At 47.3% G+C, this 50,248-nt stretch carries 52 protein-coding genes (1 of these 52 only partly in view); 11 read left to right on the top strand and 41 right to left on the bottom strand.

Going from position 1 to position 50,248, the window contains the following annotated elements:
* The 15 genes from DW720_RS15730 to DW720_RS07765 form a co-directional block, all read right to left on the bottom strand.
* On the bottom strand, window positions 1-401 hold a 401-nt coding region (locus DW720_RS15730; protein ID WP_182436529.1), incomplete at its 3' end, for a hypothetical protein.
* Window positions 402-417: 16 nt separating this feature from the next.
* Window positions 418-1,146 carry a DUF6291 domain-containing protein gene (locus DW720_RS07825; protein WP_118749477.1) on the bottom strand — a complete coding sequence of 243 codons (729 nt, stop codon included), beginning with the start codon at window positions 1,144-1,146 and terminating at the stop codon, window positions 418-420.
* Window positions 1,139-1,567: a hypothetical protein gene (locus DW720_RS07820; protein WP_118749476.1), complete on the bottom strand. Its 429-nt coding sequence runs from the start codon at window positions 1,565-1,567 to the stop codon at window positions 1,139-1,141. Before DW720_RS07820 ends, DW720_RS07825 begins: the two co-directional genes overlap by 8 nt.
* Window positions 1,568-1,571: 4 nt before the next feature.
* Complete coding sequence (locus DW720_RS07815) at window positions 1,572-1,946, bottom strand: hypothetical protein (RefSeq protein WP_243099719.1); 375 nt, start codon at window positions 1,944-1,946, stop codon at window positions 1,572-1,574.
* 147 nt (window positions 1,947-2,093) lie between these two features.
* Window positions 2,094-2,363 (bottom strand): phosphoenolpyruvate carboxykinase, encoded by a 270-nt coding sequence (locus DW720_RS07810; RefSeq protein ID WP_243099718.1) that lies wholly within the window; start codon window positions 2,361-2,363, stop codon window positions 2,094-2,096.
* Window position 2,364: 1 nt separating this feature from the next.
* Window positions 2,365-2,907, bottom strand: coding sequence for a hypothetical protein (locus DW720_RS07805; protein WP_147355506.1), 543 nt, complete (start codon window positions 2,905-2,907; stop codon window positions 2,365-2,367).
* Between the two features lie 36 nt (window positions 2,908-2,943).
* Window positions 2,944-3,624 carry an ERF family protein gene (locus tag DW720_RS07800; protein WP_118749473.1) on the bottom strand — a complete coding sequence of 227 codons (681 nt, stop codon included), beginning with the start codon at window positions 3,622-3,624 and terminating at the stop codon, window positions 2,944-2,946.
* A gap of 11 nt (window positions 3,625-3,635) precedes the next feature.
* On the bottom strand, window positions 3,636-4,121 hold the full coding sequence (locus tag DW720_RS07795) for a siphovirus Gp157 family protein (protein WP_118749472.1): 486 nt from the start codon (window positions 4,119-4,121) through the stop codon (window positions 3,636-3,638).
* 125 nt (window positions 4,122-4,246) lie between these two features.
* The gene (locus DW720_RS07790) at window positions 4,247-4,573 is read right to left on the bottom strand and encodes a hypothetical protein (protein ID WP_118749471.1); all 327 of its coding nucleotides are present in this window, start codon (window positions 4,571-4,573) and stop codon (window positions 4,247-4,249) included.
* On the bottom strand, window positions 4,554-4,745 hold the full coding sequence (locus DW720_RS07785) for a hypothetical protein (RefSeq protein ID WP_118749470.1): 192 nt from the start codon (window positions 4,743-4,745) through the stop codon (window positions 4,554-4,556). The genes DW720_RS07790 and DW720_RS07785 overlap by 20 nt, the downstream gene beginning before the upstream one ends.
* Before the next feature lie 7 nt (window positions 4,746-4,752).
* Window positions 4,753-5,013: a hypothetical protein gene (locus DW720_RS07780; protein ID WP_118749469.1), complete on the bottom strand. Its 261-nt coding sequence runs from the start codon at window positions 5,011-5,013 to the stop codon at window positions 4,753-4,755.
* Window positions 5,014-5,026: 13 nt separating this feature from the next.
* Complete coding sequence (locus DW720_RS07775) at window positions 5,027-5,218, bottom strand: hypothetical protein (RefSeq protein WP_118523740.1); 192 nt, start codon at window positions 5,216-5,218, stop codon at window positions 5,027-5,029.
* A 96-nt stretch (window positions 5,219-5,314) separates the two neighbouring features.
* Window positions 5,315-5,560, bottom strand: a complete 246-nt coding sequence (locus DW720_RS07770) for a hypothetical protein (protein WP_118472815.1) — start codon at window positions 5,558-5,560, stop codon at window positions 5,315-5,317.
* A 59-nt stretch (window positions 5,561-5,619) separates the two neighbouring features.
* Window positions 5,620-5,763 carry a hypothetical protein gene (locus DW720_RS15725; RefSeq protein ID WP_182434351.1) on the bottom strand — a complete coding sequence of 48 codons (144 nt, stop codon included), beginning with the start codon at window positions 5,761-5,763 and terminating at the stop codon, window positions 5,620-5,622.
* 245 nt (window positions 5,764-6,008) lie between these two features.
* Complete coding sequence (locus DW720_RS07765) at window positions 6,009-6,287, bottom strand: hypothetical protein (RefSeq protein WP_118691827.1); 279 nt, start codon at window positions 6,285-6,287, stop codon at window positions 6,009-6,011.
* A gap of 142 nt (window positions 6,288-6,429) precedes the next feature.
* Between DW720_RS07765 and DW720_RS07760 the strand changes: the two genes are divergently transcribed.
* Entirely contained in the window at window positions 6,430-7,062 is a 633-nt protein-coding gene (locus tag DW720_RS07760; RefSeq protein ID WP_118691826.1) for a hypothetical protein, read from the top strand.
* Here the strand turns inward: DW720_RS07760 and DW720_RS16140 are convergent.
* Complete coding sequence (locus DW720_RS16140; RefSeq protein ID WP_270224425.1) at window positions 7,059-7,184, bottom strand: hypothetical protein; 126 nt, start codon at window positions 7,182-7,184, stop codon at window positions 7,059-7,061. The two genes, DW720_RS07760 and DW720_RS16140, sit on opposite strands and share 4 nt — an antisense overlap.
* Before the next feature lie 78 nt (window positions 7,185-7,262).
* Window positions 7,263-8,006, bottom strand: coding sequence for a phage antirepressor KilAC domain-containing protein (locus tag DW720_RS07755; RefSeq protein ID WP_118749468.1), 744 nt, complete (start codon window positions 8,004-8,006; stop codon window positions 7,263-7,265).
* A 159-nt stretch (window positions 8,007-8,165) separates the two neighbouring features.
* Here DW720_RS07755 and DW720_RS07750 point away from each other — a divergent pair, with 159 nt between their 5' ends.
* The gene (locus tag DW720_RS07750; protein ID WP_118749467.1) at window positions 8,166-8,681 is read left to right on the top strand and encodes a hypothetical protein; all 516 of its coding nucleotides are present in this window, start codon (window positions 8,166-8,168) and stop codon (window positions 8,679-8,681) included.
* 199 nt (window positions 8,682-8,880) lie between these two features.
* On the opposite strand, the gene DW720_RS07745 is transcribed toward DW720_RS07750, so the two are convergent.
* On the bottom strand, window positions 8,881-9,105 hold the full coding sequence (locus tag DW720_RS07745) for a DUF739 family protein (RefSeq protein WP_118749466.1): 225 nt from the start codon (window positions 9,103-9,105) through the stop codon (window positions 8,881-8,883).
* A gap of 159 nt (window positions 9,106-9,264) precedes the next feature.
* Between DW720_RS07745 and DW720_RS07740 the strand changes: the two genes are divergently transcribed.
* From DW720_RS07740 to DW720_RS07725, 4 genes are all read left to right on the top strand, one after another.
* Window positions 9,265-9,816 (top strand): helix-turn-helix domain-containing protein, encoded by a 552-nt coding sequence (locus tag DW720_RS07740; protein ID WP_118749465.1) that lies wholly within the window; start codon window positions 9,265-9,267, stop codon window positions 9,814-9,816.
* Window positions 9,817-9,857: 41 nt separating this feature from the next.
* The gene (locus tag DW720_RS07735) at window positions 9,858-10,295 is read left to right on the top strand and encodes a hypothetical protein (protein WP_243099717.1); all 438 of its coding nucleotides are present in this window, start codon (window positions 9,858-9,860) and stop codon (window positions 10,293-10,295) included.
* 515 nt (window positions 10,296-10,810) lie between these two features.
* The gene (locus tag DW720_RS07730) at window positions 10,811-11,479 is read left to right on the top strand and encodes an NYN domain-containing protein (protein ID WP_118749463.1); all 669 of its coding nucleotides are present in this window, start codon (window positions 10,811-10,813) and stop codon (window positions 11,477-11,479) included.
* Window positions 11,480-11,739: 260 nt separating this feature from the next.
* A complete protein-coding gene (locus tag DW720_RS07725; RefSeq protein WP_118749462.1) occupies window positions 11,740-12,789 on the top strand; it encodes a site-specific integrase in 1,050 nt (349 codons plus the stop codon).
* Window positions 12,790-12,917: 128 nt separating this feature from the next.
* Here the strand turns inward: DW720_RS07725 and DW720_RS07720 are convergent, their stop codons facing one another.
* The 4 genes from DW720_RS07720 to DW720_RS07705 are packed head-to-tail and all read right to left on the bottom strand — an operon-like array spanning window position 12,918 to window position 19,635.
* Window positions 12,918-15,548, bottom strand: coding sequence for a hypothetical protein (locus DW720_RS07720; protein ID WP_118749461.1), 2,631 nt, complete (start codon window positions 15,546-15,548; stop codon window positions 12,918-12,920).
* Window positions 15,532-17,973: an MMPL family transporter gene (locus DW720_RS07715; protein ID WP_107000020.1), complete on the bottom strand. Its 2,442-nt coding sequence runs from the start codon at window positions 17,971-17,973 to the stop codon at window positions 15,532-15,534. Before DW720_RS07715 ends, DW720_RS07720 begins: the two co-directional genes overlap by 17 nt.
* A gap of 35 nt (window positions 17,974-18,008) precedes the next feature.
* The gene (locus tag DW720_RS07710) at window positions 18,009-18,977 is read right to left on the bottom strand and encodes a cell surface protein (RefSeq protein ID WP_243022029.1); all 969 of its coding nucleotides are present in this window, start codon (window positions 18,975-18,977) and stop codon (window positions 18,009-18,011) included.
* 25 nt (window positions 18,978-19,002) lie between these two features.
* Window positions 19,003-19,635, bottom strand: a complete 633-nt coding sequence (locus DW720_RS07705) for a cytidylate kinase-like family protein (protein ID WP_118468738.1) — start codon at window positions 19,633-19,635, stop codon at window positions 19,003-19,005.
* Window positions 19,636-20,045: 410 nt separating this feature from the next.
* Here DW720_RS07705 and DW720_RS07700 point away from each other — a divergent pair, with 410 nt between their 5' ends.
* From DW720_RS07700 to mgtE, 3 genes are all read left to right on the top strand, one after another.
* The gene (locus DW720_RS07700; RefSeq protein ID WP_107000022.1) at window positions 20,046-20,630 is read left to right on the top strand and encodes a TetR/AcrR family transcriptional regulator; all 585 of its coding nucleotides are present in this window, start codon (window positions 20,046-20,048) and stop codon (window positions 20,628-20,630) included.
* Between the two features lie 63 nt (window positions 20,631-20,693).
* A complete protein-coding gene (locus DW720_RS15720) occupies window positions 20,694-20,843 on the top strand; it encodes a hypothetical protein (RefSeq protein ID WP_022358426.1) in 150 nt (49 codons plus the stop codon).
* Between the two features lie 205 nt (window positions 20,844-21,048).
* Complete coding sequence (mgtE, locus tag DW720_RS07695; RefSeq protein ID WP_243099716.1) at window positions 21,049-22,500, top strand: magnesium transporter; 1,452 nt, start codon at window positions 21,049-21,051, stop codon at window positions 22,498-22,500.
* Window positions 22,501-22,523: 23 nt separating this feature from the next.
* Here mgtE and DW720_RS07690 read toward each other — a convergent pair whose 3' ends face one another.
* The 11 genes from DW720_RS07690 to DW720_RS07640 all read right to left on the bottom strand — a co-directional run bounded on the left by DW720_RS07690 (window position 22,524) and on the right by DW720_RS07640 (window position 38,026).
* Window positions 22,524-23,201 carry a UDP-N-acetylglucosamine pyrophosphorylase gene (locus tag DW720_RS07690; protein WP_118523012.1) on the bottom strand — a complete coding sequence of 226 codons (678 nt, stop codon included), beginning with the start codon at window positions 23,199-23,201 and terminating at the stop codon, window positions 22,524-22,526.
* Between the two features lie 48 nt (window positions 23,202-23,249).
* Window positions 23,250-25,508, bottom strand: coding sequence for a DNA topoisomerase (locus DW720_RS07685; RefSeq protein WP_118683680.1), 2,259 nt, complete (start codon window positions 25,506-25,508; stop codon window positions 23,250-23,252).
* A 171-nt stretch (window positions 25,509-25,679) separates the two neighbouring features.
* Window positions 25,680-26,570 (bottom strand): DMT family transporter, encoded by an 891-nt coding sequence (locus tag DW720_RS07680; protein ID WP_118628555.1) that lies wholly within the window; start codon window positions 26,568-26,570, stop codon window positions 25,680-25,682.
* Window positions 26,571-26,616: 46 nt separating this feature from the next.
* Window positions 26,617-27,666, bottom strand: coding sequence for an aldose epimerase family protein (locus DW720_RS07675; protein WP_118742595.1), 1,050 nt, complete (start codon window positions 27,664-27,666; stop codon window positions 26,617-26,619).
* A 355-nt stretch (window positions 27,667-28,021) separates the two neighbouring features.
* Window positions 28,022-29,107 carry an aspartate-semialdehyde dehydrogenase gene (gene asd / locus DW720_RS07670; RefSeq protein WP_118468829.1) on the bottom strand — a complete coding sequence of 362 codons (1,086 nt, stop codon included), beginning with the start codon at window positions 29,105-29,107 and terminating at the stop codon, window positions 28,022-28,024.
* Window positions 29,108-29,361: 254 nt separating this feature from the next.
* Window positions 29,362-30,933 carry a nitrite/sulfite reductase gene (locus DW720_RS07665; protein ID WP_118628557.1) on the bottom strand — a complete coding sequence of 524 codons (1,572 nt, stop codon included), beginning with the start codon at window positions 30,931-30,933 and terminating at the stop codon, window positions 29,362-29,364.
* A 187-nt stretch (window positions 30,934-31,120) separates the two neighbouring features.
* On the bottom strand, window positions 31,121-31,843 hold the full coding sequence (gene deoD, locus DW720_RS07660) for a purine-nucleoside phosphorylase (protein WP_107000027.1): 723 nt from the start codon (window positions 31,841-31,843) through the stop codon (window positions 31,121-31,123).
* 53 nt (window positions 31,844-31,896) lie between these two features.
* On the bottom strand, window positions 31,897-34,140 hold the full coding sequence (locus tag DW720_RS07655; protein ID WP_118628559.1) for a DNA topoisomerase (ATP-hydrolyzing): 2,244 nt from the start codon (window positions 34,138-34,140) through the stop codon (window positions 31,897-31,899).
* Window positions 34,141-34,225: 85 nt separating this feature from the next.
* On the bottom strand, window positions 34,226-36,145 hold the full coding sequence (locus DW720_RS07650) for a DNA gyrase subunit B (protein ID WP_118468750.1): 1,920 nt from the start codon (window positions 36,143-36,145) through the stop codon (window positions 34,226-34,228).
* A gap of 483 nt (window positions 36,146-36,628) precedes the next feature.
* Window positions 36,629-37,414 carry a ZIP family metal transporter gene (locus DW720_RS07645; RefSeq protein ID WP_117795818.1) on the bottom strand — a complete coding sequence of 262 codons (786 nt, stop codon included), beginning with the start codon at window positions 37,412-37,414 and terminating at the stop codon, window positions 36,629-36,631.
* A 375-nt stretch (window positions 37,415-37,789) separates the two neighbouring features.
* Window positions 37,790-38,026 carry a hypothetical protein gene (locus DW720_RS07640; RefSeq protein ID WP_022360338.1) on the bottom strand — a complete coding sequence of 79 codons (237 nt, stop codon included), beginning with the start codon at window positions 38,024-38,026 and terminating at the stop codon, window positions 37,790-37,792.
* Between the two features lie 237 nt (window positions 38,027-38,263).
* Between DW720_RS07640 and DW720_RS07635 the strand changes: the two genes are divergently transcribed.
* Complete coding sequence (locus DW720_RS07635) at window positions 38,264-39,643, top strand: MATE family efflux transporter (protein WP_118570416.1); 1,380 nt, start codon at window positions 38,264-38,266, stop codon at window positions 39,641-39,643.
* Window positions 39,644-39,749: 106 nt separating this feature from the next.
* On the opposite strand, the gene DW720_RS07630 is transcribed toward DW720_RS07635, so the two are convergent.
* From DW720_RS07630 to secG, 8 genes are all read right to left on the bottom strand, one after another.
* Complete coding sequence (locus tag DW720_RS07630; protein WP_118570417.1) at window positions 39,750-41,339, bottom strand: AAA family ATPase; 1,590 nt, start codon at window positions 41,337-41,339, stop codon at window positions 39,750-39,752.
* 117 nt (window positions 41,340-41,456) lie between these two features.
* Window positions 41,457-42,281, bottom strand: a complete 825-nt coding sequence (locus DW720_RS07625; protein WP_118570418.1) for a hypothetical protein — start codon at window positions 42,279-42,281, stop codon at window positions 41,457-41,459.
* Window positions 42,282-42,782: 501 nt separating this feature from the next.
* A complete protein-coding gene (locus DW720_RS16190; protein WP_333490928.1) occupies window positions 42,783-43,262 on the bottom strand; it encodes a transposase in 480 nt (159 codons plus the stop codon).
* 214 nt (window positions 43,263-43,476) lie between these two features.
* Entirely contained in the window at window positions 43,477-44,334 is an 858-nt protein-coding gene (locus tag DW720_RS16185; RefSeq protein WP_333490927.1) for a transposase, read from the bottom strand.
* Between the two features lie 192 nt (window positions 44,335-44,526).
* Window positions 44,527-46,131 carry a hydroxylamine reductase gene (gene hcp, locus DW720_RS07615; protein WP_182436527.1) on the bottom strand — a complete coding sequence of 535 codons (1,605 nt, stop codon included), beginning with the start codon at window positions 46,129-46,131 and terminating at the stop codon, window positions 44,527-44,529.
* Window positions 46,132-46,416: 285 nt separating this feature from the next.
* Window positions 46,417-46,881 carry an SsrA-binding protein SmpB gene (gene smpB / locus DW720_RS07610; RefSeq protein ID WP_022358767.1) on the bottom strand — a complete coding sequence of 155 codons (465 nt, stop codon included), beginning with the start codon at window positions 46,879-46,881 and terminating at the stop codon, window positions 46,417-46,419.
* 49 nt (window positions 46,882-46,930) lie between these two features.
* Entirely contained in the window at window positions 46,931-49,036 is a 2,106-nt protein-coding gene (gene rnr / locus DW720_RS07605) for a ribonuclease R (RefSeq protein WP_118556066.1), read from the bottom strand.
* A 721-nt stretch (window positions 49,037-49,757) separates the two neighbouring features.
* On the bottom strand, window positions 49,758-49,994 hold the full coding sequence (secG, locus tag DW720_RS07600) for a preprotein translocase subunit SecG (RefSeq protein WP_107000428.1): 237 nt from the start codon (window positions 49,992-49,994) through the stop codon (window positions 49,758-49,760).
* A gap of 250 nt (window positions 49,995-50,244) precedes the next feature.
* Here secG and DW720_RS07595 point away from each other — a divergent pair, with 250 nt between their 5' ends.
* Window positions 50,245-50,248, top strand: the beginning of a protein-coding gene (locus DW720_RS07595) for a CvpA family protein (RefSeq protein WP_243023720.1). The gene runs 1,712 nt beyond the window's last position; only the first 4 of its 1,716 coding nucleotides appear in the window; the start codon lies at window positions 50,245-50,247; its stop codon lies off the right edge, out of view.

The following is a 50,248-nucleotide window of genomic DNA, read 5'->3' as shown; positions in this document are numbered from 1 at the left end:
TTGCTGATTACCCGAACCGTCCGGCGCACGGTCCGCACCTCGCCTTTGGTACGGGTGTCGGCAAGCAGCATTACTTTGAGCGTATCCTCGACTTGCACGCGGTTCCTGGTCTTTTCCAGTTCATCCGGCCAGATGCCGTCTACCATCCGACGATTATCTGGCTTGTCCAGTTCCTCGTCGTTTTCCTCCTCGCCTACACGCGTCAGCAGGTAAACCGCTTTCTGACCGCGCACACCATCGCCCTCCTGAATCAGTTCGCCCAGAGCACACATTTTCTTTACCGCAGCTCTGGTTCTCTCCCGTTCCTCGCCAATCGCTTCCGAAAGCTCCCGAAGGGTATTTCTCTTGCCGCCCCGAAGCTGCTTCTTGATGGCTGCCCGGCGTTCATCCATGCTTTTCATCGTCCTCTAACTCCCTTCATCCCGTACCGGGTTCCACAGCGCTTCCAGCCTCGCCCTGCGCCGCTGCGCCCACCATGCCCCACACCATCGCATCGTAGTCGTAACCATGTTCTTCCAGGTTGTGAAAGCGGTTCTTCTTGGCGACTTCGGCGGCCCCATCCTGCCTCTGCGGATTTTTTTCTCTCCTGTCCCAATTTCTAACCGCGGCTTTCCAGTCCTTCATGCGATTCTTACCGACCATCCAGCCGTTACTGGTGTAAAAGTCAATAAAGCGTGCTGCATCCACGTTCGTGTAACCCATTTCCCGGCAATATCCACTCACATTCTCCAGGGTGGGAGGCGCGAAGCGCTTTTCTTTAACACCATCTATGGTGTTTTCTTTTAAATCATTATCATACTCATTATCATTATCAGCTTTTTTTGCTTTTTCAGAAAAGCATTTGCTTTTTTTGCTTTCCTCCGAAACCATTTGCTTTTTATCAGAAGCATTTGCTTTCGGTCTTCCGCCTTTCTTTCCTGCTTCCGATCTGGCTGCACACGCTTCTTTGTAGCGCTGGCTGTCTGTATCCAGCTGCTGTTTGATAAGCTCAAACACAAACGCCAGTGCCGGATCCTCCGGAACAGCATCCGGGTCTTTCTGATAGGCGTAGATCGCTTTAATGAGTTCGCCCGCCTGCTCGTTGCTCATCTTTTCGATGGCAGCGCCCCAGCTCTCATACATGACAAAAGACTTCTTATCACTCATCCAAGCCCATCTCCTTTCCCGCCTGCCAGTCCCGGTAATAGCAGATCCATGTATCCAACAGCAGAGTAATGATTCCACCGCGGATCCGTGCTTTCAGTTCGTCGAAAATGTCGTCCGAATACATCCGCTGGAAGTTCTGCAGGTACATGGACACACGCCACGGCTCATAGTTGCGCCGGTGCATTACCACCGGAATCTCGCCCGCCCTGGCGTCCCTTGAGGACTGTTGCAGCGCTTTCCGGAGTCTCAGCTCTTCCACTCGTTTTACTTCGATATGTACATTCGGCAGCCCGATCACGTCCGCATCGCCGGAAGTCCCGCAATACTGCTGACCCCGGCGGCAATTATATCCATAGTCCCGCAGAATGCTCGCAAGTTCACGCTCGCCGCGCTTTCCTTTTTCCCTCTGTGCCTTCCCCATCCTGCTATCCTCCATCCCTGAACATACTAATCTGTCCATATATGCCCTTCGGCTCTTTCCATCCCGTCGCAAATTTAAGTGCTCCCGCCTGTGCTGCGCGGATTGCCTGCACGCGGCGATCTTGCCGCTTAGACCAGCGCTTGGCATCTGCCCGCCCCGCATCCGTTGTCTCCGGCAGGTAATAGCCCTTGCCATCGTCACGGGTCAGAATCGCATAATCAAGCCGCAGAATCTCTATTCCCTTGCGGAGCATCCGATCGCTGCATCCGAGGCGCTTGCACAGCTCCCTGCGGGTCTGCGCGTTCTTATGTCCTACCCCCAGCGCATTGTATAAAGCACTGGTAAAGATTTCCATTTCTGTCAATTTCTTTTCCGACAAATCTCTTCCTCCTTCCGGAGCGGGAGGGTCGGTCTCCCTCCCGGTAAACCAATGGCATCCTGTAAAGGTTCGGTAATATATAACACGGTAAGCGCGTATAGGATGCTTTCAACGGGTTACTATACATAAGCCATAGGCTAACGTATCTTATAAATAGCTTTTGCCAAACTCGGCAATAAACTGCTGTCTGCTGCCGATGTGAGCCTCATAATACTCCTGTGCCTGACGTTTCAAATGCTCATCAAACTCCTGATTCATATGGACGCTGTATGGCGTCATATTGTGCCAGTCTGGCCGGAGCGGAACGATAAAGCCATATCGCTCCGACAGACTCCGGCAAGGACCGTTAAATACATGATGCATTGCCACCTCCGGGCTTCCCGTCACGATGCAATGCTGCAGATCATCCACCAGCACACTATGTATCTTCTTTCCTGTGGTTTTCTTCGTACTCTGCCATCATCCGGGCCAGCTCATCCGGCGGCAGGGTTTCAATCCCCTGCTCCTTGCATTCCGCTACCAGCCCGTTTATCAACTCGCTCATTTCCTTTGTATCGTAGGTACTGGATCCGGCAAGCACCGTATATGTACGGTATGCTTTCCCATCCTTGCCCTGCTTAACCTGCGAAGTTGGACGGATGTGGAAGGTTTCCGCCTCCAGCGCCGTCTCTTCCGCTTCGGTCGTGTCCGGCACAACCAAATACGCCATCTGACCGGCAATCATGAGATTCTGACCGTACCGGCGAAGCATCAGATTGTGTGCCCGTGGCTTAGAAATGTCTGCCGCCTCCGCCAGCCGTGAGAGAAGCACCCAGTAATATGCATTCGCATCCAGGCTCCGCTTCTCCCGCCATTGCTTTGCAATGATCCGCAGGGGCTTGTCCTTAATCTTGTCAATCAACGACGATACATCCGATTCCAGCTCAAACGTCAGCCGCATCCGACTGGTTTTCCAGTCCATCGACACATCTTTTAAAGTTCCTTTGCTCTCCATAGGCTAATTGAACGGAAGACCGCTCGTTTCATCCTCCGGCGGCACCGTGGCTGGATCTACTTCCCCTTTGGATTTATCCGGCGTGTTCTTAAAACTCTTCATCGCGCTCTGGAATCGTTCCACCGTCAGGTGTTCCAACGAGTCTACGCCGATTGCTTTCAAAATACATTTCGGACTTTTTCCGATTCTGTCGCACTCTTTCAGGAATACGCTCCTCATCGCTTCGGTTGCCAACTCCGGGGCTTTCTCGGAAGCCGGCGGCGTCTCCGCATCCGGATCTTTCATTTCTTCGGTCGGGATACAGAACACCTGGAAGCAGGCATATTTGAATGCAACCGACATTGCTTTATTGGTTGCTTTGTCGCCGCTGTCCATCCCTTCGCCAACTACCACCGCCTCTATGTGGCTGCCGTCCTCGGCGTAGAACGTATATTTCATACGGCAGACCGAATATAAAAGCATCCCGCCCTTTGCAGTTCTGCGTTCCTCCCGCGTCTGATCCATAACCTCTGGGACAACAAACAAATGATGCTTAATAAATGCCGGATTCAGCGCATTCATGACCGCGTCAATGCCGCGATACTTGAATTTCTGCTGCTCATTTAACGAATCTTTCCCGACCACTCCCACATCTTCCATGACAGCTGCTATCGTCTGGAAGATATTCTTTTTCGTCTCTCCCATATCTCTGCCACCTATCTAATAATCATGTTGCTACGGGTTACAATCGATACTCCAGGAATCTCAGCGCCTTTGTCCAGCGCCTCTTTCAGCGCTGTCTTATTCAACTCTGGATCCTTGCGGCGGATGAACGCTTCCGGAAGTGCATTGATATCTCCGGCGTATTCAATCGCTTTGCTGGCACGGTACGACACCGCCACTCTGCTTGTCTTAAACTTCTGACCGTCCAATGCTCTTTTAACATACTCCTGCAGCGAATCCGCCTTTCTCTCGGCTTCTCTCTGGCGTGTTTCCAGCACCCTCTTCTCATTTTTCAGCTGCTCCGCATCGCTTTTCAGATCCTTAATCCAGAGCAGGACATTCTCGATCTTCTCGTCTCTGGCTTCCTGCAGCGCATCCAGCGCCGCATAAGCCTCTTCATTTACAATCTCCCCCGTCTCTTCATCGACCGCCGCCTCAAACGCTTCCATGATGCGGGCATCAATCTCATACAGATTCATAAACTACCTCCGGCTCTTGTACTCTATTTTCATTTCTCTGATTTCTATGGTTAATTCTGTGTTTCATGTCTTTCAGGCACTCCTCACAAGCCCGACCACTGCCTTCCAGATATGCGCCGCAGCAGTCACATCTTTCCAGCATCCTGTAACTCCTTTTTCTTGTTTGCAAGCTCTTCTTCATCGGAATCCTCCTCCCGTGCTGCTTCCGCAGCTGCAAGAAATGTTGTATGGAAATCTGCATACGCTTTCTCCAGCTCTTCTCCCGAAAAATACGCTTTCAGAAGCGCCGCCGCCATTCTTGCCAGGGCTCCCGGAAGAATTGAAAATTTAACATCACCGATGATAAACGCCCCTGAATCTCTGATTGCATCATACTGGATCGTGGTACCAAGGATCATATCCCCCTCCAGCTCCATCGGCTCCCTTTTACCTTTAAATGTTGCTTTTACCATTGCATCCTCCCGAATCTCTTGATATAATTAAGCTGTTAATATTTTTATTAATGTGACCGTTCAGCTCTGCCAAGCTGGCGGTCTTTTTCTTTGGTTTCCCATAACCGGTGTACCGGCTGGCGTTTACCATCGCCCCGGCACGGTTGGTTCCGTTGGTTCTCCTGCTCATCATTCGCTCCCTACTCCGTGTGTCCCAGCTCATCCGCCGATTTCTGCCGCGCTTCTTCATACGTAAGAAGTGTGTCAATCAGGGTACGAACAGTACCTTTGTTCTGCTCTCGATTCAAAATGAATTCTAAGGTCTCTATCCAATCAACAGAAATCATCTCATCAAAATCTGGATATATTTTTAAAATTTCTTCCTTGAGTACCGGATACAACGCTTTTAATCTTTCTATCTGACCTTCCGAAATCGGAATACAAACTACTGCCGTCTCCATGTCTATCCCTCCTTTAGAACATCCCCGCCGCCTGCGCGATCGCCACCATCGCCCCGGTCGCCACCGCTGCAATCGCCAGACCGGTAAAGGCTAATCGCCAAGCAAACTGCAGATCTGCCTGTGCTCTACTCAGTTCCTCGCCCAGCACCTCAATGATCCGCTGGTTCTGACTTCTCAGTTCCATGCATTTCAGTTCTCTTCTCATCACGCTTCCTCACTTTCTTCTTATAATCTTTGCACGGGTATTCCCGATCTGATTCCATACACCGCCAGCAACTCCGGCAGGTACTACACGACTTTCTCATGCCACCGAATCCTTATCCATCGGATTCCGCCCGGTTTTCTCTATGTACAATGCCATCAGGCGGAACACCAGCAGAACACGCCCTGATGGCGGTCTGCCGACAATATACTGCAGGTTCCGGCTTCCTGTGCCGATTCGCTTTGCCAGCTCCTCATCCGTCCATCCGGTACGGTTTTTAATGGCAGATACCCAATCCTTGATCCAGAACCAATATTCCGGTCGTTTTACGATTGATTTACTCATTCAAATCCACCTCACTTTCTCTGTCTCGTCTCAATTTATCTTAAAGACAAAATGCATGGTTACACGCAGAGCCACGCCGCTACTCCCCACATCATCCATGCAGCCAAATAATGTTCTCTGACCGCCAACGTTACTGCGGCTATGTTTATCACAGCTATACTCATTGTTCTCGCCATATCTATAGAAATTTGGTAATCAACCATATCCTAACCTCCGTGATTATCGCTACCCAAATTTGGGTAGCAGTTTTTAATCGGTAGCATTCTAATACCTCTAATGCTTTGGTTTGCCTCATATTTCCAAAACCAATCGCCCTCCACCTGGCAAGAGCAACACCACCAAGAGAAAATGGAAGACACCGCTAAACTCATTCAGCAAAATGATGAAGTGATCGAAAACCAGCGCAAACAATACGAGGCGAGTTTAAAAATCATCGAGCTTTTAGAGGCTATCTATTCTGATTCAAATACCTCTCCAGCAGATGCTTCTCCCTTTCAAGCAGCTGATTCATTGCTTCAACGTGACGATTCTCATTCCTCAGATGATCGCTCAAACGATCCCCAAGCTGAATCACATCCCGGCTCTGCTGAACCAAAGCCTTCCAAATCTTCTGGTTCATCTGCCACATCTGAAACACTGTCAGAATCTGAATAATTGCTAATAAAAGGATCCACGTTCTCCACGGATGTGGATTCTTCTTCTTGCCGGCGTCCTGTTCTTTCTTCATCCCTCTCACCTCCCTTCTACTTGCCAGCTTTACCCCAACAGTTCACTCACAGGAACTCCCCCATTGTCTTTTCTCTCTACTTGCCCTATACTGAATTCATAGGCTTCCATCAAAGTCTAATTACACTAGAATGGAGAATTTCATGAAACAATTTTTTCAACATATCATCGCTGAATACCCTATATCCTTCGAATCTCTGATTATATGGGTCAAACTTATTCTTTCAACCGCCATTTCCTATGTAATGGGGCGATATGCTTCAAATAATCCCCGACACAAGGCAATCAATCAAGAGCAACTTGAAAAGGTATATTTACCATTGTATAAACTTCTTTTTGTTCAAGACATCTCAAAACTTGACTGCCAAAGCTTAATAAAACTTTCAAACCGAATGCAGATTATTTTGCGCAAACACTATGAACTGGTCTTTCCTCAACTGCATCAGCTTACCGAAGACTTTCATCAAGCACTACTATTAAAGCAAAATCATCAAGAAATACTTCGCCAAATCAAATATCAAGTTTATGTAGATTATGAATCTCTAAAAAGGAAACTTGGATATCCACATATTAATGCTTTCGAATTGTTTAGGCGAAAAACACTCATTGATAAGATTCGTACTATTTGGGGGTATTTGTTTCTTCTGTATTTATTTCCAGGCGCGTTTCTTAGCGCCGCATTCTCTCCCGTGACTTGGTCGTCTCTCTTGTTCTATTGTATTGGATTTTGTATTATTTCTTATATTGGTGTACAACTTGGATCTAAAAGTTTTTAATCAGCTCTTCCCAAAGTCCATCCCATAAAAATTCCATACAAACTTGCTGGCAAATCTCCGTATTCCGAACGAATCATTAATACGGAGAGCGCAAGCAAGAAAAATATCACGCCCTTTTTCACTTTTCCGCCTCCCTTCTGTCTGCTTGGTTCATCCCTCTCACCTCCCTCCATCGGAATACGCCCTCTGCTACAAAAGATTTACGCCTCAACCAAGGGCAACACCCCATTCCGCTTCAACAGGTCATATAAAAACAGACGCCCTTTTTGCGTCCAATAGGAATGCTCTTTTGAATGCTGAACACCTTCCGCATCTGGATAATTATGTGTTTTAGTTTTCAGATAGCCGCTTCCCTGATACTTCGCATACAGCATCCAGACACCACTCTGGTTGAACTGAACCCCAAAATCATGGAGCATCTTATTGAACTTTTTTGCAGACATACCATAATCTTTCGCAATCACGGTTGTCGCAATCAGCTCCTTACACTGGAGAATCATGTCATAGTAAGAGGCTTTCGGCTGTAACTCCTCGATTACTTTCTGCTGTTCTGTAATCTGACCGCCAAGGAAACGGCAACGATCTTTCAGACTATTGATTGTCCGATCCGCCATCTGCAATGCTCTAGCAAATACCTGTTCCGGTGAATTCCAGGCTTTTTCCAGTTCCAGGAAATACTCACGGTACTGTCTGCCCTTTTCGCTACGCTGGATCATGCAGATCTGCTTTGCCATATCTATGGTAATGTCATAATCTGTTGCTGGGCGACCACCTGTACTTTCGGACATTTTTGTCCAAAAGTCTTTCCTGTTTTCAAATCCGTACTCACACATACGGTCAATCCATTTCTTAAATGGCGTTTCAATTCCTAAGCCCTCATGCAGTTCTCTCGCTGATACGGTTGGCTGTCCTGTTTCGTATGTAACCTTCATTAAATCAGTCATCACTATTTCACTCTCCTTTCAGTTGTTGCGAACAGAATTCCCACTACTCAGCTAATGACATCTGAGCATTCGCAGGATTCTCTCTCATCTTTTTCACCACTTTCTTGTCTTCTACAGCTCCCCAGTGTTATACTTCTATAATAAAAGGAGGACTTTATTATGTATTTGATATTTGCTATCGCCGGAATTTCTGTACTTAAATTCACCTTAAATTTTTTTAGGCTTATCGGCACTCTCTTTATTTTTCACATTTTTAAAAAGCAACCTAGCAATCTTTCTTTGTACTGCCCGTTTGCAACATCATTATTTAATTCAGCTGGAACCCAGAAGATTATTATTTCTACCATAAGAACCAATGGAATTACTCAAGCTACCAAAGATTACATCTCAAATTCCTTGCATCGAAAAGATTCTTATCATGCTTTAGAAATCATTTTTCAGAAAACCATAGGTGTCTATATGTTTCGAATGTTACAAAGCATAAATCCTTTTTATTGGATTTTTTTACCAAAAAACATTCTTGAACATTTTGAAATCGAAATTCCAGATATTGCCAAAGCCATCATTAACCTGCTTTATTGGCTTATTGGTGTAATTGCTGCATATTGTCTTGAAAAATATCTGGATCTTTATTTTCAAGATTTCTTTCCATACATACACGATATGCTGAAATGAGAAATTCTCTTATTTCTCGGCGCTCCAATCGGCTGTGACACTTTCGAAGTCTTATTGTTTCGTCAAACATAGCTTGATATAGAACTGCCTCTATCTTGGTTTTATTCGCTTCAGTAAATATCGGTTCACTAAAATGTGGCACCTTTTCTCACCTCCCCTGCTCCACAACCTACAATGTCATGCACCTCTTTTTTGAAGTTCAATATTGTTGAACTTTTGTGGTAAAAAAATATTGCTGAATTTCGCTTTCTTTAATTTTAAGCAATTTAGCTGCTTGTGTTATTTCTGGCTGCTTCCAAAACACACGATTGCTTAATTTAAGAGAGCATGTTCGTTCAGACCACCCCATTGCCAAGGCAAAAAGTTGCTGTTTCCCATAAATCTCAACTATCCGTCCCTTTAATTTCCTATAATCATACGCCAATTTATATCACCGCCTTTCGTTCAATATCATTGAACATCTTTATAATAGCAATGTATCAGTTTCTTGTCAATGGTTTTGTTCAATTTTTTTGAATTTAAGTATTGAACTTTTGTTCAAGCCATGTTATTATCAATGTATCAATATAGGAGGAAAAACAGCATGAAAACTACAACCTCTGCCCGATTAAAAGAAGTAATGCGACTTTATAATCTCAGGCAAATTGATATCTTAAAAAAAGCAGAACCATACTGTAAAGAACTCGGAATAAAAATGGGACGAAATGATTTGTCCCAATATGTATCTGGAAAAGTTTTGCCAGGTCAAGAAAAACTAACCGCTCTTTCCCAAGCGTTAAATGTATCGGAAACATGGCTAATGGGTTATGACGTTCCTATGAATGCAACAGACTGGACACAATATGACGAAAATTGCATCGGTAAAGAAGCCTCCGATGATACGCTTGCTAAAATAGCTCAAAATGTCGAGAAGTTTCACGGCAATCAGAAACGCCTGATAGATAATTACAACCAGCTTTCCGACACAAACAAGAAAAAAGTGGTTAATTACTCCGATAACCTCCTAGCCATCCAGAAGATGGAGGAAGAACAATACCACCTCATGCCGGATGCAGCGCATGAGCGAACCGACATCGACACCGAAGAACTCTCGGCTAAACACGATGATGATATTATGGATGATCCGAACTTTTAATATAAGCGAGGCGATTTATAGTGAATTATGAGGATTTACTGATGGAAGCTGAAGCAGAAGGGCTAATAGTTAAGGAAAAGCCTCTGAAAGTCAGCGATGGACGAATTAAAGGGAAAAGAATTGCTATCAGACAGGATATACCGACATACAGGCAAAAGTCCTGTGTCCTGGCCGAGGAGCTTGGACACCATCATACAACAGTAGGCCGTATTATCGAACAGGATTCCGTGATGGATAGAAAGCAGGAACGCTTGGCGCGTCTGTGGGCTTACAATAAGCGCATCGGACTTTCTGGCATCATTCAGGGCTACCGAAAGCATTGCCGCAACCTACACGAACTGGCAGAGTGCCTGGAAGTGTCAGAGGATTTTCTGAAAGAGGCGCTGGAGTGTTACCGCGAAAAGTATGGATGCTATACGGAGCTGGATGGATATCTGATTATATTTGAACCGTATCTGGCGGTAATCGAGAAAATATAGTAAATTAGAATCTAAGGAGAATATACATGATGTCATAAATGCTCAAATTACATTTGATAAAAAAGCAGGGGTTTTATTAAAAAATATCTCTTTATTAACTGCCGACGAGATCCGACATGAATGTAAATTTTTATTTGCGGCTCAACTGCTTATATCGGAGGATTTGTTGCAAGCTTATTCCGGATGCACGCAGAGCCAGTTCTGTGATTGCACGGGATATCCGATGGAACTGATTGAATTGAGATTTAGGCGCTTTTTATGTTCCACAACATCCTATTGATATTGTGCATAAAAAACAGGACTAAAACAAATTTTTTTAATATTTTTTTATACACTATTGACATTTTTACTGTTTTGGGGTAAATTAATGATACCACATATGTGGTACAAAAGAATTTAATCATTGCTTTTTGCAATGCGCTAGCTTGAGAGTATACCCCTAGCAGTAATCCTCCCACCATAAGGGATGTGATGACGCTAGGGGTATTTTTTATTTAGATAAGGAGTATTACATTATGATAAAAACAGCAATTCTTGTAGACGGAGCTTTTTATAGAAAACGTGCTTTTAATATATATGGTGACAAAACGCCAGCCGAACGTGCAAAAGAGCTTTCATTCTACTGCCATCGCCACATCTCAGAGGAAAAAGAGGGGGCTTCTTTGTATAGAGTTTTCTACTACGATTGCCCGCCAAGTGCAAAAAACATTTACCATCCACTATTAAAACGTGCTATTAATTTATCTCAGACTCCAGATTTTTCTTGGGCAACTGATTTTTTCAATGAACTGAAGCATCAACGAAAATTTGCTCTTCGACTTGGACGTTTAGCTGAAGAACAAGCTTTATTTAATATTAAACCGGATATTACTAAAAAGTTGCTATCTGGGAAAATTTCCATTTCTGATTTAACTGAAAAAGATTTTTCTCTGTCCATTTCCCAAAAGGGCGTGGATATGCGTATTGGTGTTGATATCTCCTCTTTAGCTTTTAAAAAGCAGGTTGATCGTATTATTTTAATTTCTGGAGACAGTGACTTCGTTCCGGCTGCCAAGCAAGCTCGACGTGAAGGAATTGATTTTATTCTGGATCCTATGCGTTCTCCTATCAAGGATGATTTATTTGAACATATCGACGGGATTCGGACAAAAGCTAGAAAGCTGCCAAATACAACTTCCAAATAAATTAAATCCTATTTATTTTCTACTTTATAAAACGCAAAACCGCCCGGTGCTACCAACACCGAACGGCTTTACATAGATTTCTCTTACCGGATTGCTCCGGTTATGATTAATCCAGCTTGAACACCTGAATTATATCATTTCCAGAGCACTCTGGCAAGGGCTGTTATTCTTATACCCATTTATAAAATCCACACAGAGTCTATCACCGTGTGTATAGATTTAAAGAGTTGCGGCATCGCAACCAGAGAGGAGAATGATATATGGCAAAAAAACAAAAGCACTTGCTGCCGTCCGGCTCTGTCCGGATCCAGGCATATGATTACACAGACGATGCTGGCAAAAAGCACTACCGCAGTTTTACGGCTCCGACGCTGGCAGAAGCTAAAGCACTGCGAAGCGAATGGCAGCTACATCGCAAATACGAGCAAGAGGCCGCCTCCAATCTAACGGTCCAGAGTGCTGCCCGGAGGTATATCGACGCAAAGGACGGCGTCCTTTCTCCTGCCACCATACGCGGATACGAATCCATTTATAAAACCCGTTTTTCCGGACCATTCGGGAAAACTAAAATCAATGACTTAACCAGCCAGCAGCTGCAGATCTGGATCTCCGACATGAGCCGAGACCTATCTCCAAAATCAGTCCATAACATCATCGGACTGTTGAAGCCGACCCTGGAAATGTTTGCTCCGGATCAACATTTTAAGATCCAGCTGCCAGCCAAAAAGAAGGCTGAACTGTATTGTCCTTCTGATGCTGACATAAAAAAATTGCTGGATAGCATTCAAGATGATCCAGAATTGGAGCGTGCTGTACTGTTGGGAGCTTTCGGGCCATTACGCCGCAGCGAGCTCTGCGCTCTTACTGACAAAGACATTACAGGCAACATGGTCTCCATTACAAAGAGTTATGTCCGGGGCAAGGATAACGTATGGTACACAAAGGTTCCTAAAACCTATGCCTCCTATCGCACTATACCGCTTCCGGATCCGGTAATCGCAAAACTATCCGGTATCAAAGGGCATTTGTTTTCGTCCACCCCTGATACCATCTCACACCGTTTCAAGCGGGCGTTGGCGAAAGCCGGGCTTCCAGATTTCCGCTTTCATGATCTGCGGCACTACTCGGCAAGTATCATGCACGCCATTGGTGTTCCGGATCAGTATATTCTGCAACGCGGCGGCTGGAGCACTGACGGTGTGATGAAAACTGTTTACCGAAATGCTATCTCAAATGAGTCTGTAAAACAAAATGACCTTATCAATAAGCATTTTGAGCAAGTATCACACGAAATATCACACGATGCTTAAAGAACCTTTAAAATCAAGGGTTTTGGGCGGGTTCAACTCCCGTCTGGTCCACTAAAAAGAACTGCCGCCCAGCAAATCATTTGCTGATGCGGCAGTTCTTTTTCTTATCTATTTTTATTCTGCATCTTTTACCGATTCTGGAATATCTCAATAATCGCCTTCACGATCGCCACCAGCACATTCCACATCCGTTTTAACGGACCTTCTTCACTGCTGCCGTCTGCCTCCTGATCGGAGATATCGGTTGATTCATCATCATCGCTGATCTCATCGGTCCGCAGGACGATCTGCACGCTGTTCGGGGACGGATTTTTCGAGGAGGTAAAGGAAATCTTCTCCGCCTCCGGATCTATGTTCAGGAAGTTGTTCTCATCCTCAAACTTATCGATCTGCTCATCGAGCGTACTCTTCATGTCTTCCCCCGCTTCCCGAACCGCCGCAAGCTGATCGATCATGGTCAGGTTCTTATCAAGAATCCTCTCCATGCCCTGCAGCGTTGCCTTGGTTCCGGCATCCAGCGAATCACCTGCCGAAATCAGCGTGTCATTCAAAAGACTGAGCATATCATGTGTGGTATAAAGCGCCCTGGTCAGCCGGTTCATCAGTTCTTCCGAATCAGACAGGGAATCCAGCATCGTCGGCACATATTTATCCGTTGTGTCAATCAGGACCCGCATATCATCCAGCAAATTAATCAGTTCATCGGTCGAACTTCTGAGCGCCGATAAAGTCGAACCCGTCTTGCCAGTAATATCTCCCGCCGTCTTGAATGCACCATTCACTTTATTCACAATCGTTTTCGCAGTTTTCTGCGCCTGCTCCACTTTCTGGAAAATGCCCTTCGTCTCTTCCACCAGACTTGCAGCATCCGCAGAATAAGTAGTCGCTGACAGAGACTCCAGTGCCTCCTCTACATCATCTTCTGCATTGCCAATCTCATCTTCCCAGCTCGCATCATTGACACCGCCGCTTCCCGGCTCGCCGGACGGTCCGGCTGTCAGGGTTCCCACAGAAACCTCGGTTCCAAATGCATTCACCTCTGCATCCTGACCCGAGGAGTTGTCTTCCGAAGCGGAACCCGAATTCTTAGCAGAATCCGCCTCTGCCTTGTCTGCCGTCGAAGCAGGATTCTTCTCTTCCGTCTTTGTCGCTGATTCAGCCGCTTTTTCCGCCTGGTTACCAGCTGCACCAGACGCTGTGCCTGCGCCCGCTGCTTCCTGTTCAGCCGAATCTTTACTTTCTGTTCCTGCTGAGCCAGAGGCCGAAGTGCCTGCTGCCATTTCCGCGTCATCCGTGGTATTTGCAGAACCCGTAGTTCTTGCATGATCGGCGGCACCTGCAGAATCGGTGATATCTGCGCTGCCAGCCGCCCCCGCTGTCTGACCATTTCCGTTTCCAGATGCCGCCTCCGACGATACAGATGTCTCTTCCTTCTCCGCACTCTTCATCTTGCGGATCCGTTTCAGCTTCATGCCGTCTAACGTGGCTAAACTCTGATTCAGGCTTCCAATCCCCTGTTCTGTCACCGCCAGGGAGGTATTTCCCTGTCCCAGAAGTTTATCGAGTTCTTCCAAAATTTTCTGGACTTCCGCCGTCCGCTGGACAATATCTTTCTCGATCGCATCCTGCGTCTGCTGGCTGACAAGACCCTTATTTAATTCATCCGAAGCCGACCGGAGCGATTTGCTCAAACCTCCCAGACGATCATACAGGCGATCTAGTTCATCCTGCATATCTTCCATCGTATTGGAAAGCGCCTGTGTGTTGCTGTTAATATCCGTCACCGCATCGCGCGCCGTCTGTAAATACGGAATCATGACCGTCGTCTGATCCGTGACCGCCTGCAGATCGGCAAGCGCCTGTGTCGAGAGCGCCTCGATCTGTTTCCGGTTAGCACTGACGGTTCCACGCGCCTGATCGAGATTTGCCAGACCGCCCTTCACGCCGGAAACATCCGACTTCATGGATTCCATCGTCTTTAACAGCGCATTCATGCTGTCATACATCTTGTTTCCATCCTCGCGCCAGGTATCTTTCGCCTCTTTCAGATCCTTGATGCGGTTCAGCTCATCCAGGGTCCCCGGAACCATCATCATAATGACTCCGATATTCTCATACTTATCCGTGCCGACCCGGACTGTAAAATCGCCGTCCTCGCCCGGAAGCGCCGCAAACATTGCCGCCTGATAGCTTCCAACCGACTGCACCTGCGCGCCCGGCGCATCGACACTATAGCATTTCTCCATATCCACCGGCACAAGCACGGTCAACACCATATTATTTTTGTAATACGCCTTCGCCTCCTCATTCGGGGTCGCCTTTACATTGACCTCAACCAGACCAGACGCCCCCGCCAGTTTGGATGCATCCGCTTCCACTCCATTAAGTTTATAGGAAACGTCAAACGTCCAGGGCAGATCGACGCTGTTTTTCGGCATCGTACATTGATAATAAAAACGCGAATTCTTCTCCGGCAGTTTCCATGTGACGGTTCCATCGCCAATTTCCGGCGCCGTGTCGTCCGTCATGTTGACCACCTTGTCATAGGTACCATAATCGGTATATTCGGTCAGTCCATTCGTGGTACAGCCTTTGACCACATTGATCTGCGTTGCCGTTCCATAATAGTCCAGATTGACATACATCGTTTCATCTACCTGAACTCTTGGTGCAGCCGCCCGGACAGGAACTGCCGCACTCGTTACCAGCGTAACCGCTGCCAGCGTCGCCGCCGCTCCTCTTCTAATGATCTTCTTCATGGCTTCCAGCCTCCCTTTTTTCTGTCATCTTCCGTTTCCGGTCTTTTCTTCGTTCTCTCACTTTTCCGAGTAGCCGGAGCTTTCTTCTGTGTTTCTCCCGCGCCTCCGCATCGGAATCTGTTTTCTCTTGAGAACCGCCCATCTCTGTCATTTCTGTATCTTCCAGCGCTTTCGTTTCAGCTTCGAATTGTTTTCTTTTCGACGTAACTGAATCTACCAGCGGCTTTTTCCCTTTCCACACGGCACCAGCCACGCGTCTTGCCGCCCGTTTCATACGGGCATGGCGGCGTTCGCGCCGTTTTTTGAAAAACAGATGAATCCTCTCAAATTCGTTCTGCATCAGGATATGATCAAACAATACCAGAAATGCCGGCATCAGGGAGCAGACAAAAAGCATACTAATCAGAGCCCCCCGTCCAATCAAATGTCCCAGATCGCCGATCGCCGCGACACTCGATACCTTGTATACAATATATCCGGCACAGGTCAGGATCGAACCGGATGTCAGAATCGCCGGAATACCAAGATTCAGCGCCCCGATCGCCGCTTCCTTCTTATCCATCGTCTTGCGGCATTCCAGATAATTGTTCGTCGTCAGAATCGCATAATCGACGGTCGCGCCCAGCTGGATACAGCTTACGATAATGTAACCAATGAAAATCATCGTGTCTCCGACGATGTACGGTACCGCCATATTGACGAAAATCGCGACCTCAATCGGAATCATGATAAGGAGCGGAATAATCAGTGATTTAAAACTCCACATGACAACCACAAATACGCCGATCAGCGACATCACATTGACACGGCTGTAATCCTTCGTGATCGTCGTCTGGATGTCCTGTGTGGACGGTGTTGTGCCGACCAGATACGAATTTTCCGGATAATATTTCTTCATGATCGCCTGGATCTCATCCGAGCACTGGTACGCCAGCTTGCTCTCGCCCTTACTCTTAACGTAAATAAGGATTCTCGCATAATCTTTTTTATGTAACTGGCTTGTGATGCTGTACGGAAGGAAATCTTCCGGTACGCCCTCCGGGAGCTGCCCGGACAAGGACGTTACACTCTTCATGTACGGCAGGTCTTCCAGCTCATCCGTGAACTGTTTTTCCTTGATAAAAGAAGTATCCGGCACGATTGCCATCATCATATTGCTTCGTCCGAATTTCGCTGTGATCAGCTCATCATCCTCATATACCGTCGTTCCCTCGCTGGCGCCGACCGCGTCATTTCCGTAGAGGAAATCGTTCATGCTCTGCGCCGTGTATGCCGGGATCGCCAGCACCGCAATCAGAATCAGCACGATGCGGCGGCTGTTGTAGATACCGTGGCTGAGCTTATCAAACGACGGCAGGAACGAACGATGGGATGTTTTCTCAATCATCGGCGTCATACGCAGAATCATCGCCGGCATAAAAAACACCACTGTCAGAAGACTCAGGACAATACCTTTTGCCAGCACGAGTCCCATATCAAATCCGATATTAAACTTCATAAAACACAGAACGATAAATCCGACGATCGTCGTCAGGCTGCTGGCGAAAATGGAGTTTAATGCCTCATTGATCGCGTTGCTTAACGCGGTCATCTGATCCAGTCCCTTTGCCTTTTCCCTCGCAAACGCGTGGCTTAAGAAAATCGAATAATCCATCGAGCAGGCGAGCTGCAGGACCGCCGACACACTGTTCGTCAAAAAGGATATCCGCCCGATAAACAGGTTCGTTCCTTTGTTCAGGACGATCGCCACGCCCATGACCGTCAGATACAGCACCGGTTCAAACCAGGAGTTCGTCGTCACGGTCAGAATCAGGAAAATAACCACGACCGCCAGCGTCATAATCAGCTTCATCTCGCTCGAAACATTTTCCTGCAGCGATTTGTTCTGAACCGCCATGCCGACGTAATGTCCCTTGTCTCCGAGAATGTCCTTGATCTCATCGATCGTCTGGGACGTCCTCTTATCCGTGTCGCCGTTTACAAAAACAATATCCATAACCGCCGTATTATCCTTGTAATACTCATCAACACTATTAAAGTTGATAAATGCGTCCGCCGCGTATACGCTGGTCGATGTATCGAGCCACATGACCTGATCGACTCCGTCCAACGCCTCTATTTTATCCTTGTAGGCTTTCGCCTCATAAAGCGAAACATCATCAATCATGATGCGCCCCGTGCCGGGGTAGCCGAATTTCTCTTCCATCAGGTCCAGTCCCTGTTTGGACTGGACGGTCGACGGCAGGTATTCCGTCAGATCATAGTTGATCTCGACAAACGGCGCCATGAGCGCTGATATCAGCACCAGAACCAGAAAGACAATCTCGATCGCCCTGCTCCGCTCAATGATGAATTTCGGCAGGGAGAAGGCTTCTTTTTCCGTCTGTTTTTCTTCTTTGCGTTTATGTAAAAATTTCAGTTTCATGCCTGCTTGCTCCTGTCATACAATGATTGCGATCCTTACCGCATCAAAATAATCATATAATAATGCTTATCGCCGACCTGCTGATGTGCAACACCCATTTCCTTATAATAAATCACCCGGTCCACGCGCTTTTTCTCGTCGCTGTCGTGATTACGCAGAAGCTTTTCTTCTGCCTGCGTCACATCATCACAGTTGATGAGGTAAATCTCCGTATGACGTCTCGCAGTGCTTTCCCCGATGGATTTGAGGTAATCATCAAGTGTGCCTTCATCCGGGATCCGGCTGCTTCCATAGCCCTTACTGCGTGCCATCGCCAGACGGTGTTCGGCGATCTGCTGTAATTTTCCATTTAAAATAAAGCTGGCATCTTTATCGTAATCTTTTTTGTCATCGTCATAGTAATCTTCTTCCTCATCCCCGTCAAACGCGTCCGCCTTCAGCTCATTTAAGCTGTCCGCCATCGCCTGGGTATCTGCATCCAGAAATGCCAGCGTGTACGCGCCGCCGCCCGTGTTTTTCTTCTTTTTGGCGTTCGCCAGGCTGCCGTCCGCGTTGATCGTATACTGCGTCTCATCCTTTGTGAAGGTCGTTCCCTCCATCGCGCCGCTGTCTTTCAGGAAATAGTATTTTCCGTCGATATTCTGCCAGCCGGTCGCCATCGCGCCGTCCCCTTGCAGATAATACCAGGTTCCATTTTCCTGCTCCCAGCCCGTTTTCATCAAACTGTCTGCTCCGAGCAGGTACCATTTTCCGCCCATCTGCTGCCAACCCGTCAGGTAAGAACCGTCCATTCCCACCAGATAATAACCATTCTCCACCGGCTGCCAGACACCCGCATCATCCGCAAGCACTGTCTGGGCGGCAGACGCTGAGAAAAGGAGACTTACTCCTGCAATTCCTGCCAGCCGTACTATCTTATGTCCCAGAACCGCTTTCAGCGCCCTTTTTAACCCCGGCGCCGTCCGTTTTTCTTCCTTCTTCATCCACAAACTTCCGTCCTTCATACGCTGTCCTCACTCTTCTTTATGCTTATTGATCGGATCCATCTGTTTCCAGTTCCACTCCCCGTGCCGTTAAAAGTGCCCGGAGCATCGCCGCCAGTTCCTTTTCCGAGATCCGGCTGCTGTCAATCAGCATATTATAACTTGCTTTATCCGCCCATGTCTTTTTTGCATAAAAATTATAATAATTTTTCCGTATTTTATCCGCTTGTTTGATCAGGTATTCAGCTTCTTTTTCATCTGTCTCGTAACGCCGCATAATCTCCTTCACGCGCGCCTCCATCGGGGCATATATAAATAGAGAAATAAGCCCTTCTGTCTCCTCCAGGATCTTGTCAGCGCAGCGTCCCACGATAATGCATGGACCTTTCTTCGCATACTCCCGGATCAACTGGGACTGCACGACAAACAAGGTATCATTCATCGGCTTTCCATAACCGGTAAACGGATTGCACTTGGCCGGAACCTTAAAAAGAAAACGGTTCGCCTTCATCTCGTCCGCCTCTTCCAGTTCCTCCATCTTAAATCCGCCGCACACCGCTGCTTCCTCTATCAGATGGCGGTCATAACAGGGAATTCCCAGTTCCTTTGCCAGAGACTTCCCCAGATTATGGCCGCCGCTTCCAAACTCTCTTCCGATTGTAATGACAAAATTTTTCATACCAGATTCCACCTTCGTATCTATTTCCTTTTGCTTTCGCATATGCTGCAGGTTCTCATAGCCGTTCCTTTCACGATTGTCAGCCACTCCTGCCGTCTGTGAAACGTTCCATACAAAAGACTTTTTCGCAGTGAACAGTTACATCTAAAATAGAGCATATACAACTCATGTCTGTTTAATTGACATTTGTTCATTTTTGAACTATAATGCATTATACTAAGTTGTTCGAATGAATACAATAATCATTTTTACGTCAGTTGTATTTTAATCAACATTTCATCACATTATGTTTGTTTTTTGTATCTGGTGTGCCCATTTTTACTTATTTTTAACACTCCCTTCATCCACAGCCTCCGATACACAGTCATACGGCGTTTCCCCGTCTGGAAACGTTCAGAAAGGAAGTCACTATGAAAGAAGAAATACTCGACCGGCGTGTACGAAAGACGAGACGCCAGTTAAAAGAATGCTTAACCCGCCTCCTCAAAGAAAAAAAAATTCAGGATATCACGGTGCGCGAACTCGCCGAGATGGCTGACATCAACCGCGGCACCTTTTATCTTCATTATAAAGATGTCTTTGACCTGATGGATCAGATCAAAAATGAACTGATCGAGGAGGTTGAGTCTGTCCTGACGCACCATCCCGTTCCCGAACTGGTAGCGCGCCCTTCCCTCGCACTCTCAGAACTATTTCCTCTTGTACAGGAAAATGCAGAGATTGTTTCTATCTTAATAGGAGAAAACGGTGATCTGAATTTTGTCAACCGCCTGAAACGCATTGTCAGCGATAAATGTTTAAAAGGCTGGCTGGATCTCAAATGTTCCAGCGATCCGGATACGCTCGCGGCATTTTCCGCCTTTATCGTTTCCGGCTGTGTCGGTACCGTTCAGTACTGGATCGAAAGCGGCATGAAGGAATCCACAGAACAGATGGCAATCTTGACAGAGGACTTTATCTTAAAAGGCATCCGAGTGCTGGAAAATCCGGCTTGACTTTCATAAAATTCCGTGCTTTAATAAAACTGCAATTTTTAAAAATTCAGAAAGGAGAACCACATGGACAGTTGTGACAGCAACGGGCGAAGTCGTCGCGATGGGCAAAATCAAACTATGAATTCCAACCATGCGTACCAGACTGTTGGTCTGCCGCAGGGTCTTTTTGAGTGTGAATCGGGCTGTCTGGCAGCACATTTCCGCCTGCTTTAGCAGGCGGGTGCTTCAATGCTGACCGTTTCCCGGTACGATTGGTTTTCATATATATTTGTCCATCGCCCTGGCGCGGGTTTGAAACTGCCATCTGCGGCATTTCATCCTGTTCCCGACTGGCGGTGGATTTTTTTATCCCCGCACTGCTCGCCCTGTACGTCCCAAACGGCATTAAATAGAACGACAGAAAGCGAGGGAACCAAATATGAATCAGATTCCAGAAATGGACGAAAAGAAAACAAGCTCCCCGGAAACGGCTCCGATCGCCGCAACCGCAGAGCATAATGCTAATTTTGAAGAAAATATCCGCGCGATCATCCGCAGCGGAAAACCGGCAAGCGTGATCCGGGATGACCTCGACAATTACCATGCAAACGATATTGCCGAGGTTCTGGAAACACTGGACACTGCGACCCGGAAACGCCTCTACAATATTCTCTCTCTGGAAATGACGGCAGAGATTTTCACCTATCTCGATGAACCGGCGCCTTATCTGCATGAGCTGGGACTTGACCGGGCGGCAGCCGTTCTGGCAGAGATGGATGCCGATGAGGCGGTCGATATCCTCGAAAATTTAGATCCGGAGGAAAAAGAAGCCCTGATCGCGCGCATGGATCAGGAATCTAAGGATGATATCCACCTGATCTTTTCCTACGATGAGGAACAGATCGGTAGCCGGATGACGACCAACTACATCGTCATTCCCAATAACTGTACGATCAAGCAGGCAATGCGCCATCTGATCTCCCAGGCGGAGGACAACGACAACATCGACACCATCTACGTCGAAGACGAAAATGGGCGCTATTTCGGTGCGATCGAGCTGAAGGATTTAATCACTGCCCGTGAGTACATGAAGCTGGAGGACATTATCAGTACCTCCTATCCGTATGTGTACGCGGATGAAAAATCTTCGGACTGTATGGAAGAGCTGATCGATTACAGCGAGGATTCTATCCCTGTACTCGATCGGAACCATAAGATCATCGGTGCCATCACTTACGAGGACATCGCCGAGGCGATCGACGACGAGATGGGTGATGACTACGCAAAGCTGGCAGGTCTTACTTCGGAAGAGGATCTGCACGAACCACTGTTGCAGAGTTTGAAAAAACGTCTCCCGTGGCTGGTGCTGCTGCTCTTCCTCGGCATGGGGGTTTCCTCAGTAGTCGGCATTTTCGAGCCGATCGTTGACCGTATCGCACTTCTTATCTGCTTCCAGTCGATGATCCTCGACATGGCAGGCAATGTCGGCACCCAGTCGCTGGCTGTCACCATCCGTGTCCTGATGGATGAGGATATCTCCGCGATGCAGAAGCTGGGATTTGTATTCAAGGAAATGCGAATCGGATTTTTAAATGGACTGCTGCTGGGCTCGGCTTCGTTCGTCGTAATCGGCATTTTCATCCATATTATGAAGCAGAAGAGTCTTTTCTTCTCGTTTGCACTTTCCGGCTGTGTCGGCATCTCTCTTCTGACCGCAATGGTAATCTCCAGCCTGGTCGGCGTACTGGTGCCGATGCTGTTTCACAAGCTGAAGGTTGACCCGGCAGTTGCGTCTGGTCCGCTTATCACGACGGTGAATGATCTGGTAGCGGTTGTGACTTATTATGGACTGGCAGAAATTTTGCTGGTGGATGTGTTTCATTTAGTATAAAAACCGTTCAATATAGAGATTTGTCAGCGCACTTCTTTTTTAGCAATTTCTCCCTGCTTCTTATAAATGGAGTTTGCATCCACCCCGCCGCGCACGCTGGAAAGCGGATAGATATTGGTGCCGCGTCCGATGATGCTACCTGGATTTAGGATGGAGCCGCAGCCTACTTCTACGTTATCACCGAGCATGGCGCCGATTTTTTTGCGTCCGGTTTCTACCTTGCCGTCTTCGGCGTGGATTTCTACCAGAAGTTTATCGGATTTTACGTTGGAGGTGATGGAACCGGCGCCCATGTGGGATTTGTAGCCTAAGATGGAGTCTCCGACGTAGTTGTAGTGCGGTACCTGTACTTTGTCGAACAGGATGACGTTTTTAAGCTCAGTGGAGTTTCCGACTACCGCACTTTCTCCGATCAGGGCGCTGCCACGGACGAATGCACAGTGGCGCACCTCGGCGTCTTTGCCGACGATGACCGGTCCGTGCAGATAGGCGCTGTCGAATACCTTCGCTGTCTTATGAACCCAGATGTTTTCACCGCGTTTCTCATATTCTGCCGGATCCAGGCTGTTTCCCAGTTCGATGATAAAATCACTAAGACCTGCCAGTGCCTCCCACGGGTATGTAAACTGTTTCAGATAATCCGAAGCCAGCGTATGGGTTAAATCATATAATTCTGTGATTTTCATTTCTTCTTTTTTCATGATCATTGCCTTTCCTAAAATTCAATTGATTCTATTATTATAAATAAGCTATTTGGTTCCAGCTTTTGTCGCTCTTGCAGCTTTCATATTTCCCGCGCTCTTCGCACTTCTCGAACTCTTCTTCTCTTTCTCTGCATTCTGGTAGAACACAGCAACCGCATCAAACGCCGGCCGCAGCCCATACGCATTTCCCATATGAACCGCATTGTAAGTGCGTCCGATAACGAAGCGCTCTAATTTCTGCATATATTCATCCGGCGTGATGCTGCCCTCTGCCACATAGGTCAGACCTTTTTCCCAGCTTGCCGTCAATTCCGGGTTGAGAAGCTGCTTCATGGATGTGTGTACAACCTCGTAAATCAGCTCGCCCAGGTAGGTCGGCGTGATAACCTGCGTTTTTTCATTGAGCGCCATATATTTGATGTTGAACAACTTTTTCAGGATCTCCGCGCGGGTTGCACTCGTTCCGATGCCGCTGCCCTTGATCTGAGCGCGCAGCTCTTCGTCCTCGATAAGCTGACCGGCATTTTCCATCGCCAGAATCATCGAACCGGAGGAATAACGCTTCGGCGGAGACGTCTCGCCCTCTTTAATCTGCAAATCATCCAGTGACACTTTCATCCCCTTTTTGAGCTGTTCCAGCATCTGGATAAACTCTGGGTGGGACGCGTCAATTACCTTTGGCTGGCTGCTGTCCGTTCCATCTGCTTCTCCTGCCGGATTTTCCGCATCATTTCCATCTATACCTGTTTCAAGACGGTTCGTTCTGCCGACACCTTCCCCGGCAGTGTCCTTTTTCTTTTTCGGAATTTCTGCCACTTTGAGATATCCCACTTCTTTCAATACTTTGAAACCGGCAAAGAAATGTTCACCTTTTACCTCAATCTCAACCGCATATTTCTGGTAAATCGCCGCCGGATAAAAGATGCTTAAGAAACGGCGCACAATCACCTGGTAAATCTTACGGTTCAACTCTGGGAGACTTCGCAGCGCACCGAGTCCCTGTCCGGTCGGTATGATTGCGTAGTGATCGGTAATCTGCTTATCATTGACATAGCGCGTTTTTGCTATGTTTTTCCACAGCCCCGCCTGCATCGCCTCCGATGCAAATGCCGCCAGCGGCTCATAATGCGTCAGACCGCCGATATTTTTACTGATCTCCTTCGCCACCGCCGTTGAAAGCACACGCGCGTCCGTTCGCGGATAGGTAACCAGTTTTCGCTCATACAGCTCCTGCACCACTTTCAGGGTCTGATCCGGGCTGATTTTAAACATTTTAGAACAATCATTCTGGAGCTCCGCCAGGTTATAGAGAAGAGGTGGATTTTTGGTTTCCTTTTTCTTTTCCACTTTTAAAATGGTTCCCTGCGAAGTATTATATACGCCCATTAAACCCGCGTTCGCTTTTCCTGCGTCGCTGACCTCTGACTGCATGACTCCCGAATTTTCGCTTCCATTCTCGCGTTCCCACAGCCATGCAATCAGCGCCTCCGCGTCCTTTCGCTCCTTAAAACCATTTTCCTTATACAGACAAGGCGTTCCATAGTACCGGCTTCCTTCCACCGCCCGCCATTCGCCGTCAATCGAGATGCCTGCCGGTCCGAATGTACCAATCACGCGGTAAAATGGCGTTTTGACAAATTCCCGGATCTCCCTCTCCCGACGGACTACCATACCGAGGACACAGGTCATGACGCGTCCGACTGAGATCACGGTCCGGTCAGAACTTCGCATATAGTTAGAAACAGATGGTCCATATTTCAACGTCAGTGCGCGGGAAAAGTTAATTCCCATCAGATAATCTTCTTTTGCCCGCAGATATGCCGAATCCGCCAGATGATCGTATTCGGACAGATCCTTCGCTTCGCGGATGCCGCGCAGAATCTCTTCCTCCGTCTGTGAATCGATCCAGACGCGCTTCTGTCTCTTGCCCTGCACGCCAGCCATCTGCGCGACGAGGCGGTAGATATATTCTCCCTCCCGTCCCGAGTCGGTACAGACGTAGATTGTATCTACATCCGCCCGGTTTAAGAGACCGCTCACGATTCCAAACTGTTTCTTCACGCTGTCGATAACCTGATATTTCCATTCTTTCGGGAGAAATGGAAGTGTCTCCAGACTCCAGCGCTTATATTTCATATCATATACTTCTGGATAGCTCATCGTGACCAGATGTCCAACACACCAGGTCACAACCGCATTTTCCGACTCAATATAGCCATCCACCGATCGTCCATTTACCTTGAGTGCATTTGCGAACTCACGCGCCACGCTCGGTTTCTCGGCTATAAATAACGATTTTGCCACGTTGTTCTGCTCCTATCTTACTAATTTCGTAACTGTTCAGTACCTTCACAGTCACGCGCAAAAATCCATTAAAAATTGCCTACGGCAATGGGATTTTTGCCTGCTGGCCCATGTTTTCGTACGGTCAGCGCAGTAAATGCGCAGACCTGCTGAACAGTTACCTAATTTCCTCTAATTACTTTTCCGCTTCGGCGTCCACTCCGCCAGAATCGCCGCCGCAAACATCAGCGCACAGCCAATTAGCATCCGCACCGTCAGCTTCTCATGCAGCAGCCAGACAGAGAACAGGAGTCCAAACACCGATTCAAACGACAGTAGAATCGAGGATGTGCTGGCGCTCAGATATTTCTGCCCCACTGTCTGAAGCAGAAAACAGAGCATACTGGATGCGAGTCCCAGATACAGCATCGAAACTGCTACTCCCGGCAGTGTAAATACTTCCGGATGGAACGCTCCTTCCGTGAGAAGCCCCAGCACCCACGAACACGCCGCCGCTGTTCCCATCTGCATGACCGTCAGGCGGATCGGAGTGCAGTATGCCGTGAAGCGATCCAGAAAAATCATATGAACCGCAAAGCAGATGCCGCACACCAGCGTCAGGAAATCACCAAAATTGACCGACAGATCGCCTTTCAGCGATAAAAGCGCCAATCCCACAACAGCAAATCCCGCTGCGATCAGGTTATTTGCTTTCGGGCGCACATGATTAACCGCCCATGCCAGAAATGGTACGATCACCACATACAACGTCGTAATAAACGCATTTTTACTCGCGGTCGTGTATTTCAGCCCATACGTCTGAAAATAATAACTGATAAATAGAAACAATCCCGCCAGTGCGCCGCATTTAAACTCCTGCATCGACATTCCCCGGATCTGTTTCCAGAAAAGAGCCGCCATCCCAAGCGCCGCGATCGTAAACCGGTACGCCAAAAGGTATGTAGGTGTGATCGCGTCCATCGAATTTTTCATCACAACGAACGCGCTGCCCCAGATAATTGTTACAAATAAAAGGCTGGCAGATGCCAGCACTTTTACTCCCTTGTTGTTTGTCTCACTCATGTCAATCTCTATCCTATGTCAAAATGATCACAAATCAAATACAAATTTAAACCGTCATAAATTTATAACTGGTCGTTGTATCGTATTTCTCGCCCTTTTTCACGATCGGGGATGCAAATCCCGGCATGTTGACTGCGTTCGGGTAATACTGAGTCTCAAAGCAGTATCCCTGGCGTCTCGCATACTTCACGCCGCCCTTACCCGGAACCTGTCCGTCCAGGAAATTGCCCGTGTAGAACTGAACTCCCGGCAGATCAGTGTATACCTCCATCTTGCGCCCGCTCTCCTCATCGATCGCAGCCGCCGCCAGACTGGACACACCCGCCTCATGGTTGAGAATCCAGTTATGATCGTAGCCGCCGCCCAGTTTTAACTGATCATAATCCGCTTCAATATCGCATCCGATCGGCTTGAAATCCGAGAAATCCATCGGAGTTCCCATCACCTTGCGGATCTCACCGGTCGGGATCAGCACCTTGTCTACCGCCGTGATCGCATCACTGTCAATGTAAACCATCTGTGAAAGCGCCGGACCACTCTCATGACCTGCCAGATTGAAATACGCGTGATTTGTCATATTAAAAATAGTATCCTGATCGCAGATCCCCTCGTAATGAATCTTTACTTCATTTTCATCTGTCAGCGTGTAGGTCACACGGATCGAGGCATTTCCCGGATATCCCTGATCGCCGTCCGGGCTTTCCAGTGTAAAAGAAACCTGATTAATGCCCGTCTCATATTCCGCCGCCCAGATACGGTTCCGGTAGAAATCCATACCGCTGTGCAGGTTGTTCGGACCATCATTCGCCGTCAATTCGTATTTTTTATCATTTAACGTAAACGCCGCGCCGCCAATCCGGTTTGCATTTCGTCCAACAGCCTCGCCCAGATGTCCATCGCTTATCAGGCAGTCTGCTACTGTTTCATGTCCCAGCAGGACATCCGCCATCTCTCCATTCCGATCCGGCACCAGCATCGTGGACCAGATTGCACCCAGATCTAAAAAGGATGCAGAAACGCCATTCTGATTCGTCAATGTATAACGACTGACCTCTCTGCCATCTTCCATTGTTCCAAAGATTGTCTTCTCAACCATGCCAAATCCCCCTTAATTTTTAGAATCCGAAAAATATTTCTCGCATTTTTTATGCTTACTTTTGTCAGAATAAATCTGTCTAACTTATAAATAGCTGATTTATAATGCGCAGACCTACTGGACAGTTACAAGTATACAATACTTTTCCCCTCATGCACACCCATTTTTCCAAATCTAATTATAAAAATTTCAAGGTTCGTCACTGTTCACACATGTTTCCTATGACACAAATAAAAACTGCCTTCCAGAGCAGAGTCAGCCATCGTTTTTCAAACAGCTTCTCCTCCACTGGGCGGCAGTTCTTACTTTTATCAGTTTTAATTTTCTATTTCACGGATTCTCTGAACAGATTTCTTTATTTCGCCTGGATATATCCCTGTGCGGTCAGAAGCTCTGCACACAGTACCGCACCGCCGGCTGCGCCGCGCAGTGTGTTGTGGGAGAGACCTACAAACTTCCAATCGTAAACTTTGTCTTCTCTCAGACGGCCAACAGATACGCCCATGCCCTTCTCATAGTTGACATCCAGCTGTACCTGCGGACGATTATCCTCTTCCAGATACTGAATGAACTGCTTCGGTGCGCTCGGAAGCTCCAGTTCCTGCGGAAGTCCTTTGAAATTAACCAGCTTCTCGATCAGCTGCTCTTTGGTTGGTTTCTTTCTGAACTTTACAAATACGGCTGCTGTATGTCCGTCCAGAACCGGTACACGGATGCACTGGCAGGTAATCACTGGCTCGGATGCCTTCACGATCTCGCCGTCCTTGATCTCTCCCCAGAGACGAAGCGGCTCCTGCTCACTCTTCTCCTCCTCACCGCCGATGTACGGGATGATGTTGCCTTCCATCTCCGGCCAGTCTTTGAACGTCTTGCCAGCTCCGGAGATTGCCTGATACGTCGTAGCTACTACCTCATATGGCTCAAATTCCTTCCATGCAGTCAGAACCGGTGCATAGCTCTGGATGGAGCAGTTCGGTTTTACCGCTACGAAGCCTCTCTTGGTTCCCAGACGTTTTTTCTGGAACTCAATCACCTTAAAGTGCTCCGGATTGATCTCCGGCACTACCATCGGAACATCCGGTGTCCAGCGGTGTGCGCTGTTGTTGGAAACAACCGGTGTTTCTGTCTTTGCATACGCATCTTCAATCGCACGGATCTCTTCTTTTGTCATATCTACGGCGCTGAACACAAAATCAACTTCGGATGCTACCTTCTCGATCTCGTTTACGTTCATAACGGCCATCTTCTTCACACACTCCGGCATCGGGGTCTGCATTTTCCAGCGTCCGCCGACTGCCTCCTCATATGTTTTTCCTGCAGAACGCGGGCTTGCTGCCAGCGCAGTAATCTCATACCACGGATGATTTGCCAGAAGCGTGATGAAACGCTGACCTACCATACCAGTTGCTCCCAGAATGCCTACACGTAATTTCTTTTCCATGTTCATCGTTTTTCTCCTCTTCTGACAGCGGCTTTTTCAGCTTCTCATGGCAGGATGGAGTTTGGATAGGAAGCTCCTGCTCTGCAACACGTTTTCACTCTGCCGCTGTAATTCTTGTCTATCCTATAACAAAACAAACAAAAAATCAACATTTTTCCGCAAGAAAAATACATTTGTACGTCACTCGCGGACATTTGATAAATTTATAACGTCTGTCACGGATTTAACGATGTTTTAACTCAAAATAGGTTCTTCTAAGCTAAGTATTCCGCTGCAGCCTTCTCAATCCCATCCGGGTACTGCGTCCGGTAGCTCTCAAAATCAAGCCCCCTTGCCGCAATCTCTTTTCCAAGTTTGACTAAGAACGACGGAATCTCGCTCTCAAACATCGTGCCAAACTCACGTCCCATCGTCTCTTTTCCCTGTACCTCATTTCCGCCCAGATAAAATACAAATGCCGGCTGTGCCTTGCCATCTGCCATCCGCACGCCTCCGCGGAATCCCATCGGTCCAGTCTGGTGGGTACCGCAGGAAGACGGACATCCGGAAATATGAATCTGCGGAAGTGCGCCGTCCGGGATCTGTGCCTCCCCGACCGCCTTTACACACGCCTGTAACAGAGCCTGCGAATCGCGTGCACCAACCTGACAGATCGACGCACCGATACAGCTTACCGATGTCTCAAACTTTGTCTGAGCCGTCTCCTTCGTCGCCTCCAGAATCTTCTCTGCTTCTGCTCCGGTCAAATTGATGATATAAGCAGTTTCATCCGGTGCCAAGCGAAGCTCTGTGCCGTCAATCGACTGCATCAGTTCTCCCAGGGATGCCAGCGTCTCCGGGCGCGGCTGTCCGCCAATCGGATGCCAGATAACCGTATAAAGTCCCGGCTGTTTCTGCTCCAGCACACGTTCTCCCGACGCGCTGCTTCCATCGCCTGTTTTGCCCTGCTTTTCTTTCATTCCTGCCGCTGCCATCACTTCCTCACGTGAAAGATCCAGCTGTTCCCCGGATGCCAGTACCTCCTGAAGCTTTTCCTGATACGCCTTCCGGTAATTTTCCGCTCCGCCGAGTGCTTCCTGCATATACCGGGTACGCGCTTTTCCGCGGTTTTCGTAATTGCCATATGCCCGGAATGTCAGCCACATCGCCTTAATGTAATAAAGAATCTTCTCCGGCGCAACGCCCTCGGCAACTTTAACGCCAAACTGCGGATTATTTCCCAGACCGCCTGCACTGTATACCTCAAACGTTCCGTCCGGGCAAGCCACAAATCCCAGATCTCGGTAGGTCGCGTGCGTCACATTCGCCGGTGAATTAGAGAAACAAACCTTGAGCTTGCGCGGCATCTTTTCCGCATTGATGAAGGTCATCAGGTATTCGCCCGCCGCCTTCGCCCACGGCATAACGTCGAAATATTCGCCCTCTTCCACACCGGAAAGCGGAGAACACATCACATTTCGCGGGAAATCTCCGCCGCCGCCCATCGTCACTATCCCGGCATCGAGTGCCTGCTCCATCAATTCACAGACTGATTTCTCATCCAGATTGTGAAACTGCACGCTCTCACAAGTCGTAAAATGTACCATATTTACCTGATATGCGCGGATTGCCTTTGCGATAAATGCAAGCTTCTCCTTCGACACACATCCTGCCGTCATACGCAGACGCAGCATGCTCGCCGCGCCGCCTTTCTGTGCATAACTGCCGTAACGTCCTGAAAAGCCCTTATATGAGCCCTTATCCATCTTTCCTGCATAAAAATCCCTCGTTTTTTCACAAAACTCCGGAAGATCTGTTTTCCACTCCTTTGGAGCAATTCCTATCATTTTTCTCTCCTGTTTTCTCTTCAAATTGTAACTGTTCAGCACCTTCACAGTCACGCGCAAAAATCCATTAAAAATTGCCTACGGCAATGGGATTTTTGCCTGCTGGTCCTTGTTTTCGTACGGTCAGCGCAGTAAATGCGCAGACCTACTGAACAGTTACTTCAAATTCTACTTTTACCAGCTTATCTTACACCAGATCCAGCGCCACTTCCATCATATTGGTAAACGTCTTCTCCCGTTCTTCTGCCGTCGTCGCCTCTCCGGTCACTGCCGAATCCGATACGGTCAGGATACAGATCGCATTTGCGCCCGCATAGGCAGCGTTGCTGTAAAGTGCCGCCGACTCCATCTCCACCGCCAGCACGCCCATCTGCGCCCAGCTAGTTCCGTCCGGCTCAAGCGGCGGGTTGTAGAACATATCGGAACACAAAATATTACCGACATGATATTTTAAATTTCTCTTTTTCGCGGACTCAACTGCCTTTTCCAGCAGCTCATAGCTGCACACGCAGGAATAATCCCCCGGCAGGCGGAACTGTTTTACATAGTTGGATGTCGTACAGGAGCCCATCGCGAAAATAAGCTCGCGCACCTTTACCTCCGGACGCAGCGCACCGGCAGTTCCGATCCGGATCAGATTCCTGCATCCATAAAAATGAATCAGCTCATAGGAATAAATTCCCATCGACGGACAGCCCATGCCGGTTCCCATGACAGACACGCGTTTGCCCTGATAATAGCCGGTATAACCGTACATATTTCTCGTTGTATTGAACTGTTTTGCATCCGTCAGAAAATGTTCTGCGATATACTTTGCCCGCAGCGGATCGCCCGGAAGCAAAATCGTCTCCGCAATCTCGCCCTGCTTTGCCCCGATATGAGGGGTCGGTGTGTTCTGAAGTTCAGCCATATGAAATACCTCCTTTTTTCGTAAATGTACTCTCGGAATCTTTCTGTTTGATTCTAGCTTCTCGCCCGGCTTCCCTTGCCATCGCGGTGCCCTATTTTCAAACGGCTCAAATGAACCGTTTTTTCTTTATACATAACGATCGGATCATCCTCAGTGCCGTCCAGCAGATGGATTGTCTCCAGCGACTCGGTACGCCCCAGCTTGATGCCGCGCACACCTTTCGCATTCTTCTTCATCTCCGATATCTCCTCGATCGGGAATCGCAGGAAGATACCGCTGGTCGTCTGGATGACCGCCTCTTTCATGCCGTCCGCCGGCTGTACCGAGAGAAGCATATCATTCTCCTGCAGCTTGGTCGCCGCCACTGTTCGGTTATTTGTCTCAAATTCCCCGCCGGGCACGATCTTAATCATCGCATCCTTCGTTGCAAATAATAGCTTCTGTCCCTTTAACTGCGCCGCATTCACCACACAGACCGGACGTTCTTTGGTGGCATCAAATTTACTCAGGTTATCGATCGGCACCCCCTTATCGCGCAGCTTTCCAAAGGGAATCTCAGTCACCTTCACCTGATGGAATGCACCCAGATCTGTAAACAATCCTATCTTATCCGTCGTATGGCACGGCAGTACATACACATTCTCCGTGTCCACTGTCTCCCGGTTCCGCTCGTAGATCGACGGTTCCAGAATCTTGCAATAACCAAACTTGTCCAGCACGAACACGCCCGGTCTGGCGCTCTCCGCCGCCTCGTCATACACTGCCTCGCGTCCATCCTCGATTTTCGTCCGGCGTTCCACTGCAAACTCTTCCTTGATTGACTGCAGATCTTCTTTAATCACCTCGTCCATCGCCTCACGGCTGCCGAGAATCTTCTGGTATTCTTTGATCTTGCGAAGTGTCTCTTTGTACTCCTTCTGCAATGCCAAGATCTCCAGGCCGATCAGTTTATAGAGACGCATTTCCAGAATCGCAGATGCCTGTTTCTCCGTAAAATGAAGCTTCTTGGCATCTTCCTCAAATCCCGGTGTGCGGAACTGGATTTTGGAAATATCGCCCTCCATCAGGCAGGCTTTCGCATCTTTCAGATTCTTCGAACCACGCAGGATCGCGATAATCAGATCGATGCAGTCGCAGGCTGTGATCAGACCTTCCTTGATCTCCTTCTTCTCCTGCTCCTTTTCCAGAAGCACCTGATACTTGCGGGTATTATTTTCATACTGGAAATCCAGATAATTCTTTAAGATTCCCTTTAAATTCAGCGTCTCCGGACGTCCATTCGCGATCGCCAGCATATTGACACCGAACGTATCCTCCAGTTTTGTCTTTTTATACAAAATATTCTGGATTTTCTCAATATCCGCGTCTTTCTTGAGTTCCAGAACAATCCGGATTCCTTCTTTATTCGATTGGTTGGAAATATCCACCACATCGGCAAGTTTCTTGGACTCAACCAGATCTGCGATATCCGACAGACATTTATTGATGCCAGCGCCGATCATCGTGTACGGAATCTCCGTGATCACCAGCTTGTCCCGGTCAGAACGGCGTTTTCCAAGCTCCACCTCCATCCGGGCACGCAGTTTGATGCGCCCCGTTCCTGTCTCATAGATCGCCGGAAGTTCACTCTTATTCGCAATGATGCCGCCGGTCGGGAAATCCGGTCCCTTTAAGACGCTCAGAAGCGCTTCCGTCTCCATCTCCGGCTGATCGATATACGCCATCACCGTATCGATGACCTCGCCCAGATTGTGCGGCGGAATGCTGGTGCTCATGCCGACCGCAATTCCTTCGGCACCGTTGATCAGCAGATTCGGCACGCGGACCGGCAGAACCTCCGGCTCTTTCTCCGTCTCATCGTAGTTCGGCACAAACCGGACGGTCTTGTCCAGATCCTTTAAATACACTTCCTCCGCAAACTTCTGGAGACGCGCCTCCGTGTAACGCATCGCCGCCGCCCCGTCGCCCTCGATGGAACCAAAGTTTCCATGTCCGTCTACCAGCGGCATTCCCTTCTTAAAGCTCTGGGAAAGCACGACCAGCGTCTCATAGATCGAACTGTCGCCGTGCGGGTGGTATTTACCCATCGTATCACCGACGATACGCGCCGATTTCCGGTGCGGCTTGTCGTGCCCCAGATGCAGCTCCCCCATATCGTAAAGGACGCGGCGCTGTACCGGTTTCAAACCATCCCTCGCATCCGGGATGGCGCGGGCCGTGATGACACTCATCGAGTAGTTCATATAGCTGCGCTGCATTTCCTCTGAATATTCTGTCGTAATGATCGTTTCAGCCATTCTATTTTCTATCTCCTAAATTCCTGTCATATACTTTCATAATCGTAACTGTTCAGTGCCTTCACAGTTACTCATAATCTTTCTATTAAGCATCTATCTCCGCCTCATCCGCGTGATCGTAGATAAACTGCCGTCTCGGCGGCACGTCGCTTCCCATCAGCATCTCCGTGATCTCCGACGCCATCCGGGCATCCTCGATCTCCACACGCTTGAGCACACGGTTCTCCGGGTTTAACGTCGTCTCCCAGAGCTGTTCCGCATCCATCTCGCCCAGACCTTTGTAGCGCTGCAGGGTAAATTCCCCTGTGTGGGTTCTGCGGTAGCGCTCCAATGCTTTCTCATCGTATAGATACTCTTCTTTTCCCTTTTTCGGAATCACCTTAAATAACGGCGGCATCGCAATATATACGTGCCCGTTCTGAATCAATTCCGGCATAAAACGGTATAAGAAAGTCAGAAGCAGCGTATCAATATGGCTTCCGTCCACATCGGCATCCGTCATCAGGACGATCTTGTGGTAACGCAGCTTCGCAATATCGAAATCATTGCCATATCCTTCCGAAAAGCCGCAGCCGAACGCATTGATCATCGTCTTGATCTCGGCATTCGCCAACACCTTGTCCATCGAAGCTTTCTCCACATTTAAAATCTTGCCCCGGATCGGCAGGATCGCCTGATAGCGGCGGTTTCGTCCCATCTTGGCTGAACCGCCCGCGGAATCTCCCTCGACAATGAAAATCTCACACTTCTCCGCCTCGCGGCTCTCACAGTTTGCCAGCTTTCCGTTGCTGTCAAAGGAAAAACGGGATTTCGTCAGCATATTGGTCTTGGCGCGTTCCTCTGCCTTCCGGATCTTTGCAGATTTCTCCGCACAGGCGATGATCGCCTTCAACACCTCTAAATTCCGATCAAAATAAAGCTGCAGCTCGTCCCCTGTCACGCTGAACACCGCTTTTGTCGCATCGGCACTCGCCAGCTTTGTCTTAGTCTGCCCCTCAAAGATCGGATCCGGATGCTTGACCGCCACAACCGCTGTCATGCCGTTTCTCGTATCCGGTCCTGTAAATTTTGTATCTTTTTCCTTCAGGATTCCCAGCTCTTTCGCATAGCTGTTGATCATCTGGGTAAAACGCGTCTTAAAGCCCGCCAGATGCGTGCCGCCCTCCTGTGTGAAAATATTGTTGCAGAAGCCGAGTACATTTTCCTCAAATGCATCGACAAACTGGAACGCCACTTCAACCTCGATCTGGTCGCTGACGCCCTTAAAATAAATCGGATCATGAATCGGCGTCTTCGTGCTGTTCAGCTCGCGCACATACGCCACGATGCCGTCCGGCTCCGAATAAGTCACCTTTTCAGCCTCGCCTGCCCGCTTATTCTCATAAAGAATCGTCAGCTTCGGGTTCAGATATGCCGTCTCATGCAGGCGGCTCTTGAGCCAGTCCGCCTTGAACCGCGTTTTCTCAAAAATCTCCGGATCCGGCAGGAAATTGATCTCCGTTCCGGTCTCTCTTGTCTTTCCAACCACCGGCAGAAGACCATCGATCAGTTCAACCGTCGGGATGCCGCGCTCATACGCATCGTGATGGATCTGTCCATTTTTATATACATTGACCTCCAGATGCGCTGAGAGGGCATTGACAACCGATGAACCGACACCGTGCAGACCGCCGCTCGTCTTGTACGCATTGTTGTCAAACTTGCCGCCCGCGTGCAAGGTCGAGAGCACAATCCGCTCCGCTGCCATACCCTTTTTATGCATCTCCACCGGAATACCGCGTCCATTGTCCCGGACGGTGCAGGAGCCGTCCGCCTCCAGTGTCACGCGGATCTGGGAACAGGCACCCGCCAGGTGCTCATCGACCGAGTTGTCCACGATCTCATAGATCAGGTGATTCAGTCCCTTCGTTCCCACACTTCCTATATACATACCAGGACGCTTACGGACAGCCTCCAGCCCCTCCAGGACCGTTATGCTGTCCGCATCATACTGTGTTTTACCCATAGATTCATTCCTCCTGTGCCCGACCTGGGAATAATATTGGCTGCCATTTACACGTGTGATGCAAACGGCAGCTTTTATTTCACAGGTCAAGCTGATTTCTTCCACTTATAATACGTATTTATTTTATGACTTTGAAATCATGCAAATAGAACATTCTAACTCTCTGGCATCACACCCGCCAGCCATTGTTTTATAGACTTTTCATTAGCGAAAAAGTAGTAAACCGTTCTCATTTACTATAAAATATTAGTAACTGTTCAGTACCTTCACAGTCACGCGCAAAAATCCATTAAAAATTGCCTGCGGCAATGGGATTTTTGCCTGCTAGCCCATGTTTTCGTACGGTCAGCGCAGTAAATGCGCGGACCTACTGAACAGCTACAAATATTATTACATAAATTCAAAAATTTTGCAACGCATTTTTCAGAACAAATGTTCGCTTTTCAAGCAGCCAGATTCCATGCCAGCACTGCCAGCTTTCTTTTATCCCAGCGCCACATCCAGAATCATCATCAGCACAAATCCAACCGCAAATCCGATCGTTCCCATATCGGAATGACTGCCCTGCGCCGACTCTGGAATCAGTTCCTCCACAACCACGTAAATCATCGCCCCTGCTGCAAGCGCCAGGAGAACCGGCAGAACCGGTTCCAGATAGCGGTACGCGGCGATTGTCGCAAGCGCCCCGATCGGCTCGACGATACCGGAGAGTGTTCCCATCGCAAATGCCTTTTTCCGGCTCATCCCTGACTCACTCCGAAGTGGCAGGGAAATGATCGCTCCCTCCGGGAAGTTCTGAATCGCGATTCCAAGCGAAAGCGCCAGCGCCGCTGCAAGCGTGATACCGCTCTTTTCTGCTAAGAATCCGGCAAATACCACTCCGACTGCCATGCCCTCCGGGATATTGTGAAGTGTGACCGCCAGAACCAGCATCGTCGTCTTCTTGAGCCCGCACACATGCCCCTCCGGCTCATCACTTCCCAGATGCAGATGCGGGATCACACGATCCAGCAAAAGCAGCATCAGAATACCCACCATAAAACCAATGGATGCCGGCAGAAATGCCAGATGCCCCATCGCTTCGCACATATTCATCGACGGAATTAAAAGTGACCAGACCGACGCCGCCACCATCACCCCCGATGCGAATCCCAGAAGCGTTTTCTGGATGATCGGCTTTAACTCATTTTTCAAAAAAAAGACGCAGGCTGCTCCCGCCGTCGTACCGACAAACGGAATCAAAACCCCAAGAAGCGTATTTTGATCCATATTCATTCCTTTCTTTTTCTTTTTAAATATCTGAACGGTTCTTTTCCCGGAACCTCGTTTTTTTTCTTCTATTTCTCTTTGATGCACCGGGTCGTTCAAAGAAGTCATCTCAAGTTCCTCTGATTGAATATTCCTATTGTAGCATATGCGCCTTTCTTTTGCACGGTTCCTTTTTATCATTAAGCCAGTTTCATCCACCAATCCCGGCTCAAATCCGATTCAAACAACCCTCTGTTTATACATCGGCATTCTTTCATATGTTTCTCGTTTGCAAACGTCTTTCCGCAAACAAAAAAAGAGAACCAAAAATCAGGATGTCCCTAATTTCCAGTTCTCTTTTCATTCTTTGAATACAATGATTTATCACTCTTTAATTTATTTCTGCTCAGAATTCTGTTTAATAAACTCATGAACATCGTTTACGCTTAAATTGCTCTCTTCGATCGCATCCAGTAATTCGCTTAATTCAGCTTTACGAATCTCAGCCGCTAATTCCTTTTTCTCTGCTTTCAGAGCTTTAACGGTTTCTTCTAATTTAGCCAGCTTCTCTTCTACCGCTGCCAGCTTCTCTTTGTTTACTTCTAATGCAGAACGTTTCGGTCCTCTCGGCATAATACATACCCCTTTCGTTTTCTTTGAGAATAGCACAAATCTCTTATTTGTGCAATATCGATTCGTTTAAAAACCAAGTTTTTCATCAATCAGAGTAATCTCCATTTCAATAAAACGCATTTTTTGATAATATACTTCCTTTTTGAATCTCTTTTGAATGACTTTCTCTCTGGACAAATTTCTTTTTCCTTATTATAATATCAGATTGTATCCAAACGCAAGAAAAAAGGAGTTTGTATGAGTGCTTCCAATACACAGAACGATTTTTCCAAAGGAAGTATCGTTAAAAATATCATGAATCTCGCGATCCCGATGACGTTGGCGCAGCTTATCAATGTCCTGTACAACATCGTTGACCGCATCTACATCGGACGCATACCCGATCATGCCACCCTATCTTTGACCGGCATCGGGCTTTCGCTGCCGATCATCACGCTCGTCATCGCATTTGCCAACCTGTTTGGCATGGGCGGCGCGCCGCTCTGCTCAATTGAGCGCGGACGCGGGGATATCAAAGAAGCCGAGGCGATCATGGGAAATTCCTTCTCCATGATGGTTATTTCCGGTATGCTTCTGACCGTACTCTGCCTGATATTCCGCAAACCAATGCTGTATCTGTTCGGAGCCAGCGACGCTACTTATCCATATGCGGACGCCTACATTACAATCTATCTGCTCGGCAGCCTGTTCGTGATGGTCGGACTCGGCATGAACTCGTTCATCAATTCACAGGGATTCGGGCGCATCGGCATGATGACCGTCCTTTTGGGCGCTGCCGCCAATATCCTGCTCGACCCGATTTTTATCTTTATGCTTCACATGGGAATCCGCGGCGCGGCGCTCGCCACCATCCTGTCGCAGCTTCTCTCTGCCATCTGGATTCTGCGGTTTTTAACCAGTGACAAAACAATTCTGAAACTGAGACGTTCTTCGATGCGCCTTTCCGCACGGAGGGTCCGGAAAATCGTCGGACTCGGTCTGTCCGGTTTCACGATGGCGATCACCAACTGCACCGTCCAGATCATGTGCAACGCAACCTTACAGGTATACGGCGGCGATCTCTACGTCGGTGTTATGACCGTTATCAACTCCATCCGTGAAATTGCAACTCTTCCGGTAACCGGCGTTACCCACAGCGCTCAGCCGGTGCTCGGTTTCAATTATGGGGCAAAAGAATACGGCCGCGTTAAAAAGGCAATCGTCTTTACCTCTTTTATTGCAATTTTATATACGACCGGTATCTGGCTGATCGTCGATGGTTTCCCAGCATTCTTTATCCGCATTTTTAATCAGGATGCAGAACTCATTGCGGCAGGTATTCCGGCGATCCGCTTATACTTTTTCGGATTCTTTATGATGTCGCTCCAATTCTCCGGACAGTCGATTTTCGTCGGTCTGGGCGAATCCAAAAAAGCGATCTTTTTCTCTATTTTCCGAAAAGTAATTATCGTTGTTCCGCTGACTCTCCTGCTGCCAGGTATGTTTGGAATGGGAACCAACGGCGTATTCGCCGCCGAACCAATTTCCAACTTTATCGGCGGAATTGCCTGCTTTGGAACGATGCTTTTGACGATTTGGAGAGAATTGACGAGATTGCAGAAAGGGAAGAATTCTTAAAAATAGAGAGGTTATTTATTTAAATGAAAGTGGCTAAAAGTTTGTGGGACGGACTTTTAGCCATTGCTGTATATAACGATAGTTTTTACTATGTCAAAAATATACATTAATTTTTTCCATATGCTTCAATTCGACACGTATGTTCCTTACTTACCTTATCGTAATTAATTCCAACCAATAAAATATTTCCCATATAATTTAAAATCGATTCTGGATAGTTCTTTTCTTTAATTTGCTGCAGCGCAGTCTGTGCATTCTGATTCCATTTAAGTTCAATTACCAGCGCCGGATAATCATTCTTGTACTCTGGTTTTGGTATAAATACAAAATCCGCAAATCCACGTCCTGTCGGTAGTTCCCGAACTGGTTTAAAATAATATTGCATCGAACTCAGATAAGCAATCGCGAGAACACTGCTCAAAGAATTTTCATTATGATATTGAATAACAGATACATATTCATCATGAATCTTCCCGATCTGTGATGCTACTACTTTCTCATCCAAATCCAGTGTTGCATCCAACAACCTCTCCGACTCTTGCTGAAACAGAAGCATCTCATTCCAGCGTTTGCTTTCTACCGCCCTGGTCAACTCCTGCCGAATTTCTTCATTCGGAACAAACGCCATCTTTTTCGTCTGATCATAGCCTAAATACCCCAAATGAATCATATATGTCAGCACATCGTCTTTACTCTGAATATTCGAAATATCATTTCCAAATGTTGACGTATCTACCTTCACTTCAACTCCAGACAGCATTTCGATAATTGCCGTTTTCAGTCCGTCATAATCCATATTAATGAGCGGCACAATCGCCTCATAAGACGCGGTTTCCGACCAATAGCTCTTAAATTCACCATCCAGCATGACACTCACAACTGCTTTGGGATTATAAACCTGACAATTTCTTAGAACATATCCATCATACCACGCCTTTACCTTATCAAATTCCACTTGATAGCGTTCTGAAAGTTCTTTCACCTCCGCCTCCGTAAATCCAATATACGGAGACAAGCGACCCGCGCTCAACATCGTAAATTCATCAAAATTGTTCAGTGCCGACTGGGTTTTCTCTTTTTTAATAGGAAGAATGCCCGTCAAATAAGCAAGCTGAATATACTTGGTCGGTTCCGTTCCCTTAAACAATCCCCTCAGGAAACTTATATATTCATCCTGAATTTTCGAATTCGCCGCCATATCACGAATCAGAACATCCCACTCATCAATAATTACAACAAACTTATTCTTCGTTGCATTACAAATAAACGACAGTGCTTCTGGAAGCGAACACGGGTCACTCGGTATTACTTCTGAATAGTATTTTCTTAATTCCTCAATCGTTTTCTCTGTAATATACGATACAACCCTGTCGGCGCCCCCAGCAGCTCCTATACACCACTGGATATCCCAGTGAATCACATCATATCGGTTTAGATGTTCCTTGAAATCCGGGCTCTGACTAATTTCAAGTCCAGAAAACATATTCCCTGAATCGCAGCCCTTACTGTAATACGCTGTCAGCATATCCGCCGTAATCGACTTTCCGAACCTTCTGGGACGGCTATTGCAAATATATCCCTGCAATGTATTCATCACCTTATTGGTATACGTCAACAAACCTGTTTTATCAATATAGATTTCCGAATTCAACGCAACTTGAAACGCTGAATTATCCGAATTCACAAAAATCCCCATATTGACACACTCCTTTCGAAGCTGTTGCTTTGCCTGTTCATAATATTAATCATATTTATATGATTAATATTAACATTTGATAGTTTGAATGGCAAGATCATCATTCAAAACGTTCCTCTACTTCTCAGCCATCCGAATCAGCAACTCCAATATTTTAATTGCCATCTCTTCTTCCCGCATCCAGCCATTATAAACATCCTTCATGTCCTTCAAAATTATGCTTTCATTCGCCATCTCATAAAAGCGTTCATTTACTTTTTTTATGACAGCCTCATCCGTCACATCCTCTTCCATAAAATACATACTCTCTCCATAAATTTCCTTCCTTTTACCACTCACAACATCCCCTAATACCACACTTCCAAAATTTTCCATTCTGCAAGGCGGCAGTTTGAATTCCTCTAAAACAGAATCAAGAATTCTCTTCACTTCATCCGATGCCCGTTTTCGTTTCGTCAAATAACCATCCAGTGCCCCAAATAGGCGCTCCATTTGCCTCTTCAACTCCGTCGGGGTCTGAAGATAGCGGCTGTCCAATTTTATTTTCTGCCACTCAACATACTGTGGATGCGGTTTCATCGTTTGATGCCCCGTCCTGAATTCAATAAGAGATGGATATGGATTTTCTTTCAATATGTTTTTATGGATGTTTACAAGTTCATCATAAAGCGGTCGATAAATTTCCTGCGCTCTTTTCCTATTCAATTCTTCTTTTCGCTGCTGTGTGTTGACCCATATAGACCCAAGCAATGAAAAAACAGCACCGATAACTGCTCCAAGCAATGTTCCGATTATACCTAATAGTGTTTGAGAATCTGCTCGCGTGAAAAGATTCACTTGTCTTAACAATGTCACAAACGTAAACAGGACAAGAATGACTCCACATATATAGATGCAGATTTTGAATTTACTGAAATAATATTTTAGTTTTAAAAATATCATAAATCCTCACTTCTCTTTGCAAAGTTTTTTCTTGTATTGTAGCATTTCAAAAAAGAATTTGCAAAGATTTACCCAATCTATTTTTCAACTTCTTTTCTTCTTGCATCCTCCCCTTACATATACTATTCTATGAAAATAGCAATTCCAGCAAAGCGGTCACTACCGCTGTAAATGAATGTATAGAAGAAAATATCCTAGCCGAATTTCAAGAAACCACAAAGCGAATGCTACAAGCACTTCAATTACTTCAACAAAAGCACAGTCCCGAAGAAGTCGCACACGAAACCGGATTACCTTCTGAAACAGTGCTTGAAATATTATATAAGGAAGGGGCTGTCGGTAAATAACGTTTTTTAGAGCTGACAGCACTAAACAAAAATATCCTGACAGTTACAAGGCTTTCTGGCTCTGCAACTTGTTCAGGATATTTTTATTTTGGTAAATACTTTCTATTTTGGCCGCAAAAAATCCTTGATTGGATTTTTACGGCCACATTTTTTTCTAGGCAGTTTTTCCCTCAAATTTTTTCAGCTTTTCGTATAAAAAACGATGGTATTTATTTATATTTCTGCCAATGGCATACAGCATGAATTCTTTATATATCTTATCTGACGAGCGGTAATTAAAACGCCGGAAGTTCTCATTTTCCTTGATATCTCCAAAATGTCCTTCCGTCTGAATGGAACGTGTCTGGCGTTTCAGGATTCCCCGTTCGCTCTGGATATTGGCATGGGATCTTTCTTTCAGTTCCTCCCATTGTTCATTGATCTTCATGACTTTGTTCTTTTCGGCATCTTTCTCCGCATCATACTTATACAGACAGCGGGCTTTGTGTTCGCATCTGCTGCAGTCTGCGCAGCCATATATCTCAAAGGTCTGTGTATATCCATCCTGATCTTTGGTCTCTGTCCTGAGATGCCGCAGTTCACGTCCGTCATGGCAGATATAGAACTGTTCATCTTCAAAGATCCCCGTCCTCATGTTGTAATATTTACTGATATCTTCTGAATAAGCGCGTGTTTTTCGCTTCTCATGATCCTGCAGCTTTATATGACTGGATATTTCATTCTGTTTTAAATAAAGCAGATTTTTTTCACTGCAGTACCCGCTGTCTGCAGTTACTTCTTCCAGAATACTCCCGAAAGCATTCTTATGTTTTTCAAGGACCGGGATCAGGGTATTATAATTGGTGCGGTCACTGCTTACATATCCATGTACGATAAAATAATTCTCTACCGCAATCTGCGATCATCATGAGATTGTTCTGGAGTTTCCGTATTTCAAGTGGCGAACAGTTATCAATTTCTATAATATGGTTATTGGAGAGTTTTTTATGTTTTACAAGCTTTCGTTTTCTGTTCTTTTCGATCACTTCCCGGACTTTATCCATTCCTTCGATCACAAACATCTGTGCATTTCCCAGCTCATACTTTGTCCCATAATCATTCTTCTGCAAAAAAGCGTTATATTTTTTAAAAAGCTGGTCGATAGAATCCAGAAGGTTTGCAAGATGGTAATTGATGCTTCCGCGCCATACAAAAGTATAACGGTTGGCATTTGCCTCTATCTTTGTACCATCAATAAAAAGTTCTTTTAATGTGACCAGCCCTTCTTTCTGCAGCCGTCGCATAAACTGGTAATTCAGGTCATCCAGGACATCTGATGTCAGCTTTCTGCTCTTAAAGTCATAAAAAGCATCACGTCTCGGTTTTTGTCCGCGCGTCAGCCAGATAAAAGCAAGGTCTCTTTCACACAGATCAACAATACGGTCAACAGAACGTATTCCCCGCATATTTGCATAGGTAACTACAGCATACATCATGATTGGGTTGTACCCGGTTCTTCCCTTATCTGAACAATTGGCTAACAAGCCAGAAAAATCTAATTCCTCCATCACTTTTTTCAGGGTATAGACTGGATCGTCGTCAGGTAAACTCAATTCGAAGAAACTAAAGTTAATTTTCTGTTGCCCTAATTCAAAAAAATCGTTATAATAATTATTGGTTAGCATAGTTACATTATAACATGTAACGGAGAGAAAGATGGTTGTCATTAGCCATCTTTTTTCTTTTTTCTGATAAATTTCAGGGAGGGTATGACTCGTTGTGAGTCATACCCTCCCTGCTTTGGAACTATCTATTTCCCGACAGCCCCAATTTTATTGTTTCTCTCAAATCAAAACAGAACACAAGTACGCGCATTTCAGTGTGATACGAATGTTCACTTTATATATTTATTTATATCCTTAAAGACTCATGCATCTGTGCAGATCCTCCTCCGGTGTGCTGATCGGTGCAATGTTATAATTTTCCACCAGATACTGCAGCACATTCGGAGAGATAAATGCCGGAAGGGACGGTCCGAGGAGAATATTTTTGATCCCCAGATGAAGCAGTGTCAGCAGGATACACACTGCTTTCTGCTCATACCAGGAGAGCACCATGGAAAGCGGCAGATCGTTGACACCGCAGTCAAATGCTTCTGCCAGTGCCACCGCAACCTTGATGGCGCTGTAAGCGTCGTTGCACTGTCCCATATCCATTATTCTCGGAAGACCGCCAATCGTACCCAGATCCAGATCATTGAACCGGTATTTGCCGCAGGCAAGGGTCAGAACAATGCTGTCTGCCGGTGTCTGCTTTACAAATTCGGTATAATAATTGCGTCCCGGCTTGGCACCGTCACATCCGCCGACCAGAAAGAAATGTTTGATGGCTCCCGATTTAACGGCATCGATGACCGTATCCGCCACTGAAAGAACCGCATGGTGGGAAAATCCAGTCATGACTGTTTTGCCGCCGTTTATGCCTGTAAAATGCATATCCTCAGGATAACCACCCAGTGAAAGTGCCTTTTCAATAACCGGCGTAAAATCTCTCTCTTTGCCGATGTGTACCATTTCCGGATAAGATACGACTTCCGTCGTAAACACCCGGTCGGCATAGCTCTTTTTCGGAGGCATCAGGCAGTTCGTCGTAAAGAGAGCCGGAGCCGGAATATCTGCAAATTCCTTCTGCTGGTTCTGCCATGCCGTGCCGAAATTGCCCTTCAGGTGAGGATACTTTTTCAGTTCCGGATAAGCGTGCGCCGGAAGCATTTCACCGTGAGTGTAGATGTTGATGCCCTTATCTTTCGTCTGCTCAAGGAGCTGTTTTAAATCGTATAAATCATGGCCGCTGATAACGATAAACGGGCCTTTCTCCACGGTCAGAGACACCTGCGTCGGAACAGGATTTCCATAAGTTTCGGTGTTGGCTCGATCCAGAAGCGCCATGCACTTGAGGTTGATTTCACCCACTTCCAGGACAATCGGAAGCAGCTCGTCCATGCCCCAGTCATCCATGCCAATCGCAAAGAGCGCCTTAAAAAAGAAGCGATTGATCGTGTCATCGGTATATCCCAGAACGGCCGCGTGGTAAGCATACGCCGCAACGCCGCGGATTCCGAACAAAATCAGCGATTTCAGAGAACGGACATCCTCGTCTGCCTCCCAGAGATTATTCATATCATAATTGTTATTTTTGCCGCAGGAGACCGTGCACACGAAACAATCAGGCACCAGGCGTTCTCTCTCTTTTTCAACCCGCCGGATCAATTCAGTGATGGTGTCATTGTTAAAATTCACATTTGTTACCGTGGTAAACAATCCTTCCAATACAAGCCTGCTGGTATCCCCGGTAATCAGGTATTCATTGCCTTCCGTCGCTCTTGCAAGGCCAATCAGCGCACCCGTCAGCTTATCCTGCAGCCTGGCGGTGTCCGCTCTCTTGCCGCACACACCGGCATTGCCGGTACAGGCTGTACAGCCTGCCGTCTGCTCACACTGGTAACAAAACATTTTCCGCTCCATACTTTATAACTCCTTTTCGTTGTTCTGCAATCAACTGCCATTATTTCTAACCTGCGGCACCCTCACGTTCAAGAACACATTCGCGCACTTCCAGGCTGCCGGCTTTTTGTCTTTCTCAGCTTTACAAGCGTATTATAAAAAAATACCGGCAGAAATTCAGTTGTTTTTACAACGAAACAGAATTTTAAGTTCAAAAGAATATTTAGCCGTAAAAATACCGACCTCCAATCGTTAGATTTTTAGGTCTAACATTTGGAAGTCGGTACATAGATGGAATCTTTTCTTTTATTTCTGTCTCGCCTTAAACGCCCGGTCAATCTCCCGCTTCGCATCCTTTTTCGCCAGATCATCTCTCTTATCATACAGCTTCTTACCACGTGCCAGACCAATCTCCACTTTTACGAGACTTCCTTTAAAATAAACCTGCAGCGGTACCAGCGTGTATCCTTTTTCTTTGATCTTCGACATCAGGCGGCGGATCTCCAATTTGTGAAGAAGGAGTTTCCGCACACGCAGCGGATCTTTATTAAAGATATTTCCCTTCTCATATGGACTGATATGCATGCCAAATACATACACCTGACCGTCGCTCTCGATCTTGATAAATGCTTCCTTGATGCTGCATTTACCCATGCGGATCGATTTAACCTCGGTGCCGAATAACTCGATCCCGGCTTCGAATTTATCATCAATAAAATAATCATGGTAGGCTTTCTTATTGTTCGCCACCATCTTGATTCCTGCTCCCATTTTAATTCCTCTTTCCCTCTCTACTTTTTACATCTTATTTTACAATCCCCTACTTCCAGTACACCGCCGGCATAAAATCAATCGTCCTCGCATACCGGTCGCAGGCCGTCACGCGGACGCGGATGGTCTGACCGAGCTTGTACGTCTTTCTAGTCATCTCTCCGACCAGCTCATAATGTGCTTCGTCAAATACGAAATAGTCGCCGCGCAGTTCGTTGACATGAACTAATCCTTCAACCGTGTTCGGCAGCTCAACATAGAAGCCCCAGTTGGTGACACCGGAAATGACTCCCTCGAATTCTTCTCCGATGTAATGTTCCATGTACTGGACTTTCTTCATCTTATCGGTTTCGCGCTCGGCTTCGTCAGCGCGGCGCTCCAGGGCCGAGGTCTGGACTGCCACTTCCGGCAGGATTTTCTCAAAATGGGCGGTTTTTCGCGCATCCATATTGCCGTGGAGGCATTCTTTGATGATCCGGTGGATCTGCAGATCCGGATAACGGCGGATCGGGGAGGTGAAATGAGTATAATATTTCGCCGCCAATCCGAAATGACCGGAGTTCAAGGTCGAATATTTCGCCTGTTTCATGGAGCGCAGCGTCAAACGGCTGAGCAATGCCTCCTCCGGCGTGCCCTCTATCTTTTCAAGCAGCTTTTGCAGCTCTTTCGGGTGGATTTCGCCGCCCGGCATCCGCAATGTATATCCGAAATTGTTGATGAACGTGCCGAGTTTCGCCATCTTCTCCTCATCCGGTTTCTCATGGATTCGGTAGAGGAACGGAATTTCCTGCCAATAATAGTCCTCGGCTACCGTCTCATTTGCCATCAGCATGAAATCCTCGATAAGCTTCGTCGCCGCGTTGCGCTCATACGGCTTGATCTCGATCGGGCGTCCTTTGGCGTCGAGTAAAATCTTGCTCTCTGGAAAGTCGAAGTCGATCGCACCGCGCTCCTGGCGTCTCTTTCGGAGAAGCTGCGAAAGTTCTTTCATTTGCAGGAATAAATCCACAAATTCCTTATATTTCTCCTTTGTCTCTGCATCATCATCCGTGATGATCGCATTGACCGCCGTATACGTCATCCGGCGATCGACGCGGATCAATGTCTCTGCAATCTCATGTCCGATCACGACGCCTTTGTCATTGATTTCCATGATACAGCTCAGCGCCAGGCGATCCTCGCCCTGATTCAGGGAACAGATACCGTTTGAAAGTTTATGCGGCAGCATCGGAATGACGCGATCGGTCAGATACACGCTCGTTCCGCGCTTTAATGCCTCGCGGTCAAGCGGGCTGCCCTCGCGGACATAATGGGTCACATCCGCAATGTGTACACCGAGCCGGTAGCCCTGCTCCGTCTTTTCCAGCGTGATCGCATCATCGAGATCCTTCGCTTCCTCACCATCGATCGTGACTGTCGGCAGCTCACGCAGATCCTTGCGTCCCGCCTTGTCCTCCTCGCGGACGGCATCCGGGATCTCTTCAAGCTGTGCCATGACCTCCGGCGAAAATTCTTCCGGCAGACCGTATGCTTTCACGATGGATAAAATATCGACTCCCGGATCGTTCATATGTCCGAGAATGCTGGTGATCACGCCCTCCGGCTTCTTATCCGGGCTGTTTCCGTAATCCTTGATCTTCACGATGACCTTATGACCGGTCACTGCGCCCGCGTCACACCCCTGCGGGATGAAAATGTCGCGTGAAATCCGTGGATTGTCCGGGATCACAAAGCCGAAACCGCCGTTTTTCTCATACAGACCGACCAGCTCCTGATTAGCGTGCTCCAGGATCCGCACGATACTTCCCTCAGCTCTGCGTCCGCCGTCGCTCTCCTGCTCAATCACAACCAGCACCTTATCGCCGTGCATCGCGCCCTTTGTTTTTTCACGCGGAACGAACACATCCTGCTCACGTCCCTCGATTGTCACGAAACCGAAGCCCTTCGGGTGTCCCGAATAAATACCTGCCTCTGAAAATGTCTCCGGACGTCCCAGCTTGCCCTTGCGGGACATGCTGATTTTTCCCTCCTCCAGCAGATGATCGATAACCCGCTGCAGCTCCCGGCGCTGTTCCTTCGGAATATTTAAAAGAAGTGCCAGCTCCTTCAGCTTCATCGGCACGTATGCCGGTTCATTCATGACATCCTGAATCATCTTGCAGCGGCGGGTAAACTCCTCCTCGGAAGCGCCAATATCCTCACACTTCTTCTCGCCGCGCTTTTCGCGCTTCTTATCCATCTCACGCTCAAACTTCCGATCACGGTCTTTCTTTCCCGCTTTATCCTTTTTCCGGCGCACCGATTCCTCTTTCGGACCTTTCGCACGCTCCGGCTTTTTCTTCTTTTTTCCGTACCTCTCTTCCCACTCGCCGATCAACCCATCCCCGTCAATCTGGCGCTGTACGCTGCTCTCCCGGCTTTCTCCGGACATTTTCTCTTCCCGCGCTTCTTCTTTCCGCATCGCAAACCGCTGTTCTGCATTCTTCCGGATCCTCTCCAGCATCTCGTCCGAGAGCTTCATCTCCGTCTGCTGACGTTTTTCAAACGCCTCTCTTTCTCTCCTGCGATTTTCCGGCATTTTCTGTCCTTCCTCTTTCTGTGAAGCTGCCGCACTCTGCATCTGCGCCTGGCGCTTCTGCTGTTTTGCGTATTTCTGAGCCTCGCTTCTCTTTATTTTTCCCATGATTTTATCAAATATGTTCAAATCTATCTCACTTCTCTTTCTTAATTCACATTCTCGCGCCATTTCCTATGAAAAAAAGCTGCCACGTCCAGCGCTCTCTGCCTCTCACCCCTGCATCTGCTCGGAAACCACCGGCAAATATCAGATTCAGGAAACAGATCCCGCTGCCACGCGACAGCCTCTTAAAGGTTCCTTACAGGAATTTCAAATTCAAAACTAATGCAAGGATCAGCCACAGAATTGCAGCATATTTGGTCAGCTTCTCCAGCTTTCCTTCCATAGAACGGCTTTTATTTCTGCCCCAGTAGCTGTCAGCCATACCGCCGATGGAACCGGACAGACCTGCCGATTTGCCCTCCTGCAGTAGGATTACCGCCGACAGGAATACACAGATAATAATAAATATGATCGTAAGGATCGTCTTGATCATCTTCGCACCTCCTGAATAAACATAGTAATCATAGCATATTTTCGGCGGAAGGACAACTGTTTTTTTCCCGACTTCAACCCGGGAATTTGCCGTATTTAAATGCGAAGCCACGGCAAATTCCGTTACCGGGCTTGATTTTATCTCCCGTCGTGCGATACAATAGAGTTCTATCACATTTACAATCAGCGAAATCCTTTTTTTCATGGGAACAGCTATTTTTTATCATAAAACGAGTCAGGAGGGTTCTATTTTGA

The sequence above is a fragment of the Clostridium sp. AM27-28 genome (assembly GCF_003480955.1).
In the GTDB taxonomy this organism is placed as follows: Bacteria; Bacillota; Clostridia; order Lachnospirales; family Lachnospiraceae; genus Otoolea; species Otoolea fessa.
The sequence above is the reverse complement of the archived record's forward strand: the minus strand, read 5'-3'. Positions and strand labels throughout refer to the sequence as shown.

Bases quoted from the DNA above. Each gene is read 5' to 3' on its own strand.
- hcp (WP_182436527.1), bottom strand. From the start codon at position 46,131: ATGGAGCGGAAAATGTTTTGTTACCAGTGTGAGCAGACGGCAGGCTGT.
- DW720_RS07715 (WP_107000020.1), bottom strand. From the start codon at position 17,973: ATGAAACTGAAATTTTTACATAAACGCAAAGAAGAAAAACAGACGGAA.
- DW720_RS07725 (WP_118749462.1), top strand. From the start codon at position 11,740: ATGGCAAAAAAACAAAAGCACTTGCTGCCGTCCGGCTCTGTCCGGATC.
- mgtE (WP_243099716.1), top strand. From the start codon at position 21,049: ATGAATCAGATTCCAGAAATGGACGAAAAGAAAACAAGCTCCCCGGAA.
- DW720_RS07655 (WP_118628559.1), bottom strand. From the start codon at position 34,140: ATGGCTGAAACGATCATTACGACAGAATATTCAGAGGAAATGCAGCGC.
- DW720_RS07770 (WP_118472815.1), bottom strand. From the start codon at position 5,560: ATGAGTAAATCAATCGTAAAACGACCGGAATATTGGTTCTGGATCAAG.
- DW720_RS07740 (WP_118749465.1), top strand. From the start codon at position 9,265: ATGAAAACTACAACCTCTGCCCGATTAAAAGAAGTAATGCGACTTTAT.
- DW720_RS15725 (WP_182434351.1), bottom strand. From the start codon at position 5,763: ATGGTTGATTACCAAATTTCTATAGATATGGCGAGAACAATGAGTATA.
- DW720_RS16190 (WP_333490928.1), bottom strand. From the start codon at position 43,262: ATGAGGACGGGGATCTTTGAAGATGAACAGTTCTATATCTGCCATGAC.
- DW720_RS07700 (WP_107000022.1), top strand. From the start codon at position 20,046: ATGAAAGAAGAAATACTCGACCGGCGTGTACGAAAGACGAGACGCCAG.
- DW720_RS07730 (WP_118749463.1), top strand. From the start codon at position 10,811: ATGATAAAAACAGCAATTCTTGTAGACGGAGCTTTTTATAGAAAACGT.
- DW720_RS07800 (WP_118749473.1), bottom strand. From the start codon at position 3,624: ATGGGAGAGACGAAAAAGAATATCTTCCAGACGATAGCAGCTGTCATG.
- DW720_RS07675 (WP_118742595.1), bottom strand. From the start codon at position 27,666: ATGGTTGAGAAGACAATCTTTGGAACAATGGAAGATGGCAGAGAGGTC.
- DW720_RS15720 (WP_022358426.1), top strand. From the start codon at position 20,694: ATGGACAGTTGTGACAGCAACGGGCGAAGTCGTCGCGATGGGCAAAAT.
- DW720_RS07635 (WP_118570416.1), top strand. From the start codon at position 38,264: ATGAGTGCTTCCAATACACAGAACGATTTTTCCAAAGGAAGTATCGTT.
- DW720_RS07765 (WP_118691827.1), bottom strand. From the start codon at position 6,287: ATGAAGAAAGAACAGGACGCCGGCAAGAAGAAGAATCCACATCCGTGG.
- rnr (WP_118556066.1), bottom strand. From the start codon at position 49,036: ATGATTCAGGATGTCATGAATGAACCGGCATACGTGCCGATGAAGCTG.
- DW720_RS07825 (WP_118749477.1), bottom strand. From the start codon at position 1,146: ATGAGTGATAAGAAGTCTTTTGTCATGTATGAGAGCTGGGGCGCTGCC.
- DW720_RS07785 (WP_118749470.1), bottom strand. From the start codon at position 4,745: ATGATGAGCAGGAGAACCAACGGAACCAACCGTGCCGGGGCGATGGTA.
- asd (WP_118468829.1), bottom strand. From the start codon at position 29,107: ATGGAAAAGAAATTACGTGTAGGCATTCTGGGAGCAACTGGTATGGTA.
- secG (WP_107000428.1), bottom strand. From the start codon at position 49,994: ATGATCAAGACGATCCTTACGATCATATTTATTATTATCTGTGTATTC.
- DW720_RS07680 (WP_118628555.1), bottom strand. From the start codon at position 26,570: ATGAGTGAGACAAACAACAAGGGAGTAAAAGTGCTGGCATCTGCCAGC.
- DW720_RS07805 (WP_147355506.1), bottom strand. From the start codon at position 2,907: ATGGACTGGAAAACCAGTCGGATGCGGCTGACGTTTGAGCTGGAATCG.
- DW720_RS07820 (WP_118749476.1), bottom strand. From the start codon at position 1,567: ATGGGGAAGGCACAGAGGGAAAAAGGAAAGCGCGGCGAGCGTGAACTT.
- DW720_RS16185 (WP_333490927.1), bottom strand. From the start codon at position 44,334: ATGACAACCATCTTTCTCTCCGTTACATGTTATAATGTAACTATGCTA.
- DW720_RS07760 (WP_118691826.1), top strand. From the start codon at position 6,430: ATGAAACAATTTTTTCAACATATCATCGCTGAATACCCTATATCCTTC.
- DW720_RS07640 (WP_022360338.1), bottom strand. From the start codon at position 38,026: ATGCCGAGAGGACCGAAACGTTCTGCATTAGAAGTAAACAAAGAGAAG.
- DW720_RS07735 (WP_243099717.1), top strand. From the start codon at position 9,858: ATGGAAGCTGAAGCAGAAGGGCTAATAGTTAAGGAAAAGCCTCTGAAA.
- DW720_RS07645 (WP_117795818.1), bottom strand. From the start codon at position 37,414: ATGGATCAAAATACGCTTCTTGGGGTTTTGATTCCGTTTGTCGGTACG.
- DW720_RS07630 (WP_118570417.1), bottom strand. From the start codon at position 41,339: ATGGGGATTTTTGTGAATTCGGATAATTCAGCGTTTCAAGTTGCGTTG.
- DW720_RS07755 (WP_118749468.1), bottom strand. From the start codon at position 8,006: ATGACTGATTTAATGAAGGTTACATACGAAACAGGACAGCCAACCGTA.
- DW720_RS07790 (WP_118749471.1), bottom strand. From the start codon at position 4,573: ATGGTAAAAGCAACATTTAAAGGTAAAAGGGAGCCGATGGAGCTGGAG.
- DW720_RS07720 (WP_118749461.1), bottom strand. From the start codon at position 15,548: ATGAAGAAGATCATTAGAAGAGGAGCGGCGGCGACGCTGGCAGCGGTT.
- DW720_RS07750 (WP_118749467.1), top strand. From the start codon at position 8,166: ATGTATTTGATATTTGCTATCGCCGGAATTTCTGTACTTAAATTCACC.
- DW720_RS07775 (WP_118523740.1), bottom strand. From the start codon at position 5,218: ATGAGAAGAGAACTGAAATGCATGGAACTGAGAAGTCAGAACCAGCGG.
- DW720_RS07710 (WP_243022029.1), bottom strand. From the start codon at position 18,977: ATGAAGGACGGAAGTTTGTGGATGAAGAAGGAAGAAAAACGGACGGCG.
- smpB (WP_022358767.1), bottom strand. From the start codon at position 46,881: ATGGGAGCAGGAATCAAGATGGTGGCGAACAATAAGAAAGCCTACCAT.
- DW720_RS07625 (WP_118570418.1), bottom strand. From the start codon at position 42,281: ATGATATTTTTAAAACTAAAATATTATTTCAGTAAATTCAAAATCTGC.
- DW720_RS07665 (WP_118628557.1), bottom strand. From the start codon at position 30,933: ATGATAGGAATTGCTCCAAAGGAGTGGAAAACAGATCTTCCGGAGTTT.
- deoD (WP_107000027.1), bottom strand. From the start codon at position 31,843: ATGGCTGAACTTCAGAACACACCGACCCCTCATATCGGGGCAAAGCAG.
- DW720_RS07795 (WP_118749472.1), bottom strand. From the start codon at position 4,121: ATGAATCTGTATGAGATTGATGCCCGCATCATGGAAGCGTTTGAGGCG.
- DW720_RS07780 (WP_118749469.1), bottom strand. From the start codon at position 5,013: ATGGAGACGGCAGTAGTTTGTATTCCGATTTCGGAAGGTCAGATAGAA.
- DW720_RS07650 (WP_118468750.1), bottom strand. From the start codon at position 36,145: ATGGGTAAAACACAGTATGATGCGGACAGCATAACGGTCCTGGAGGGG.
- DW720_RS07705 (WP_118468738.1), bottom strand. From the start codon at position 19,635: ATGAAAAATTTTGTCATTACAATCGGAAGAGAGTTTGGAAGCGGCGGC.
- DW720_RS07690 (WP_118523012.1), bottom strand. From the start codon at position 23,201: ATGAAAAAAGAAGAAATGAAAATCACAGAATTATATGATTTAACCCAT.